The organism is uncultured Winogradskyella sp. (assembly GCF_947501905.1).
Classification (GTDB): domain Bacteria; phylum Bacteroidota; class Bacteroidia; order Flavobacteriales; family Flavobacteriaceae; genus Winogradskyella.
Genome location: NZ_CANMXL010000003.1, coordinates 57,672 through 115,342, shown reverse-complemented (window position 1 = coordinate 115,342; position 57,671 = coordinate 57,672). Strand labels below are relative to the sequence as shown.

46 protein-coding genes (1 of these 46 only partly in view) are annotated in these 57,671 nt (G+C 34.9%); 32 read left to right on the top strand and 14 right to left on the bottom strand.

Annotated elements, in window-relative coordinates; all coding sequences use genetic code 11:
- The 22 genes from Q0770_RS07355 to Q0770_RS07250 all read left to right on the top strand — a co-directional run.
- On the top strand, window positions 1-690 hold the end of the coding sequence (locus Q0770_RS07355; protein ID WP_299115545.1) for a hypothetical protein. The gene continues 693 nt to the left of window position 1, outside the view; 690 of the gene's 1,383 nt are visible here — the last part of the coding sequence; the start codon falls outside the window, past its left edge; it ends in the stop codon at window positions 688-690.
- 218 nt (window positions 691-908) lie between these two features.
- Window positions 909-2,387 carry a DUF5687 family protein gene (locus Q0770_RS07350; protein WP_299115543.1) on the top strand — a complete coding sequence of 493 codons (1,479 nt, stop codon included), beginning with the start codon at window positions 909-911 and terminating at the stop codon, window positions 2,385-2,387.
- Between the two features lie 12 nt (window positions 2,388-2,399).
- On the top strand, window positions 2,400-3,125 hold the full coding sequence (locus tag Q0770_RS07345; protein WP_299115541.1) for an ABC transporter ATP-binding protein: 726 nt from the start codon (window positions 2,400-2,402) through the stop codon (window positions 3,123-3,125).
- A 183-nt stretch (window positions 3,126-3,308) separates the two neighbouring features.
- Window positions 3,309-5,897, top strand: coding sequence for a tetratricopeptide repeat protein (locus Q0770_RS07340; RefSeq protein ID WP_306420463.1), 2,589 nt, complete (start codon window positions 3,309-3,311; stop codon window positions 5,895-5,897).
- Window positions 5,898-5,908: 11 nt separating this feature from the next.
- The gene (locus Q0770_RS07335; RefSeq protein ID WP_299115539.1) at window positions 5,909-6,334 is read left to right on the top strand and encodes a polymer-forming cytoskeletal protein; all 426 of its coding nucleotides are present in this window, start codon (window positions 5,909-5,911) and stop codon (window positions 6,332-6,334) included.
- Entirely contained in the window at window positions 6,282-6,533 is a 252-nt protein-coding gene (locus Q0770_RS07330; RefSeq protein WP_299115537.1) for an AtpZ/AtpI family protein, read from the top strand. The genes Q0770_RS07335 and Q0770_RS07330 overlap by 53 nt, the downstream gene beginning before the upstream one ends.
- A 9-nt stretch (window positions 6,534-6,542) precedes the next feature.
- Window positions 6,543-6,938: a hypothetical protein gene (locus Q0770_RS07325; protein ID WP_299115535.1), complete on the top strand. Its 396-nt coding sequence runs from the start codon at window positions 6,543-6,545 to the stop codon at window positions 6,936-6,938.
- Between the two features lie 123 nt (window positions 6,939-7,061).
- Window positions 7,062-8,147, top strand: a complete 1,086-nt coding sequence (atpB, locus tag Q0770_RS07320) for a F0F1 ATP synthase subunit A (RefSeq protein ID WP_299115533.1) — start codon at window positions 7,062-7,064, stop codon at window positions 8,145-8,147.
- Between the two features lie 19 nt (window positions 8,148-8,166).
- A complete protein-coding gene (gene atpE, locus Q0770_RS07315) occupies window positions 8,167-8,388 on the top strand; it encodes an ATP synthase F0 subunit C (protein ID WP_299115532.1) in 222 nt (73 codons plus the stop codon).
- An 80-nt stretch (window positions 8,389-8,468) separates the two neighbouring features.
- On the top strand, window positions 8,469-8,963 hold the full coding sequence (locus tag Q0770_RS07310; protein WP_299115530.1) for a F0F1 ATP synthase subunit B: 495 nt from the start codon (window positions 8,469-8,471) through the stop codon (window positions 8,961-8,963).
- A 7-nt stretch (window positions 8,964-8,970) separates the two neighbouring features.
- Window positions 8,971-9,507, top strand: coding sequence for an ATP synthase F1 subunit delta (gene atpH / locus Q0770_RS07305; protein ID WP_299115528.1), 537 nt, complete (start codon window positions 8,971-8,973; stop codon window positions 9,505-9,507).
- A 27-nt stretch (window positions 9,508-9,534) separates the two neighbouring features.
- The gene (atpA, locus tag Q0770_RS07300) at window positions 9,535-11,115 is read left to right on the top strand and encodes a F0F1 ATP synthase subunit alpha (protein ID WP_299115526.1); all 1,581 of its coding nucleotides are present in this window, start codon (window positions 9,535-9,537) and stop codon (window positions 11,113-11,115) included.
- 59 nt (window positions 11,116-11,174) lie between these two features.
- Window positions 11,175-12,035, top strand: a complete 861-nt coding sequence (gene atpG, locus Q0770_RS07295; RefSeq protein WP_299115524.1) for an ATP synthase F1 subunit gamma — start codon at window positions 11,175-11,177, stop codon at window positions 12,033-12,035.
- Between the two features lie 215 nt (window positions 12,036-12,250).
- The gene (locus Q0770_RS07290; RefSeq protein ID WP_299115522.1) at window positions 12,251-16,270 is read left to right on the top strand and encodes a thrombospondin type 3 repeat-containing protein; all 4,020 of its coding nucleotides are present in this window, start codon (window positions 12,251-12,253) and stop codon (window positions 16,268-16,270) included.
- 4 nt (window positions 16,271-16,274) lie between these two features.
- On the top strand, window positions 16,275-16,967 hold the full coding sequence (locus Q0770_RS07285; RefSeq protein ID WP_299115521.1) for a hypothetical protein: 693 nt from the start codon (window positions 16,275-16,277) through the stop codon (window positions 16,965-16,967).
- A gap of 130 nt (window positions 16,968-17,097) precedes the next feature.
- Window positions 17,098-17,511, top strand: a complete 414-nt coding sequence (locus tag Q0770_RS07280) for a hypothetical protein (RefSeq protein ID WP_299115520.1) — start codon at window positions 17,098-17,100, stop codon at window positions 17,509-17,511.
- An 85-nt stretch (window positions 17,512-17,596) separates the two neighbouring features.
- A complete protein-coding gene (locus Q0770_RS07275; protein WP_299115518.1) occupies window positions 17,597-19,054 on the top strand; it encodes a lipopolysaccharide biosynthesis protein in 1,458 nt (485 codons plus the stop codon).
- A complete protein-coding gene (dut, locus tag Q0770_RS07270) occupies window positions 19,051-19,485 on the top strand; it encodes a dUTP diphosphatase (protein WP_299115517.1) in 435 nt (144 codons plus the stop codon). The genes Q0770_RS07275 and dut overlap by 4 nt, the downstream gene beginning before the upstream one ends.
- 22 nt (window positions 19,486-19,507) lie before the next feature.
- Entirely contained in the window at window positions 19,508-20,527 is a 1,020-nt protein-coding gene (locus Q0770_RS07265; RefSeq protein WP_299115515.1) for a sugar phosphate nucleotidyltransferase, read from the top strand.
- 20 nt (window positions 20,528-20,547) lie between these two features.
- Entirely contained in the window at window positions 20,548-21,909 is a 1,362-nt protein-coding gene (locus Q0770_RS07260; RefSeq protein WP_299115513.1) for a lipopolysaccharide assembly protein LapB, read from the top strand.
- An 89-nt stretch (window positions 21,910-21,998) separates the two neighbouring features.
- On the top strand, window positions 21,999-22,784 hold the full coding sequence (locus Q0770_RS07255; RefSeq protein WP_299115511.1) for a DUF4292 domain-containing protein: 786 nt from the start codon (window positions 21,999-22,001) through the stop codon (window positions 22,782-22,784).
- Between the two features lies 1 nt (window position 22,785).
- Window positions 22,786-24,006: a murein hydrolase activator EnvC gene (locus tag Q0770_RS07250; protein ID WP_299115509.1), complete on the top strand. Its 1,221-nt coding sequence runs from the start codon at window positions 22,786-22,788 to the stop codon at window positions 24,004-24,006.
- On the opposite strand, the gene Q0770_RS07245 is transcribed toward Q0770_RS07250, so the two are convergent.
- From Q0770_RS07245 to Q0770_RS07235, 3 genes are read right to left on the bottom strand one after another with little or no spacing between them, the layout of a single operon-like run.
- Window positions 24,003-24,218, bottom strand: a complete 216-nt coding sequence (locus Q0770_RS07245) for a DUF6515 family protein (protein ID WP_299115507.1) — start codon at window positions 24,216-24,218, stop codon at window positions 24,003-24,005. The two genes, Q0770_RS07250 and Q0770_RS07245, sit on opposite strands and share 4 nt — an antisense overlap.
- A 57-nt stretch (window positions 24,219-24,275) precedes the next feature.
- Window positions 24,276-24,785 carry an acyl-CoA thioesterase gene (locus tag Q0770_RS07240; RefSeq protein WP_299115505.1) on the bottom strand — a complete coding sequence of 170 codons (510 nt, stop codon included), beginning with the start codon at window positions 24,783-24,785 and terminating at the stop codon, window positions 24,276-24,278.
- Between the two features lie 53 nt (window positions 24,786-24,838).
- Entirely contained in the window at window positions 24,839-25,777 is a 939-nt protein-coding gene (locus tag Q0770_RS07235; RefSeq protein ID WP_299115503.1) for an SPOR domain-containing protein, read from the bottom strand.
- Window positions 25,778-25,876: 99 nt separating this feature from the next.
- Here Q0770_RS07235 and dprA point away from each other — a divergent pair, with 99 nt between their 5' ends.
- Complete coding sequence (gene dprA, locus Q0770_RS07230; RefSeq protein ID WP_299115501.1) at window positions 25,877-26,980, top strand: DNA-processing protein DprA; 1,104 nt, start codon at window positions 25,877-25,879, stop codon at window positions 26,978-26,980.
- Here dprA and trpS read toward each other — a convergent pair.
- On the bottom strand, window positions 26,977-27,948 hold the full coding sequence (trpS, locus tag Q0770_RS07225; RefSeq protein ID WP_299115499.1) for a tryptophan--tRNA ligase: 972 nt from the start codon (window positions 27,946-27,948) through the stop codon (window positions 26,977-26,979). The two genes, dprA and trpS, sit on opposite strands and share 4 nt — an antisense overlap.
- A 103-nt stretch (window positions 27,949-28,051) precedes the next feature.
- Between trpS and Q0770_RS07220 the strand changes: the two genes are divergently transcribed.
- Window positions 28,052-28,798, top strand: coding sequence for a 1-acyl-sn-glycerol-3-phosphate acyltransferase (locus Q0770_RS07220; protein ID WP_299115497.1), 747 nt, complete (start codon window positions 28,052-28,054; stop codon window positions 28,796-28,798).
- Between the two features lie 93 nt (window positions 28,799-28,891).
- Here Q0770_RS07220 and Q0770_RS07215 read toward each other — a convergent pair whose 3' ends face one another.
- From Q0770_RS07215 to recA, 4 genes are all read right to left on the bottom strand, one after another.
- On the bottom strand, window positions 28,892-30,400 hold the full coding sequence (locus Q0770_RS07215; RefSeq protein WP_299115495.1) for an outer membrane beta-barrel protein: 1,509 nt from the start codon (window positions 30,398-30,400) through the stop codon (window positions 28,892-28,894).
- A gap of 1 nt (window position 30,401) precedes the next feature.
- Window positions 30,402-30,944 carry an RNA polymerase sigma factor gene (locus Q0770_RS07210; protein ID WP_299115493.1) on the bottom strand — a complete coding sequence of 181 codons (543 nt, stop codon included), beginning with the start codon at window positions 30,942-30,944 and terminating at the stop codon, window positions 30,402-30,404.
- A gap of 32 nt (window positions 30,945-30,976) precedes the next feature.
- The gene (locus Q0770_RS07205; RefSeq protein WP_299115491.1) at window positions 30,977-31,384 is read right to left on the bottom strand and encodes a hypothetical protein; all 408 of its coding nucleotides are present in this window, start codon (window positions 31,382-31,384) and stop codon (window positions 30,977-30,979) included.
- Between the two features lie 105 nt (window positions 31,385-31,489).
- Window positions 31,490-32,497, bottom strand: a complete 1,008-nt coding sequence (gene recA, locus Q0770_RS07200) for a recombinase RecA (RefSeq protein WP_299115490.1) — start codon at window positions 32,495-32,497, stop codon at window positions 31,490-31,492.
- Between the two features lie 407 nt (window positions 32,498-32,904).
- Here recA and Q0770_RS07195 point away from each other — a divergent pair, with 407 nt between their 5' ends.
- The 6 genes from Q0770_RS07195 to Q0770_RS07170 all read left to right on the top strand — a co-directional run bounded on the left by Q0770_RS07195 (window position 32,905) and on the right by Q0770_RS07170 (window position 39,589).
- The gene (locus Q0770_RS07195; protein ID WP_299115488.1) at window positions 32,905-33,969 is read left to right on the top strand and encodes a rhodanese-related sulfurtransferase; all 1,065 of its coding nucleotides are present in this window, start codon (window positions 32,905-32,907) and stop codon (window positions 33,967-33,969) included.
- 150 nt (window positions 33,970-34,119) lie between these two features.
- On the top strand, window positions 34,120-35,307 hold the full coding sequence (locus tag Q0770_RS07190; RefSeq protein WP_299115486.1) for a regulatory iron-sulfur-containing complex subunit RicT: 1,188 nt from the start codon (window positions 34,120-34,122) through the stop codon (window positions 35,305-35,307).
- Complete coding sequence (locus Q0770_RS07185) at window positions 35,291-35,788, top strand: gliding motility lipoprotein GldH (protein ID WP_299115484.1); 498 nt, start codon at window positions 35,291-35,293, stop codon at window positions 35,786-35,788. The genes Q0770_RS07190 and Q0770_RS07185 overlap by 17 nt, the downstream gene beginning before the upstream one ends.
- A 2-nt stretch (window positions 35,789-35,790) precedes the next feature.
- The gene (locus Q0770_RS07180) at window positions 35,791-38,139 is read left to right on the top strand and encodes a penicillin-binding protein 1A (RefSeq protein WP_299115482.1); all 2,349 of its coding nucleotides are present in this window, start codon (window positions 35,791-35,793) and stop codon (window positions 38,137-38,139) included.
- Window positions 38,140-38,232: 93 nt separating this feature from the next.
- Window positions 38,233-38,934, top strand: a complete 702-nt coding sequence (locus Q0770_RS07175; RefSeq protein WP_299115480.1) for a CoA transferase subunit A — start codon at window positions 38,233-38,235, stop codon at window positions 38,932-38,934.
- A gap of 1 nt (window position 38,935) precedes the next feature.
- Window positions 38,936-39,589, top strand: a complete 654-nt coding sequence (locus Q0770_RS07170; RefSeq protein ID WP_299115478.1) for a CoA transferase subunit B — start codon at window positions 38,936-38,938, stop codon at window positions 39,587-39,589.
- 340 nt (window positions 39,590-39,929) lie between these two features.
- Here the strand turns inward: Q0770_RS07170 and Q0770_RS07165 are convergent, their stop codons facing one another.
- Complete coding sequence (locus Q0770_RS07165; RefSeq protein ID WP_299115476.1) at window positions 39,930-41,621, bottom strand: ABC transporter ATP-binding protein; 1,692 nt, start codon at window positions 41,619-41,621, stop codon at window positions 39,930-39,932.
- Window positions 41,622-41,786: 165 nt separating this feature from the next.
- Between Q0770_RS07165 and Q0770_RS07160 the strand changes: the two genes are divergently transcribed.
- Together Q0770_RS07160 and Q0770_RS07155 are read left to right on the top strand one after the other, a co-directional pair.
- Entirely contained in the window at window positions 41,787-47,687 is a 5,901-nt protein-coding gene (locus tag Q0770_RS07160; protein WP_299115474.1) for an immunoglobulin-like domain-containing protein, read from the top strand.
- Between the two features lie 242 nt (window positions 47,688-47,929).
- Entirely contained in the window at window positions 47,930-52,621 is a 4,692-nt protein-coding gene (locus Q0770_RS07155) for an immunoglobulin-like domain-containing protein (RefSeq protein WP_299115472.1), read from the top strand.
- A 52-nt stretch (window positions 52,622-52,673) separates the two neighbouring features.
- Here the strand turns inward: Q0770_RS07155 and Q0770_RS07150 are convergent, their stop codons facing one another.
- Genes Q0770_RS07150 through Q0770_RS07130 form a run of 5 tightly spaced genes read right to left on the bottom strand, consistent with a single transcriptional unit; the run spans window position 52,674 to window position 57,640 of the window.
- A complete protein-coding gene (locus tag Q0770_RS07150) occupies window positions 52,674-53,387 on the bottom strand; it encodes a 3'-5' exonuclease (protein WP_299115470.1) in 714 nt (237 codons plus the stop codon).
- A gap of 12 nt (window positions 53,388-53,399) precedes the next feature.
- On the bottom strand, window positions 53,400-53,756 hold the full coding sequence (locus Q0770_RS07145) for a hypothetical protein (protein WP_299115468.1): 357 nt from the start codon (window positions 53,754-53,756) through the stop codon (window positions 53,400-53,402).
- Window position 53,757: 1 nt separating this feature from the next.
- On the bottom strand, window positions 53,758-56,178 hold the full coding sequence (locus tag Q0770_RS07140) for a penicillin acylase family protein (protein ID WP_299115466.1): 2,421 nt from the start codon (window positions 56,176-56,178) through the stop codon (window positions 53,758-53,760).
- Between the two features lie 20 nt (window positions 56,179-56,198).
- Window positions 56,199-56,465, bottom strand: coding sequence for a hypothetical protein (locus Q0770_RS07135; protein ID WP_299115464.1), 267 nt, complete (start codon window positions 56,463-56,465; stop codon window positions 56,199-56,201).
- Window positions 56,466-56,485: 20 nt separating this feature from the next.
- Window positions 56,486-57,640, bottom strand: coding sequence for a serine hydrolase (locus Q0770_RS07130; RefSeq protein ID WP_299115462.1), 1,155 nt, complete (start codon window positions 57,638-57,640; stop codon window positions 56,486-56,488).
- Window positions 57,641-57,671 lie beyond the last annotated feature (31 nt).

The window sequence follows — 57,671 nt, the reverse complement described above, 5'->3', positions numbered from 1 at the left end:
CCTGGAGCTAACATTATGTTAGACTATGATGTAAATGAGGCATCGGATGGATTGGGTATTTTCTCAACAAACACTTTTGGTTCTAGCGACCCAAGCATATTGTTAGATTACGTACAATGGGGAGCTCCTAATCAAGCTAGAGTAAATCAAGCAGTAACTGCAGGCCGATGGGATAACGCCAATAACTTTGTAGCAAATGGATCACCATATACTTTTTCTGGTGAAGGAGATGAATTTGGTTCTACATTTTGGGAAGGAACACCAGAACCAGAATCTAGAGTTGTAAGAATAGCACAAGTCAATGCCAATACAGATCAAGTTTGGCTAGCAAATTTTGGTAATGTTTCTGTAGATGTAGGAGATTACTTTTTATGCTTAGGCCCTGGAACATATGTTAGAGTTTCGGATGCAACAAATGCTTCAACTAACTTGGCGCCTGGAGAAAATGTAATGTTGTCTTATGATGTTAATGAAACTGTAGACGGCTTAAGTATTTTCTCAACAAACACCTTTGGTTCTAGTGACCCTAGTATATTGTTAGACTATGTACAATGGGGAGCAGGAAACCAAGCTCGCGTTAATCAAGCCGTAACAGCAGGCCGTTGGGATGATGCAAATAATTTTATAGACGGAGGTCCATCATACACATTTAATGGCAACGCAGATGAATTTGGGTCTACGTTTTGGTAAAAGCCAAATTCTACCACTTTGATTGTTTGGGAGGACAATAACATAAAACCTACTTTTTTATGTTTTGGTTGATTGAGAGGTCGTATAGATATAGTTCTGTACGACCTCTTTTATTTTTAAAACAGCAACGGGTTCTTTTTAAAGTTATAAATTCACTTAATTTGTGTAACAAATAGTTTATAACTGCTACTAACACCAACAGATAACCTAACCAAACTATGATAAAGCACTTTCTGAATTTAGAATGGAAACAATATTTCCGTTCTTCCTATTGGCAAAAAAACCTAGCGCTTAATATCCTTTTAGTGTTTTTTGCACTTTATATGATAGGAATATTTGTGTTTTTGGGAATATTCTTATTTAAGATATTATCAAAAATGTTCCCTGAACAAGATCCATTTGTTGTTGCAAATAGCTTTATATTTTTCTGGATTTTGGGAGAAATTGGGATGCGATTTTTTCTCCAGAAATTACCAGTTATGAGCGTTAAGCCATTATTAACTTTACCTATTAAGCGATCAACTATTGTCAATTTTGTCTTAGGCAAATCGGCATTATCGTTTTTTAACTTTTTCCCATTGTTTTTGACAATACCTTTTGGTATTTCATTATTAAATAACGGATATTCAGCAAGTGTGGTTTTAACGTGGCTAGCCACAATGTTCTTAATATCACTTATTGCCAATTTTTTAAACTTTATACTCGAAGCTTTTTCAGCAGAAAGAGAATTATCATTCTTGCCATTAATCATACTTGTTGGAGGGTTATATGCTTTAAATTATTTTGAAATCATTTCATTTCAAGAAATTGTAGGCAATGGAATTTTAGCAATTACAAAAAATCCAATTTATTTACTAATTCCATTCGTGGTATTGGTTGCATTATATACGTTTAACTATAGCATATTACGCAAAAAATTATTCTTAGACGCTTCATTAAAAACTAAAGTTAAAGATGTTAATACTTCTGACTTAGCATGGACAAAACGTTTTGGAGATATTGCACCATTTATGCAATTAGATTTAAAACTCATATGGCGTAATAAGCGTACAAAATCCATGGCCTTACTTATGGTCATTGGTCTATTGTATGGTTTGTTTTTCTATCCACAGCCTATGTATAGAGACATGGAGTTTATGTGGGCTTTTATCGGAATTTTTTCTACTGGATTTTTCTTAATCAATTTCGGGCAGTTTATTCCAGCTTGGGATAGTGGTTACTACAAGATGCTAATGAGTCAGAATATAAAGTATGAGCAATATTTGCGCTCTAAATTTATACTCATGGTTATGAGTGTAGTTATAATGTTTGTACTCGGTATACCGTACCTATACTTTGGCTATAAAATCTTAATTGCTCATGCAGCAGCTGCAGTTTATAATATTGGGGTTAATTCTCATGTCATTTTATGGGGAGGTTCTTATAATAGAAAGAAAATAGAACTTGACAAAAAAGCAGCTTTTAATTACCAAGGTACAGGAGCAGTACAATGGTTAATTGGTATTCCTTTAATGGCATTGCCAATGGCCTTATTTGGATTGCTTAACTGGCTTATTAATTTTGAAGTGGCTATTGCAATTCTAGTAATTATGGGTGTTATTGGGATATTACTTCATAAAAAATTAATGACATTTATTACTCAAAAATACCTAGATTCTAAATACAAAATGATTGCTGCCTTTGGCAAAGACTCTTAATACAACACAACCATGATATATACAAAAGACATTTCAAAATCATACAGCGGAACACAAGTTCTTAAAATAGACGAATTAGAAATCCCTAAAGGCCAAAGTTTTGGACTTGTTGGAAACAACGGTGCTGGTAAAACGACGTATTTTAGTTTGCTATTAGATTTAATTAACCCTTCTACAGGGACAATTACTAACAATAGTGTTGTGGTATCCCAAAGCGAAGATTGGAAACCATTTACATCGGCATTTATAGATGAAACCTTCTTAATAGGTTATTTAACTCCTGAAGAATATTTCTATTTCATAGGCGATTTAAGAGGTCAAAATAAAGCAGATGTTGATAAGTTAACGGCTAAGTTTGAAGATTTCTTTAATGGCGAAATCATTGGAAAGAAAAAATACCTTCGTGACTTAAGTAAGGGTAATCAAAAGAAAGCAGGCATTGTTGCGGCACTTATTGGTAATCCAGAAGTGATTATTTTAGATGAGCCATTTGCTAACTTAGATCCAACAACACAAATCCGTTTAAAGCAAATCTTAAAAGATTTAGCAGAAAAACAAGGTGTTACTGTTTTGGTATCTAGCCACGATTTACTTCATGTTACAGATGTTTGCGAGCGTATAGTGGTGTTAGAAAAGGGTGAAGTTGTAAAAGATTTAGAAACTAATCCAACGACATTAAGAGAGCTAGAAGCCCACTTTACTAAAAGTGCAGTTTCAGTTTCTGAAGAGGAAGAATAGTATATTATACTTAAAATAAAAAGAGCCTAAGAAAATCTTAGGCTCTTTTTGTTTTTTTAAACATTTGTAAATCCTCTAAAACCATTGAATTTTGGTCAAAAATTCAAAAAGATGTTTATTTTTACGACTTAGGATAACAAAACCCTAATGTTTTCGTTATTCATAAACCAAAAAAACCATCTTTTGAAAACATTTACAAAAGTCTCAATATTAGTCTTTTTAATGGCAATTATAGCTCAGAGTTGCTCTCGTAAAAAAGACAACTTTATCAATAGGGTTTGGCATTCTGTAGGTACAGAATACAACATACTATACAATGGTGAAATTGCATTGCAACAAGGTCTTGAAACTGTCAATAATGCGTTTACAGAAAACTTTTGGGAGCAACTACCAATAGAACGTTTTGAAGCTAAGGACGAAGTCCGTCTTGGCAATGAGGCCGAAAATTCAGACTTTGAACGCGCTGAAGAAAAAGCAACCAAAGCTATTCAAAAGCACAGCATGACTATTAACGGGAAAGAGAAAAATCCGCAAATAGATGAATCATACCTGCTGTTAGGTAAGGCAAGATATTACGATCAACGTTTTATACCTGCATTAGCAGCATTCAATAATATCTTAAATAAATATCCAACAAGCGATAAGATTAACCAAGTAAAAGTTTGGCGAGAGAAAACAAATCTTCGTTTAGGGAGTCCAGAGTTAACGATTAAAAACCTTAAGCGCCACTTAGAACAAGAAGATGTCGAAGGGCAAGACTTAGCTGATATTACAGCAGTATTAGCAGATGCGTATCTAGCCATTAAAGAAAAAGATACTGCATTAAAATATTTGGATACTGCAGCGGTTGCTACAAAAATTAATGCGCAAAAGGCACGCTATCATTTTATTAGAGGTCAACTGTACAATCAATTTGGTAAAAAAGATAGTGCCAATATGGCTTTTGATGAGATTATAGATATGCACCGTAAAATCCCAAGGGCATTTTACATCAATGCACATTTAGCAAAGTCCGATAATTTTGATGCCGAAAAAGGTGATAAGTTAGTATTCATGGAATACCTCACGGAGCTAGAAGAGAATAGAGAAAATCGTCCTTTTTTAGACAAGATATATCATAGGATTGCTAGATTCCATCAAGAAGAAAGTAGAGACAGTCTATCTGAAGCGTATTATAATAAATCGATAAAAGCAACACAAGGAGATAAAGAATTAAACTCTAGGAACTACCTCATACTCGGTGATATGTATTTTGATAGAACAGAATATAAAACCGCTGGAGCTTACTATGATAGCACGCTTACAAATATGGTTGAAAAGACAAAACCATATCGTGTAGTTAAGAAAAAAAGAATAAACCTTGATGATGTTATTTATTACGAAGGTGTTGCAAGAGCAGGTGACAGTATACTTAATGCTGTAAGTTTACCTAAAGACCAGCAAATAGCACTATATACGGATTATATAAAAGAATTAAAAGCTCAAGACTCTATTGCTGCTGAAGTTGAAAAGAAAAGAGCACAGAAATTAGCGAGCAAAGCTTCAGGAAAAGGGAGTGGTATAGCAGGATTTAATAAACCTCAGCGCGCTAATTTACCTGGCGTTCCAGGAAATAATAATGGCGGTAATTCAGATTTTTATTTCTATAATCAGACGACAGTATCTTATGGTAAAAATGAATTTTTAAAACTATGGGGACAACGTAAACTTCAGGACAATTGGAGACTTTCTAATAGCCGCGATAATTCTGGTTCTGGTTCTGGAAAAGAAGAAGGTATAGAAGAAAACATTACTCAACTTGAGCGTTATGACCCTGAATTTTATATAAAAAGACTACCGACAGATAAAGTCGTTTTAGATAGTATTGGTAAAGAAAGAAACTTTGCTTATTACCAATTGGGATTAATCTACAAGGAAAAGTTTAAGGAGTATGTCTTAGCCAAAGATAAACTTGAAGGTCTGCTAAAAAACAACCCCGAAGAGCGCTTAATTTTACCTTCAAAATACCAGCTATATAAAATATATTTACTTCTAGGACAGAATGACGAGGCCGAAATTGCAAAGAACAGAATTATTGCCGAACATCCAGATTCTAGATACGCCGAAATATTACGCAATCCAGATTCTCAATTAGCCAAAGATCAAAATAATCCAGAAACCGTATATGAGAATTTATTTAGGAAGTTTGAAGCTCAAGAATATGTAGAAGTTGTTGCGTCAGCAGAAGAAAATATTAAGCGCTTTGAGGGTGATGGGTTTGTACCTAAGTTTGAAATATTAAAAGCCTCAGCACTCGGTCGTTTAAAAGGATACGAAGCCTACAAGGATGCTGTAAATTATGTGGCATTAACTTATCCTAATTCTGAAGAAGGAAAGCAAGCACAACAGATTTTAACCAATGCACTTCCTACACTTAAAAACAAAGATTTCTTACCAGAAGACGAAGGCAATTCGTTCCATGTTATTTATCAATTCAATAGCTCAAATAAAGAAGAGATAAAACAATTTGAAGAAGAACTTTCGAAAATAATGGAAAGATTGCCGTATCCAGACATAAGTCTTTCAAAAGATGTATACGACGAAAACACTACATTTATAGTAGTTCACGGTCTAAAATATATTACATCAGCTTTAGGTTTTGGACCTACACTTCAAGATTATAAAGAAGATAATACCAAAGGTATTACTAAGGAATATTTTACAATATCTTCTGCCAATTATGCCATTGTTCAAAGACACAAAAATTTAGGAGACTACATTAATCCAGAATAAAATTATTAATCATGTTTTCAGACAAAAAACAAAAATCGATTATGGATACAAGCTCACAACAAAATATTATTGCACATGGGACAAGAATCGTTGGTGATATTGAAAGTAAAGGTCCTTTTAGAATTGACGGTTCGGTTGAAGGTAATGTTAGAACCGAAGGTAAGGTTGTCATTGGTAAAGCAGGGAACGTCATAGGAACCTTAGAAGGAGTTAATGTAGATGTAGAAGGTAAGTTTTCTGGAAAGCTTTTAATAAAAGGAACGTTATCGCTCAAATCTTCAGCTCATATTGAAGGCGAAGTACAAGTTAGTAAACTAGCAGTAGAGCCAGGAGCTACATTTAATGCAACCTGCAGCATGAAAGGTGCCGTTAAAGCACTTAACAATGGAGAAAAAACATCCGAAAAAAACGATAAAGGAACAGAAAGAACGGCTTAATACTTATGCTCGTTTTTCTGGTATTGCCATACAAATGGTAGCAATTATTGCTATAGGCACATTTGTTGGTGTTAAACTTGATAAGAAATACCCTAATAAAAACAACCTTTTTACACTTGGTTTTACTTTAGGGTCAGTAATTGCATCATTAGTTTATGTAATAAAACGTATTATTGCAGCCTCAAAAGATAATTCTTAGAAAACTATTATGGAAGCATTTAAAAAGAGACAGATTTCGTTTTTATTACAACTTTTTGCGGTAACAGCTATTTTATTTGGGCTTCACTTGTATTTATTAAGCTACTTTGCAGAAGAAGTAGATTTCTTTTTTCCTGTTTGGCATATTTATGTATTTCATTTTTTAGTAACTGCAGCATTCTATACCATTATCAATTATAGATTCTCATCTGGTAAAACAAATATCTTCAATTTGTTTATGGGACTTACATTTTTAAAAATGATTTTTGCAATTCTTTTTCTCTTACCATTATTGCTTTCTGATTTTGAAAACAAGCAGCCAGATGTTTTCAATTTTTTCATTCCTTATTTTATGTACTTATTTTTTGAAGTTTACGCACTGACTAAGTTCCTTCAAAAGGCATAAAAACCAATAAAATATAATGCAAAAAACACTTTAAAAATTATATCAAAATTAGTGTTTGTCAATTCATTTAATGTGCGTACATTTGCACCGAATTTAAAGCAAGGTATTTTTAACCCCGTAAGAATGAGAATAAACACCTTAAAAAACATCATATTGTCTGCATTGTTTATTGCAGTGTTTAATGTGAGTTTTGCCTCTGACTCAAAAGAAGGAGATGGCGATGAAAAATTCAATCCTAATGAAATGATTATGCATCACGTTAAGGATGCGCATGAATTTCATATTATAGATTGGAACAAAAAACCAATCTCACTTCCTCTACCAATCATTTTATGGACAGACAATGGTTTAACTACCTTTATGTCATCAGGGTTTCATCATGACGATTCTGGTAAAGAGATTGTTGAAAAGAACGGCGGTAAGTTTGTTAAGTTTCATGAAAAAATATACCAACTCAATGACGGTGAGACTGTAGCGGTTTTCAACGATAAGCATGAGTTGACCAATGCCGTAAAACCACTAGATTTTTCTATTACTAGAAACGTGTTTATGATGTGGGTTTCTGTAATAGTTTTACTATTTATATTTTTCTCTGCAGCCCGAAGCTATAAAAAGAGTAAGAACAATGTACCATCTGGTATTGGTAGTTTTGTTGAGCCTTTAGTGGTATTTGTAAGAGACGAAATTGCTAGACCAATGATTGGTGAGCATAAATATAAAAGATACATGCCGTATTTATTGACCGTATTTTTCTTTATATGGATTAACAATATTTTTGGATTGATTCCAATACTGAACGGTGCAAACTTAAGTGGTAACATTGCATTTACGATGGTACTTGCGTTGTTTACCTTTATAATTACAACATTAAGTGGAAACAAAAACTATTGGCAACATATTTTCTGGATGCCAGGTGTTCCTGTACCAATGAAAATATTTTTAATGCCAATTGAGATTATCGGAATGTTTACTAAGCCAATATCTCTAATGATTCGTTTGTTTGCCAACATTACTGCTGGTCACATTATTATCTTGGCATTAATGTCTTTAATATTCATTTTCAAATCTGTAGCAATTGCACCAGTTTCTGTAGCGTTTTCATTATTTATTACAGTTATTGAGATTGTTGTAACTGCTATACAAGCATATATATTTACAATATTGTCGGCCTTATATTTTGGCATGGCAACTGAAGAAGCACATCATTAATTAATTTAAATTTTATATTATGACTATTTATGGAATTGCAGCGATTGGAGCTGGATTAGCAGCGATTGGAGCTGGAATGGGTATCGGTAAAATTGGTGGGTCAGCTATGGAAGCTATGGCACGTCAACCAGAGATGCACGGAAAGATTCAATCATCTGCATTAATCTTAGCAGCCTTCGTAGAAGCGGTAGCACTATTTGGTGTTGTTGTTGCCTTATTACAAGCGGCACCAGCAGCATAATTAATGCATTAAATTACATACAGAAGTAACGGTTGGTTGCTTCTGTATGTAAAATTTAAATTATTTAAAACAAAACAAGAATGGAATTAGTAAACCCTGGGTTTGGATTAGTATTTTGGACAGCAATTACGTTCCTAATCTTACTTTTTATATTAAGAAAATTTGCTTGGAAACCAATACTTGGTGCAGTAAGTGATAGAGAAGAAGGTATCAAAGATGCTTTAGCCTCTGCTGAAAAGGCACGTCAAGAAATGGAAAACCTTACAGCAGATAACGAGCGTATCTTACAAGAAGCACGTGCTGAGCGTGAAGCTATGTTAAAAGATGCTCGTGACATGAAGAATAAGATGATATCTGACGCTAAGGAAGAAGCGCAAGCGCAAGCAAGCAAAATGATTGAGCAAGCTCAAGCAGCAATAGAAAGCGAAAAGAAAGCTGCTATGGCAGAATTAAAAAGTCATGTAGCAGGATTATCAATTGATATCGCAGAAAAAGTAGTACGTGATGAATTATCTAACAAAGACAAACAACTGAAGTTGGTTGAAGGTATGTTAGGTGAAGCAACTTTAAACTAATTAATAAATGTCAGGATCAAGAGCAGCAATACGTTATGCAAAAGCAGTTTTAAGCTTAGCAACAGATCAAAAATCTGCTGAAGCTGTAAACAGTGATATGAAATCTATCACTAGTGCAATTGCTCAGAGTGAAGATTTAAATCAGATGCTTCAAAGTCCTGTAGTAAGATCTTCAGATAAAAAGGCTGTACTAACATCAGTATTTGAAAATGCTAATGTAACTACAATAAATCTTATTGATACTTTAATCTCTAATAAGAGACTAGTGCTTTTAAATGATGTAGCAGCTAGTTATACACAGTTATACGATCAAATGAGAGGAACTCAAGTAGCAACTGTTACTACAGCAGTACCTTTAACAGCAGATTTAAAAACTAAAGTATTAGCAAAAGTAAAAGAACTTACTGGTAAGGAAGCAGAAGTTGAAAATATAATAGATGAAAGCATTTTAGGTGGTTTCATTTTACGAGTTGGTGATATTCAGTATAATGCTAGTATTGCAAACAAGCTCGATAAATTAAAAAGAGAATTTACATTAAATTAAGATAATATCTATCTAATATAAATAAAGATGGCAGAAGTAAAACCAGCTGAAATATCAGCAATCTTAAAACAACAACTTTCAGGTTTTGAAGCAGGTGCTTCATTAGACGAAGTAGGAACAGTATTAACTGTAGGTGATGGTATTGTACGTGCTTACGGATTAGCTAACGCGCAATATGGTGAGTTAGTAGAATTCGAAGGCGGTGCAGAAGGAATCGTTCTTAACCTTGAAGAAGATAACGTAGGTATCGTACTTCTAGGTACTTCAGTAGGAGTAAAAGAAGGTTCTACAGTAAAACGTACTGAACGTATCGCATCTGTAAAAGTAGGTGAAGGTATTGTTGGACGTGTTGTAGATACCTTAGGTAACCCAATTGATGGTAAAGGACCAATCGCAGGAGAAACTTATGAGATGCCAGTTGAGCGTAAAGCACCAGGTGTTATTTATAGAGAGCCAGTAACAGAACCATTACAAACAGGTATTAAAGCAATTGATGCAATGATTCCTGTAGGTAGAGGACAACGTGAGTTGGTAATTGGTGACCGTCAAACGGGTAAAACAACAGTTTGTATTGATACTATCTTAAATCAAAAAGAATTTTACGATGCAGGTGAGCCTGTATACTGTATATATGTAGCCGTTGGTCAAAAAGCATCAACAGTTGCAAACATTGCAAAAACATTAGAAGAAAGAGGAGCTTTAGCTTATACGACAATTGTAGCTGCTAACGCATCAGATCCTGCTGCTATGCAAGTGTATGCACCAATGACTGGAGCTTCTATAGGAGAATATTTTAGAGATACTGGTCGTCCAGCATTAATCATTTATGATGATTTATCTAAGCAAGCGGTAGCTTACCGTGAGGTATCTTTATTATTACGACGTCCTCCAGGACGTGAGGCGTATCCTGGTGATGTTTTCTACTTACACTCAAGATTATTAGAGCGTTCTGCAAAAGTAATTAATGACGATGCTATTGCTAAAGAGATGAATGATTTACCAGAGTCTCTTAAGCCAATGGTAAAAGGTGGTGGTTCTTTAACAGCTTTACCAATCATTGAAACACAAGCAGGAGATGTATCAGCATATATACCAACTAACGTAATTTCTATTACTGATGGTCAGATTTTCTTAGATGGTGATTTATTTAACTCTGGTGTTCGTCCAGCAATTAACGTAGGTATTTCGGTATCTCGTGTTGGTGGTAACGCTCAGATTAAATCCATGAAGAAAGTATCTGGTACATTAAAATTAGATCAAGCGCAGTTCCGTGAATTAGAGGCTTTTGCTAAGTTTGGTTCAGATTTAGATGCATCTACTTTAAATGTTATTGAAAAAGGTAAGCGTAATGTTGAGATATTAAAGCAAGCCCAAAATGACCCTTTTACTGTAGAAGATCAGGTAGCAATCATTTATGCGGGTTCTAAAAACTTATTAAAAGACGTACCTGTAGATAAAGTAAAAGAATTCGAAAGAGATTATGTTGAGTTCTTAAATGCTAAACACAGAGGTACTTTAGATACACTTAAAGCTGGTAAATTAACTGATGAGGTTATTGACACTTTAACAAGTGTAGCAAAAGACTTATCAAGTAAGTTTAGAGCTTAATTATTAAATTAATGTCACTCTTGGTCTAAGGTTGATTGAGAGTCTTTATAAATTAAAGAATGGCAAACTTAAAAGAAATACGTAACAGAATATCATCAGTCTCTTCAACGATGCAGATTACTAGTGCCATGAAAATGGTATCTGCTGCTAAGTTAAAAAAGGCTCAAGATGCTATTACTGCAATGCGTCCTTACTCTAATAAGCTAACAGAATTATTACAGAGCTTAAGCGCCACTTTAGATGCCGATTCTGGAAGTAAATATTCTGCTCAAAGAGAAGTTAAAAATGTTTTAGTTGTTGCTATCACTTCTAACAGAGGTTTGTGCGGCGCTTTTAATTCTAACATTATTAAACAGACCAATGCTTTAATTAATGATATCTATTCTGATAAGAATGTTTCAGTTTTAGCCATTGGCAAAAAAGCAAACGATGCTTTTTCAAAACAAGACAGAGTTATTGCAAATAAAAGTGAAGTTTTTGATGACTTAACTTTTGATAATGTTGCTGAAATTGCTGAAATGCTAATGGAAAAGTTTGTTGCTGGGGAGTTTGATAAAATAGAACTAGTTTATAACAGCTTTAAAAATGCTGCCACTCAGATAGTAATTTCTGAGCAATTTTTACCAATTGTGCCAATTGAAGGAGAAGCAAACACAAACTTAGACTATATTTTTGAGCCGTCTAAAAAAGAAATTGTTGAAACTTTAATCCCAAAGTCTTTAAAGACACAATTGTTTAAAGGCATTAGAGACTCTTTTGCATCTGAACATGGTGCGCGTATGACAGCAATGCATAAAGCAACAGATAATGCAACTGAGCTAAGAGATCAGTTGAAATTAACTTATAATAAAGCACGTCAAGCAGCAATTACTAATGAAATCCTTGAAATTGTTGGAGGAGCAGAAGCCTTAAACAATTAGGCAAGAATTAGTAAAGTTAAATATCAAAAAAACCTCACTTTTTAAGTGGGGTTTTTTTGTGGATTGCTGTTTTATAAATAGAAAGGCGTAGAAGCTATTAAATATTATTTTTTTCATGTAATGTATTACATTTAGTTGCGTCTATTTAAGAATATCGTAATCATATTTTCAATATCGAATTAAATTGAAGATATTTGATTTCCAAAAAAAGTAAAATGAAAAAGAAACTTTTAATTGGTTCAAGTTTTCTACTTGGACTGGCATTCGCTTTTACATTATTGTTCCCGAACCAGAATTCTAAATCTGAGAAACTTTCAAACGATGATATTGTAAAAATTCACAAAGAAAATTTAAATAATAGCCCTTTTAAGGAAACTCTAAAGTTGACGAAAAAAGAGCGAAAAGCATTAGGTATCCCTCCCGATAGATATTATGAGGATGAGTATGAATTAACGATGAATCCATTGCTAGGAAGGCCAACACCAGAAAACTTAGAAAGCATACGTGAAACTATTGAAGCACGTTTTAGACAACGTGTACCAGGTGATGGTATTGAAAATGATTGGGAATCTCGTGGACCAGATAATGTAGGTGGTAGAACAAGAGGATTAATGTTCGATCCTAACGACGCTACAAACAAAACAGTTTTTGCAGGAGGTGTAAGTGGAGGTTTATGGAAAAATAATGATATCACTGATGCTAATACAGTCTGGCAACGTGTGGATCTACCAGAAAATCTTAATGTATCTGTAATTGTTGCAGACCCAAACAATCCGCAAATATTTTATATAGGAACAGGAGAGTCTTACACCAATGGAGATGTAAGCGGAGATGGTGTATGGAAATCTTCGGATGGAGGAACTACATGGGCGAGAGTTTTAGGTGGCGTCTCTGGACCGACAGTTTTCGAATCTGCGTCCAATATTACAGTAAATACGCCAGCTAGTATTGCTGGAGATTATAATTCAAGAGAATCAACAAACTTTGGGGTACAGACCTCAACAGTAATTACGGCAGATTTTGTATTAGCTAATGATACAACATCTGCAATACCTTCAGAAGGCTGTAACTCGTTTGGTGCAGATGCAACAGGCAGAATAGCTTTAATAAGAAGAGGGGATTGTCCTTTTGTAGAGAAGGTAAAAAACGCTCAAGACGCAGGAGCTATTGCTGCCATAGTACTTAATAATGTTGGAGGCGCACCTATTAATATGGCGGGGACTGACCCAACTATTACCATTCCAGCAATTATGATTTCCAAGGATGATGGAGATGCTATTGTAGCTGCTTTACAATCAGGTACAGTAAATGGTTCTATAAATCCTGCAACAGGAACATTTACAGGAACTTTAGTGCCTGGAATACAACAAATAAACGATATAAAAATAAAGGACAACGCAGGCGTATCTGAAGTATACGTCGCAGCTGGTGATGCATTTTATGGCTCGGCTAATGTATCCACTTTCCTTGGAGGAACAGAGCTAGGTGTTTTTAAATCCGTAGATGAAGGAGTAACATGGACAGAAACAAATATTCCTCAAACAGCAAATGGGAATAATCATGAGCCTAATGATATAGAAATAGGTGCTGATGGAAAAATTTGGGTATCCACAATAAATAGCTCCATTTTTGGTGATGGCGGTGGGGAAATTTTCTCCTCATCAGATGGACAAAACTTTACTAGTGTTTATACAGTTGCAAACGCAGATCGTACACAGATAGCTGTGTCATCTCAGAATGCAGGAACTATATATGTGTTAGCCGAAGTCCCAGGCGGAGTAGCAATGGAAGGTACAACAGATGGTTTTGTGTCGGACATCTTTAATTTAGAATTACCAAATGATGCCGATGACGGTATTCCTGCAAACGACTTTACTCGTGGTCAAGCATTTTATGATTTATTATTAGAAGTTAGCCCAAGTAACGATCAAACACTTTATGCTGGTGGTATAGATTTGTTTCAATCTAGTAATGGTGGAGCATTAGGCAATCCCAATTCATGGGTACAAATTTCAAAATGGTCCAATAATAATAATTTGGCAGCTTTAAATGTGCCATTAGTTCATGCTGATCAGCACGCAATGGCTTTTGCTCCAAATAATCCAAACACTATATTATATGGAAATGATGGAGGTGTTTATTATACATCGCTCACTCTTTTCGATATAGTACCTAGAAATAATGGTTTTATAACCTCACAATTTTATACGGTCGGTGTGGCTCCTACAGACGCTTTTACAGGAGACACAGACCATTTTATAGGTGGATTACAAGACAATGGCACTCAGTTGTTTGATAATGTCGGACCAGGCATTAACAGTTCTTCAACTGCATTTGGAGGTGATGGTGCTGCGAGTTTCTTCGACCAAGATGGTACAGATCAATATTATATCACAAATTTTGTTTTTAATCGTATTGTTAGACTAGTTGATTTAGGGACTGGCCAAGTAGTGAATATTAATAATGAAGGAGGAAGTAATGGCTCATTTATAAATCAACAAGCTTTAGATTCTAATTTGGATATTTTATATTCAAACTACTCTTCAGGTACAAATATTTTGATTAGAAGATATTCAGGGATAAAAGACCAAAGCACTTTAGCAACAACAGATATAAGTAATATTATTGAATTTACGAGTAGACCAACAGCACTTGAGGTATCACCGTTTACCACAACCTCTTCTACACTTTTGGTAGGGACTGTTTTAGGAGATATTTTAAAAGTTGAAAATGCTGATTCAAGCCCAACATGGACAAATATAGAAACTGATAATGCTATTGTAGGTAGTATATCAGACGTACAATTTGGAGCCAATGAAAATGAAATTTTTGCTACTGTACACAATTATGGTGTAAATAATGTATGGTATACTTCTGACGGTGGTGCAACATGGTTACAAAAAGATGGGGATTTGCCAGATTTACCAGTTAAAGCTATTCTTCAGAATCCATTTAACCCAGAAGAAGTTATAATAGGGACAGAATTAGGTATTTGGTTTACATCAGATTTCTCTTCTGCAAGTCCAGACTGGGAACCAGCTCAAGGCGGTATGTCCAATGTAAGAGTTACAGATATAGATTTAAGAGACGATAATGCGATTTATATATCTACTTATGGTAGAGGCGTATTCTCAGGACAATTTATTGAAGATCCAAACGCTGATAATGATGGTGATGGCGTCCCTAATATTTCTGACAATTGCCCAAACACATCAAATGCAGATCAGGCAGATGCAGATGGCAATGGTATTGGAGATGTATGTCAAGATACGGATTTAGATGGTGTAATAGACATTAATGATAATTGCCCAGATAATGCAAACGCAGATCAATTAGATACGGATGGTGATGGTGTTGGAGATGTTTGCCAAGATGGTGATGGCGACGGAATAGCTGACGGTGTTGATAATTGCCCAGACACTTCGAACCCAAACCAACAAGATTTAAATAATAATGGAATTGGTGATGTCTGTGACACAAGCTTCGAAGACCCAAGTAACATTACCTTAGAAATCACTTCTGAGCGTTGTGAAGGTCAAAATAATGGCGAGGCTCAGATAACTGTTTTACAGACATTTGTCAATTACACTGTAACATTGAGTGGTTCAGGAACCAACCTTACTCAAACTATTACAGGAGCTAATAATACTACGACATTTACAGATTTAAGTGTTGACTCATATACCATTTGTGTTAATGTAGACGGAAGAGATTTTGAACAATGTTTCGAAATTAATATTGATGCAGCACCTGCTTTAGGAGGTGTATTCAGTTTCGCTAATAATGGAGGAGACATAAATAATCAAGAAACTTCCGTAAATATTAATACAGGAACTGCACCTTACACTGTAGTATTTAATGATGAGGTTGTTATGGTAACAAGTCAAACGTCTTTTAATGTAGATACTTCTGGAGGTGGTCTTTTAGAAGTGACTTCAGCTATAGCTTGTGAAGGTAAACTTAGTAGAGTTGTTGAAGACTTAACTCCGTTAAAGTTGAGTTATGGACCTAATCCAGTGACTAACAATCTAAGAATAAATATACCTAATGCTCCAGAAAATGGTGTTGAAGTACAAGTATATGATGTACATGGAAAGCTTATTATAAATCAGAATTTATCTATCCAAGGCGGAGGAACATATATTAATGTTCCATTTACAAATCTTACTCAGGGCATTTACTTTGTAAGACTTAATATAGAAAGAGCCGAAATGATTAAAATCATTAAAAAATAAAATCATGAAAAAAGAAATAAAATTAATAACAGCTATATTTTCGGTATTACTATTAGTTGCATGCGGAGGTAGTGATGATGGGCCACCACCAAATTCTGCACCAACGCAAGTGTCTCAAGTGGTATTTCCAACATCAAATTTATTGTGTACAGATAATACCATAACATTTCAATGGAACGCTTCTACAGATGCCGATGGTGACTCAATTAGATACAGAATTATAATTGCTACAGATAGAGATTTAAATAATGTAGTAGAAAATCGAGTTGTAACAACAAATAGTGTGACAATAACACTACAGCAAGGCGTTGCTTACTACTGGAGTATAACAGCAATTGATGATTCTGGCAATGAAGCTAATCCATCTACAACATTAGCATTTTTCACATCAGGACCTGGAATTTCTAATTATGCACCTTTTACAGCTGCATTAAATGCTCCGGCAGATGAAAGTAATGTTTCCGCAGGAACGGTAAACTTAAGCTGGACAGGTGGAGATACAGATACTGGAGACACATTAGTTTTTGATGTTTATTTCGGTTTGGCAATGGATCCACCTTTGTTAGAATCTGGACTGTCAATCGAAAATACTAACGTAACTACTACCTCAGGAAACACCTATTACTGGAGGGTAGATACAATCGATGACTCGGGTGTTAAAACTATCGGACAAATATGGGTGTTTGACACTAACTAAAACATTTGGCATAGCTATTGAAACATTATAGTTGTCACGGAAAATATTCATTATGAAATTGATACGTAAAACATTTAGATTTTTATCCCTAGCTATTATATCTATTAGCTTTGCTCAATGTGCAAGTACTATGAAATTAGAAAAAGAAGCACCTACTATTTTTGGAGAAGTATACTGCCAAAGCTGGGTTGCAGGTGTTAAAGGTGGTGGTTCAGGCACAAATATTTTTATTGAAACGCTTAAGGATGATATCGTTTTAGATAGTGTATATTTTAGAGGAAAAACTTCAAAGCTGACAACAAAACCAACAAACAAGCAATTATTCATAGGCAGGTTTCTTTCAACATCAAATACTGAAAAATTCAATTTTAAAGAAAACACAGATGATAAAGCTATAGATGGAAATTCACCTTTTGAATTAGAAAACAATGAATGTGTAGTAAGCTATATAAAAGATGGAAAGACAAGATATTACAAACTAAGTAACATTATAGAGCGACAAACTGATGCTTTACCGATGTCTACACCACCAATTAAAAATTAATTATAAAAGTATATAATCAAAACCTCACAATAACAGTGAGGTTTTTTTGTTTTAAAACAGTATTTTAGAGCATTAAATATAGGATTTGAGCGCATTTCAAAAACTTTTTAAGCAGACGTTTATTTATGGGCTAGCAACTGTGCTCCCTAGAATGTTGACGTTCTTGTTAACACCACTTTATACCGAAGTTATGGCTGTTGGTGTTTATGGTAAAGTGTCCATTATCTTTTCGTGGTTTGCTATTTTTAATGTGATTTTAGCTTACGGAATGGAGACTGCATTCTTTAGGTTTTTTAATAAAGAAGAAAATAAAGAGCGCGTTGTTGGCACATCAGCTTTATCAATAATTTTTACATCCTTAGCAATTTTTGCATTTGCATTTCTACTTAAAAATGAGATAGCTCAAATTACCGATATTAAAGTAGAGCACATCAATTTTGTGATATGGATTTTATTACTAGATGCTTTAGTTATTATTCCATTTGCATGGTTGCGTGCCAAAGAAAAACCAATAAAATATGCAGTAGTTAAGATAGCAAATGTGGCTATTAATATTGGGTTAAACTTATTCTTCTTTTTATTGCTTACAGATTTGGCAACTGGCAATTCTTTCTTCGAGCCAATATATAAGCCAAATTTTGAGATAAGCTATGTGCTTATTGCCAATGCTGTAGCAAGCGGTATAACACTATTACTAATGTTACCGTTTTATAGTAAAATTAAATACATATTTGACTCTAAGCTTTGGAAACAAATGTTGGGTTATGCTTTTCCTGTTTTAATTGCTGGCTTAGCATATACAATTATTGAAATGTTTAATAGGATTTTACTAGACAGCCCATTATCAAATGCGGCAGACCCCGAAGCAGAAGTTGGTATGTTTTCGGCTTGTTATAAAATAGCATTGTTCATGACTTTGTTTGCTACTGCATTTCGATTAGGGATCGAGCCTTACTTTTTTAGCCACGCTAAGAGCGATAACCCTCAAAAAAATTATGCTCGAATATTAGAATATTTTGTAGCCTTAGGTTCTATTATTCTGTTAGCCGTAGTAGTATTTTCAGATTTAATTAAAGAGTTAATTATTAGAGATGAGGCGTTTTGGGAAGCCATGTGGATTGTCCCTATTATACTTTTGGCTAGTTTTTGTTTAGGCATATACCATAACCTTTCAGTTTGGTATAAGATTACGGACAGAACAAAATTTGGCGCATATATTTCGGTATTTGGCGCAATTGTAACTTTAGGGCTAAACTTTTGGTTGATTCCTATAATTGGGTATAAAGGCTCGGCAATTGCAACTTTGGCTGCTTATGGCAGTATGGTATTGTTATCTTATTATTACGGAAGAAAGCATTATCCGATTCCATATAATTTGAAGAAAATAGGGACCTACTTAGTATTATCCATAGTATTTTCAGGAATTTATTTCTATCAATTTAGGCAAGACTATTTTATTGGAATTCCTTTACTACTAACCTTTATAGGAATCGTATTTTTGTTGGAAAGAAAAGAACTGAAACAACTATTAAATAATAAATGAAAATTAAGATAATTAATAAATCCAACCACGACTTACCACATTACGAAACTATAGCGTCAGCAGGAATGGATTTACGTGCAAATATTTCAGAACCAATAACTTTAAAACCTTTAGAACGCACCATTGTAAAAACAGGTTTATTTATTGAGTTACCAATTGGCACAGAAGCACAAGTACGCCCAAGAAGTGGTTTGGCAGCAAAAAAAGGAATAACAGTACTCAATGCTCCTGGAACAGTAGATGCAGATTATAGAGGTGAAATAGGGGTAATCCTTGTCAATCTTTCTAATGAAGATTTTATTGTAGAGAACGGAGAGCGTATCGCACAATTAGTCATCGCAAAACACGAACGCGCAGATTGGGAAGAAGTAGAAACCTTATCTGAAACATCTCGTGGGGAAGGTGGCTTTGGTAGCACTGGTGTAAAATAATTAAGAAAAAGAAATTACAAATATGAAAATAATAGTCCCAATGGCAGGTCGTGGCTCACGCTTAAGACCACATAGTTTAACCGTTCCAAAACCATTAATTCCAGTTGCAGGTCAACCAATCGTTCACCGTTTGGTAAAAGACATTGCAAAAGTTTTAAAGCAACCTATAGAGGAAATCGCTTTTGTGCTTGGAGACCCAGCTTTTTTTGGAGAAGATGTTGTAACCAGTTTAAAGCAATTAGCAGAAGGTTTAGGAGCAAAAGCATCGATTTATAGGCAAGACCAACCTTTAGGTACAGGACATGCTATTATGAGTGCTGAGCCGTCTTTATCAGGACCAGCAGTAATCGCTTATGCAGATACTTTAATTCGTGCTGAGTTTGATTTAGACCCAAGTGCAGATAGCGTTATTTGGACAAAACGTGTTGCCAATCCTGAGGCTTATGGTGTTGTAAAGCTAAATGATAAAGAAGAAATCGTAGAACTTGTAGAAAAGCCAGAAACTTTTGTAAGTGACCAAGCTGTAATAGGCATTTATTATTTTAAAGATGTTGCCGTTTTAAAATCCAAACTTCAAGAAGTGTTAGATGAAAATGTCATGAATGGTGGCGAATATCAAATCAATGATGGTATTAAGCGGATGATGGCAGATGGAAGAGTTTTTAAAACAGGAACAGTAGATGAGTGGATGGATTGTGGAAATAAAGCTGTAACTCTTGAAACTAATGCTAAAATGTTAGGTTTTCTTGAAGCTGATGGTGAAGAAAAATTGGTTGATGATTCTGTGATTTTAGAAAATTCAACAATTATAGAGCCTTGTTTTATTGGTAAAAATGTAGTGCTTAAAAATAGCACAATAGGACCTAATGTTTCTATTGGCAATGATACCACTATAGAAAATTCAGTCGTTAAAAATAGCTTAATTCAAACGCAAACCATTGTGAAAAATGCTACTTTAGACGAAGCTATGATTGGTAATCATGTTAAATATAATGGTGGGTTTACCAAAATTAGTATTGGCGATTACACACAAATGGAATAAAATTTAAATAGCTTCTTATCGTGAAATCTAACTTAAACATTACAAAGCTTTTTACTGTACTTCTACTAGTACCAATGTTTGCATTGGCTCAAGTAGATTTTAATAAAAAGCCTGACGATGATTTAGGAAATGTAAAAGACGAGTATCAAGAGCATTTTTTTGAAGCACTAAAACAAAAAGGCATTGAAAATTATGAACGTGCCGTTGAAGCACTTCAAAAGTGTTTAGCTATAGACAATTCAAAACCTGTTATTTATTTCGAACTAGGTAAAAACTATAACCAACTCAAAAACTTTGGGGCAGCTGAAGAAGCATTAAAGAAAGCGATTTCCATGCAGCCAGATAATGAGTGGTTTTTAGATGAACTTTATGATGTTTACTATAGACAAGATGATGTAGATAATGCTATCAAAACGGTTAAGCAACTGGTAAAGTATCATACAGATTATAAGATGGATTTAGCCACGCTTTACATCAAAAAAGAAAAATTTAATACCGCTTTACGAGTTTTAGATGAGTTAGATCAGGAGTTGGGAACAAACGATTTGCGCGACCAAATGCGTAATAGTATTTATAATAAAACTGGAGATGCAAAAGATAGAATAGATAATCTTAAAGCTCGGATTTCTGCTAACCCAAATAATGAAAACAATCATCTACAGCTCATCTACAGGTATAGTCAAACTGGAAAATCAAAAAAAGCATTTGAAGCAGCAAAAGAACTGTTGAGAATAAAGCCAGATTCTAAGCTAGTACATTTGGCATTATATAAATTCTATTTAGATGAAGACGAAATAGATAAAGCAGTTGCATCTATGAAACTAGTGTTAAACACGCCAGAAATAGATGGTCAAGTAAAATCTAAAGTCCTTCAGGATTTTGTAAAATTTGTTGAAAAAAACCCGCGATATCAAAAAGACCTTATTGAGGCAACAGATAATGTTGATACTGAAAAAAATTCAGAATCTCTTTCAAATTTAGGCGCCTACTATTCAAAGGCTGGAGACAAACAAAAAGCACTTAAAAATTATAAAGAAGCGCTAAATAAAAACCCTAGTGATTTTAAATTATTACGAGATGTAATTTTACTTCAAATTGAATTAAAGAGTTATAAAAAGGCGTTAACGGATACCAATAGTGCTTTAGAATTATACCCAGCACAACCTATTTTGTATTTATTAAATGGAGTTTCTAATATCAATTTAAGTCAACCTCAAAAAGCAATTGAAAACCTAGAAATGGGGCTTGATTTTCTTGTGGAAAATCCGCAAATGGAACGGGATTTTTACCTACAATTAAGTCAGGCATACAAATTAGTTAATAATAATGCCAAGTCTAGAGCGTTTGCTAAAAAGGCAGAAGCTATAAAAGTTCAGCAATAAATTATGAAACGAGCATATTCAAAATTATATCATCTATGAGAATGATTAATAGCGAATAGCATGTGAAAAAAAACAATAGATATAAACACATGAAAACTCTAAATGGCAATAACATAAAAATAGTACTCATTGTACTTATAATTGGTTTTTCAAGTTGTAAGTCGTCAAAGGCTATTATATCCTCAGGTGTTGCAAGCTCTAAGCTTTCGGCGAAGCAGGTTATTAAAGAGCACAGCAAAAACGATGTTAATTTCAAAACACTACAAGCCAAAGCAAAAATTGATATCACACAAGGCGAAAAAAAGCAAGGCGCAACCTTTAATCTTCGTATAAAAAAAGATGAAGTTATTTGGCTGAGTGCGCCTCTAGGTTTAGCACGTATGATGATAACTCCAAAAAAAGTTCAGTTTTATAACAAAACAGATAATACTTATTTTGATGGTGATTATGCATTATTAAGTGATTTTGTAGGCTTTGAATTAGATTTCTTAAAAGTGCAGAATATTCTAATGGGACAAGCCATTTATGATTTAAAAACCCAAACACATGAGGTAGATATTCAGGACAATTCGTATGTGTTACAGCCAACAAAACAAGATGTTTTGTTAGAGTTGTTTTATCTAATGAATGCTTCCCATTTTAAGCTTAATTCTTTGCAAATGGCGCAACAGGTAAAGCGAAGAATTCTCCAAGTAGATTATAAATCTTACCAAGACATTGATAAAAACGTCATCCCAAAAGAAATCAAGGTTATTGCTGTTGAAGATACTGATGAAGCCTTAATTGATATGGAAATAAAATCTGTAAGTTTAAATGGTGATGTGCGTTTTCCTTTCAGAATTCCTTCAGGATATAAAGAAATAGAATTAAAGTAATATGCGGGCGAAAAGCATTTTCATACTTGTAATTATAACTCTTTTTTCTGTTTCATTAGTTTCGGCGCAAAGTGATAAACAAAAAGCTTTAGAAGCAGAGCGTCAGCGCCTTTTAAAAGAAATTAATCAGCTCAATTCTCTTTACAGATTAGACAAGAAAAAAGAAACGTCTGTAGTTGAACAAGTCGAAGATGTTAATTTTAAGATTAGAGTTCAGCAAAACCTTATAAAGGTTATTAATGAGCAGGCTAATCAATTAACACGAGAGATTAATGCCAACCAAAAAGAGATTACACAGCTCAGAAACCAATTAAAAGAGCTTAAAGAAGATTATGCTAAGATGATTGTAAAGTCTTATAAGAGCAAGTCGGAGCAAAGCAAAGTAATGTTTTTACTTTCATCGGATAATTTTAAACAGGCATATAAGCGTTTACAATACATTAATCAATACAAAGCTTACCAGAAGAAGCAAGCCGAAGATATAAAGACTAAGACCTTAGATTTACAAAACCTTAATCTAGAATTATCTAAACAAAAAGAAGACAAAAAGAAGCTTATTGCCGAAAACAGGAAAGCTAAAAAAGCACTTGAATTGGAAATGAAAGCTCAAGAAGAGCTTATGGTCTTAATTCGTAAGGATTTAAAAAAGCATTCAGCAGAAATACGTGTAAAACGCCAAGAAGCAGACCGTATAGATAGAGAAATCAATAAATTAATTAAAGAAGCTATTGCTGCTTCTAATGTTAAAGCAGGCAATACTACCTCAACAGGCAAGTTTGTATTAACACCTGCGGCTAAAAAACTTGCGGCTAATTTTGAGGCTAATAGAGGAAAACTACGTTGGCCAGTAGACCGAGGCGTTATTAAAAGCAGATATGGATTACAGCGTTCTATTACAGATAAATCTGTAAAGAATAATTACAAGAGTATTTATATAGCTACAGAGAAAAATGCCAAAGTAAAAGCGGTTTTTAATGGCGAAGTTTTCAGAATACAACTTATAAAAAATAGTAACCCTGTAATATTAATAACCCACGGAGACTATACAACTGTTTACATGAATATGTCTAAAATTAGTGTAAAACCAGGTCAGAAAGTAAAAACGGGTCAAGTTATAGGCGAAGCATTTACCAATAAAAAAACAGGAAAAACCTTATTAGGGTTTAGAGTCTATAAAAACGACGCGACCCAAAACCCCGAATATTGGTTATCTAAAAACTAGATGTTTACAATTACATAGCCGTTTCTAGTTTTACGGTAACGCTTACCATTCCATGTGTAATAACGTTTACCGTTAACACGTACTACTTTATAGTTTCTAGGTAGTTTTTTAACCACCGTTACATTTGCAGGTTGCCTCACAACTACGCGTTGTGCACAAGAGTTAAGACTTAAAAAAAATATAAGACCGAGTAAAACAAATAAATTTCTCATTATTAAAAGATTTAGGTTTAATAATGAGTAAGACTTAAAAAAGTAGAATTAGTTTAATTACTCAAACAATGCTTTCAGCTCACTAGCATCATCAGGCTTCATTTTACCTGCCAGTACTAGGCTTAGTTGCTTACGTCTTAAAGCGGCTTTAAAACGTTCTTTTTCTAATTCTGTTTCTGGGATAAGTTCAGGTACTTTTGTAGGCCTTCCGGTTTCGTTAACGGCAACAAAAGTATAAATAGCTTCATTAGCTTTAATGCATTCGCCAGACTCACGGTCTTCAATCCAAACATCCATATAGACTTCCATAGAGGATGTAAATGCACGAGAGACCTTAGCCTCAATTGTTACAACACTTCCAAGAGGCACGGAACGATTAAATGCTACATGATTTACAGAGGCAGTAACTACAATTCGTCTTGAATGACGTCGAGCAGCAATACTAGCGGCACGATCCATACGGGCCAAAAGTTCACCACCAAAAAGATTATTTATAGGATTGGTTTCACTCGGTAAAACGAGGTCAGTTACTATAGTTTTAGACTGAAATGCTGTTTTTGCTTCCATAACATATTTAATTCTCTACAAAGGTAAATTAAAAAGAAGGAAGCAGGAAGTAATTATTTGCTCAAATCTTTAACGAGTAACCAAGCATCTTTGTTATGCGTTTTTCGGATAGTGTACATAGCACGTTGTGCTTCAACTCTATTATCATAACTTGAGTAAACAACTTCATGTAAGCCATATCTATTAACTCCAATTTTACGAGCTTTATAACCCAAATCTCGGAGCTGCTTTACTTTTTTATCAGAGTTTGCTTCTACTCTAAAAGCACCAGCAACAATATGATAATTACCCATTTGCTTTTCTACAGAGAATGTTGCTGCGGGTAATGGATTACTAATAAAAAAGGTCGCTTCTTGGATTTTGTTGTCAATGGCATTATTTGCCTCTTCTTGAGCTATTTGATTATGGGTTTCTACATTATTATTTAAATGATTGTAAACACCAAAACCGCTTAAACCTAACACAATAACTGCGGCAGCGGCATATTTTAGCCAATTGTTAGAACGCTTTTCAGGGGTAAACACAATAGGCGCTTTTTCTTCAATAGCTTCTACTTTTTGCTTGTAAACTTCGCGAGTAACATCTTGAGCATTAAAATGCGATAAGCCAAAAGCATCTGTTAAATAATTAATGTGATACGAAGGATTAAAAACAATGCTGCCTTCTGTATTTAATAATAAATCACCAATATTCTGAAATGAAATAGTTTCGCCTTCTACTAAAAAAGATTTAATAGATTTTACTTGTTTTGCAACTTTTTCTACAGCTACTTGATACGGAATCTTCTCTATTTCAGCAATATAATTTGCTAAAAGCCCATCGTTATTTTGAAGTTGCTCATTAAAAGACAACACTTTTTTTGGAGGATAAAATGTATGTGTAGATTCGTGTATTTTGGCAGACACACGATTGGTTAAAAATGCACCAAAATTAGGTACTGTAACACAATCGTATCTGTATAATAAATCGCTGATGTAAGTTTCTAACTGCATATACACAAATTTATAAAATTTTGTTTTCTGTCGACCTCGTAGAATACTAATTTATTAACATCTCAAAAAATAGTATTTTTAAAGCCTATCTAGATTTAAATGACTGAAGACCAACTTCTAAATATTCTGGCATTACAGCATGTTCCTAAAATAGGTGCAACTACAGCTAAAAAACTAATTGCGCATTGCGGTAGTGCAGAAGCTGTTTTTAAGGAGAAAAAAAGCAATATTCTAAAAATTGATGGTATAGGTTCTGTAACAATAGAAGGTTTATATGATAAGATTCATTTTGAAGAAGCACAAAATGAAGTTCGATTTATAAAAGACAACGAAATTGGATATTCTTATTTTACAGATGACAGATATCCAGAGCGTTTAAAACATTGTATCGATGGACCACTATTGTTGTTTCAATCTGGGAACATTAACCTAGAGAACAAGCATATAATTAGTATTGTTGGTGCCCGGAAAATTACAACAAGCGGCATTGCTTTCTGCGAAAAATTAGTTGAAGAATTGGCACCTTACAATCCAGTAATTATCTCTGGATTTGCTTACGGGACAGATATTACAGCTCATAAAGCAGCATTAAAATATAATATGCAAACTATTGGCTGCTTAGCTCATGGCTTAAATCAGATTTATCCGAAAGTGCACAAAAAATACATGAGAGATGTCGAAAAACATGGTGGATTTTTCACGGATTTTTGGAGTTCAGATACGTTTGATAGAAAAAATTTTTTAAAACGAAATCGCATTATTGCAGGTTTAAGTGAAGCGACTATAGTTATAGAATCGGCCGAAAAAGGTGGGAGTTTAGTTACTGCAGATATTGCAAATTCGTATAATCGAGATGTGTTTGCAGTTCCCGGGAGAACAACAGATAGTCAGAGTGTAGGCTGTAATAATTTGATTAAAGCTAACCAAGCTCATTTATTATCAAATCCTTTGGATGTGCCTTATTTATTAGGTTGGGAATTACAAGATAAAGCTAAACCTATTTTACAAAAGCAACTTTTTGTTGAGTTAGAATCCGATGAAAAAGTGGTTTATAATTTTTTGAAAGAAAATAATAAAGCCTTACTCGATGTTATTGCCTTAAACTGTAATATGCCAACCTACAAACTAGCAGGATTGTTATTAAATATGGAACTCAAGGGTGTTGTAAGACCTTTACCAGGAAAGCTGTTTGAGGTTATTTAATAGCCAATCTTTTCACGAACTCGCTTCAATACTTCATTAGCAACATTACTAGCTTTTTTTGCACCAACAGCTAAAGCAGCATCTACTTCGTTGAGGTTTTCCATATAGTAATTATAACGCTCACGAGGTTCTGTAAAATGCTCTAAAACCAATTCGTACAAAGCTTGTTTGGCATGTCCGTATCCGTAATTGCCGTTTTCATAGTTGGTTTTCATTTGATTAATGGCAATATCATCGGCTAACAAACTATAAATAGCAAAACAATTACATGTAGACCAGTCTTTAGGCTCTTCAAGTGGTGTACTATCAGTTTGGATAGACATAATTTGTTTGCGGAGTTTCTTTTCTGGCAAAAAGATGTCTATGATGTTGCCTTTACTCTTACTCATTTTTGCACCATCGGTACCAGGAATAAGCATCGTATCTTTTTGGACATCTGCTTTTGGTAATACAAAGGTTTCGCCACCAATTTTAGCATGAAAACGAGAAGCAACATCGCGAGTCATTTCAATATGTTGCTCTTGGTCTTTACCAACTGGAATAATATCTGCATCATACAATAAAATATCAGCAGCCATTAGCATTGGATAGGTAAATAGTCCAGCATTAACATCTTCTAATCTATCAGCTTTGTCTTTAAAACTGTGCGCTAAGGTTAATCTTTGATATGGGAAGAAACAGCTCAGGTACCAAGATAATTCAGTCACTTGTGGCACATCACTTTGTCTATAAAAGACTGTTTTGTTAATGTCTAATCCAAAAGCTAACCAAGTTGCGGCAGTAGAATAGGTGTTTTGTCTTAATGTTTCGGCATCTTTTATTTGCGTTAGTGAGTGCATATCTGCAATAAATAAATACGAGTCGTTAGCGTCGTTTTTTGCTTTTTCTATTGCTGGGATTATTGCACCTAAAATATTACCTAAGTGAGGTGTTCCTGTACTTTGTATTCCTGTTAGTATTCTTGCCATAATCATTTCCCGTATTAACAGGAATTTCTTTAAAATTCAAACTAAGAAACAAAGGTAATTTTTTCTGTTATACTATTTAATTTATTTGTCTAGTTTTGAAGTTGTGAAATTATTTAAGTACATCTTTTGGGTTTTCTATCGCATATGGTTTTATGTGCTTGTAGCGATTCCTATTATAATATTAATGCCATTGTTATTAATATCTATATCAAGAGAGCATTGGTATCCATACTTTTTTAAACTGGCGCGCTTTTGGGCTAAGTTTATTTTAGTAGGCATGGGCTTTAATTATAAAATAAAAAAAGAGCAAATACCTAATCCGAAAGCCAGTTACATGTTTGTAGCTAACCATACTTCGATGACAGATATTATGCTAATGTTAGTGTCTGTAAAGAATCCATTTGTTTTTGTTGGGAAAAAGGAATTAGCTAAAATCCCACTTTTTGGATTCTTTTATAAACGCACTTGTATTTTGGTAGACCGTAGCAGTCCTAAAAGTAGACAAGCTGTTTTTTTAAGAGCTCAAAGACGGTTGCAACAAGGATTGAGTATATGTATTTTTCCTGAAGGAGGTGTCCCAGATGAGTCTATTTTGTTAGATGAGTTTAAAGATGGTGCTTTTAGAATGGCAATTAACCAGCAAATACCAATTGTCCCGATGACGTTTTACGATAATAAAAAGCGCTTTCCTTTTTCTTTTTTTAGTGGTGGTCCAGGGAAAATGCGAGTTGAAATTCACAATTTCTTTTCAACAGAAGGCTTAACTACTGAAGATACAAAAGAGTTAAATAAATCTGTAAGAGTATTGATTTTAGAAAATCTTTCCTTAGATCAAAAACTTATAGACTAAAAAAGTCGCTCAAACCACTGAGCGACTTTTTTTATAGTTATTGTCATCATTGCTTTATTGAGTTTACAATAACTATCTAACTAACTAAAAAACCTAAAACTTAAAACTTAAGCCTGTATATACTCCAATAAAAAATGGCCTAAAATCACCAGATGTATTATTGAATGTATTTATTTGATACTTGAACTTTGGTTCAAGATTTATATTAATCTTATCTGTTAAACTATAATCAACGCCTACACCAAAATTAGCACTAAAGCTAGTGTCTCTAAGGTTATTGGCCTCTCCAATCTGTGTGCTTTGCCCATTAACATCTGCGAAAATTTCATTTTCGTTAAGTAATAATGTGCTAAAACCACCACTAAGATTTACGCCTAGTTTTTTATCTACAAGGCGATACTCTACTTCAAGAGGAATTTCAATAAAACCAAAGCGTTGTTCAAGATTACCAGTTTGTAAAGTGTTAATAGCTTCTGACACAGTATTATTGCTAATTGAAGAACGACTTAGGAGCATTAGTGATGCGTGATTAACACTGCTGTTTAGTTTTACATTCTCTAGATTACCGTTTGAAGAGTTTGAAGATCTAGATGCAAATGCATTATCTGATAAAGCAATAACATCATTTGTTGTATTATTAAAACTAACCCTGTTAATACCCGCAGTCACTTTAAGTCTATTGTTTACAGCATAGCTTCCTTTAACACCATAACTCATACTTATATCACTACTGGTGTTATTATCATTAAACTGAGCATCAATTGAGGAGCCTTGGCCTAAAGAATTGAAATACACCGGCGCTACATTAGGCGCAATGCTCCACCGGCGTAGTTCTTTTTCTTCTTCATTTATTTTCTTAGCTTCAGCAATAGCTTCTTCTATATCTTGTCCTTTTTCTTCTTTAATCTCTTTTTCTTTTAAGATTTCGGATGCTTTATCTTCTTCAGTCTTACCATCTTCTTTTTCTGTTGATGCAACTGTTGTAGCAGATTTAGTGGAAGAATTAATGATTTCATTAATCTCTGACTCTGATTTTATTTCTAAGTTATCAGTAGTATTAGACTTAATATTATTAGTAGATGCTACGGTAGTTTTTATAGCATTTTCATTATTGTTTTTAGAGGTAAGATTTGTTCTGTTTTCTTTAGATTTTTCTGATGTTAAGTTTTGATAAGCAACAATGTCTTCTTTATTATTAGATTTATAAAGTTGTTTTTGTGATGCTTTTTCTGTTTCATTTACTGTTGAAGATTTATTATTCTCATTTGAGTCAATTATATCTTCTGAAGCTATTTGAGTAGTATCCTTTTGAGATGCTTTATCAATATCATTGTTTTTCGTATCATCTGACTGTTGTTTATCTGTATTAACAATAATTGGCGTGTCAGGATTATTATTGATTAGCATATTACCAACAGCAAACATGAGCACAATGGCTGCAGCAACACCACCTAATTGCCACCAAATAGGAATAATACGTTGCTTTTTCTTCTTTTTCTCAAGTCTAGCTTCAATGCCTTCCCAAACGGCTTCGTTTGGCATAACGTCAAAGTCTTTAAATTTCTCTTGAAAGAGACGGTCGATATGTTTTTTATCGCTCATTTTATAATGATTGCGAATTCAAATTCGCTTTATAATTTTCAATTTTTTGCTTTAAAATCTGTCTTGCTCTTGCGAGATTAGATTTTGAGGTTCCGGTTGAGATGTCTAACATTTTGCTTATTTCGCTATGCGAAAACCCATCCATTACATATAGGTTAAACACTAATCGATATCTATCAGGTAAGTCTTGAATAATTTGAAGTAGAAAATCTAAATCTACTTCATCGTTATCAACCTCAACAGAAACATCTTCGATAGTATTTTCGTCAATGATGTTAAATACTCCTACTTGTCTGTAGCGTTGCAAAGCAGTATTAATAGCTATGCGTTTCATCCAACCTTCAAAAGAACCTTTTTGCTTATACTGTTCTATTTTATTAAATATAGTCACAAATGCATCTTGCAGATTATCTTCTGCTTCGACATAATTTTTGGAATACTTAAGGCAAAGAGAAAATAATTTACTCGCATATTGCTTGTATAATTGACTCTGTGCGTTAGCATCCTTTTCTTTACATTGATTAATGAGTTCTTTTAAACTCACATTGTGATTGGTTTAATTAAAAATTAATTTTTCTATTCAACAACAGGAACCTCAATAATCAAGTATAAATCTTCTCCAGTTTGAGTTGAACCTTGATAAAATTGAAAAATATAGGGCTCGTTACTTACTACTCTAAAATCAAAGCTTACTGAAGCATCGATGGCATTAGTAGAACAAGTAGGGTCGTCATATACTGTGTCTACAACAGCAACAGTTCTAGTGTTTCCATCTGGTTGAAAAATAAAGTTGTTAAACTCATGACATCCATTGGGGCGTAAATAATTTACTGTTATTTCATGTGTCTCACCAAAAGTAAACTGATCAGGTATGTCAACACTTGTAATTGACATTAATTCTAATTGAAAATTTAATCCATCATCTCCGCCAATATCACAAGACATAAAGCTTACTAGGACAAATAATAAAAGTAATTTTTTCATTTGGGTTTTATTAAAAGTTAACACTTGCTCTAAGCAAGATGCATAAATTATAAAATGGTTGCGTCTAAAATCAAAAAAATCCTGAAAATTTTCAGGATTTTTTTGTTAGGCTACATTTTCATTGACTTTTGCCCTTACTTTTTCTTCTAATTCGTCCATTAATTCTGGATTATCTTTAATCAATGCTTTTACCGCATCTCGACCTTGACCAAGTTTTGTGTCATCGTAACTAAACCAAGAACCGCTTTTCTTTATAATATCATGTTCTACTGCGATATCTAAAATTTCTCCTACTCTAGATACGCCTTCGCCATACATAATGTCAAATTCGGCCATTTTAAAAGGCGGTGCTACTTTATTTTTGACCACTTTAACCCTGGTTTTATTACCCATTACAGTACTGTTGCTATCTTTTATTTGTGTAGAACGTCTAATATCTAAACGTACAGAAGCGTAAAACTTAAGAGCATTACCTCCAGTAGTTGTTTCAGGATTACCAAACATAACACCAATCTTTTCACGCAATTGATTAATAAAAATCATTGTACAATTGGTTTTACTAATTGAACCTGTTAATTTTCTTAAAGCTTGAGACATTAAACGGGCATGAAGCCCCATTTTTGAGTCTCCCATTTCGCCTTCAATTTCGCTTTTTGGTGTTAGTGCCGCAACAGAGTCAATAACTATAATATCTATAGCACCAGAACGTACTAAATTGTCTGCAATTTCTAGAGCTTGCTCACCATTATCTGGTTGAGAAATGATTAAGTTTTCTAAATCTACACCTAACTTTTCTGCATAGAAACGATCAAATGCATGCTCAGCATCAATAAAAGCAGCAATACCACCAGCTTTTTGAGCTTCAGCAATGGCATGCAGAGTTAAAGTAGTTTTACCTGAAGATTCTGGTCCGTATATTTCAATAACTCTTCCTCGAGGATATCCACCTACACCCAAAGCAATATCTAAGCCAAGTGAACCAGAAGATATAGCCTCTACATCCTCAATGGCTTGATCACTCATTTTCATTACAGTTCCCTTTCCATAGGCCTTGTCTAACTTATCTAACGTTAGTTTAAGCGCCTTTAATTTTGCATCTTTTTCACTACTCATTTATTCAATTTTTACACTGTTAATCTTGAAGGTAAAAATAGTACTTCTTTTAAGAGATTACAATTTTAAGACGCAACCATTTTACACTTTTTGCATCTACTAATTGAAAAAGGAAAAAATTGCTATGTAAAAGCTTGGAATTTTAGGTTAACTATGTTTCGAAATGAAATTCTTAGGGAAAATTATTCTTAGTAAAACTTTAGGCAAAAAAGCAGCTGTTTTAGTTTTCGGTTGCTGTAAAGCCGATGGTGGTTAGCTCGTTATAGTATGATTTAATTTAAAAATTAATATTAATAACGAGTTAGTCCTCAAAAAAGCACTTTGGTAAAAATCAAAGTGCTTTTTTCATATAAAAACTTAACTTTGCAGCTGTAAATAAATTCTTTAACCTTAAAAATTAGTATAGCATGCAACTGTACAATAACTTAAGCGGTAAAGAAAGAGCAGAACTTATTGAAAAAGCAGGTAAAGACCGGCTAACCATCTCTTTCTACAAATACGCCAAAATCGGAAACCCCGAACTTTTTAGAAATCATATGTTTATCAACTGGAACGATATGGACGTTCTGGGAAGAATATATGTTGCCCACGAAGGTATTAATGCACAATTATCTGTTCTAGCTGATAATTTTGATGCGTTTAAAAATCATTTAGATTCAATCACTTTTTTAGAAAATGTAAGATTAAATATTGCTGTTGAACACGATAACTTTGCGTTTTTAAAGCTAAAAGTGAAAGTGCGAAATAAAATTGTAGCTGATGGCTTAAATGATGAGACTTTTGATGTTACAGATAAAGGAATTCATGTTGATGCTGAAAAGTTTAATGAACTTATAGAAGACCCAAATACTGTTTTGGTCGATATGCGTAATCACTATGAAAGTGAAATAGGTCATTTTAAAAATGCCATTACGCCAGATGTAGACACATTTAGAGAATCCTTAGATTTAATAGAAGAAGACTTGCGCGAGCATAAAGAAGATAAGAAATTAGTCATGTATTGCACAGGTGGCATTCGATGTGAAAAAGCGAGTGCTTATTATAAATACAAAGGATTCAAAAATGTATTTCAGCTAGAAGGCGGTATTATTAATTACGTGCGCCAAATTGAAGCTGAAGGTTTAGAAAATAAATTTGTAGGTAAGAATTTTGTGTTTGACCAACGGCGTTCCGAAAGAATTTCGGATGATGTCATTGCTAATTGCCATCAATGTGGAGAACCAGCCGACATGCATACTAATTGCATAAATGAAGCCTGTCATTTATTGTTTATACAATGCGATAGCTGTAAAGAAAAAATGAATAATTGCTGTTCTACCAATTGCATGGAAATTATTAAGTTGCCCTATGAAGAGCAAAAAGAATTACGTAAAGGTCAAGGTAATAGTAACGATATTTTTAAAAAGGGTCGAGCGGACCACCTGCCTTACAAAAAAGATTTGCGGAATATTTTCGATACACTAAACAAATAAACTTAAGCCTTAAAGATATCTTTAAGGCTTTTTCATTCTATTTATTTAATAGCTTAAAGTCCATAAATAATTTTATCTTTACTTCTTTAAGATTTATGAATCCTTCTTTCAGAATTTTATACAATTCTGAAGTATATATAATACATTATTATGGCTTGTAACAGTTGCTCAACTGGCAAAGATGGCCAACCAAAAGGATGTAAAAACAATGGCACTTGTGGCACGGATAGCTGCAATAAACTCACTGTTTTTGACTGGCTGGCCAACATGTCGCTTCCTAATGGACAAGACCCTTTTTTAGGGGTTGAAGTTCGATTTAAAAACGGCAGAAAACAATATTATAAAAACACAGAAAACTTAACATTAAGTATCGGAGATATAGTTGCTACACAAGCAAAATCTGGTCATGATGTTGGTATGGTAACACTTACTGGAGAATTAGTTCGTGTGCAAATGAAGCGCAAAAAAGTAGATATAGAAGACAAAGAAAATGTCTTAAAAATATACCGAAAAGCTTCGCAAAAAGATATAGACATTTGGTCTGCAGCCCGAGATAAAGAAGAGCCAATGAAGGTAAAAGCAAGGCAATTTGCCATAGACTTAAACCTTAAGATGAAAATATCTGACATAGAGTTTCAAGGAGACGGTAGTAAAGCTACGTATTATTATACTGCTGAAGAACGCGTCGATTTTAGAGAGCTTATCAAAGTATTTGCCAGAGAGTTTAGAACACGTATTGAGATGCGCCAAGTTGGTTTTAGGCAAGAAGCTGCTAGACTTGGTGGTATAGGCTCATGCGGGCGAGAATTGTGCTGTTCTACTTGGTTAACAGATTTTAGATCAGTGAGTACTTCTGCTGCAAGGTATCAACAATTATCGCTTAACCCATTAAAATTAGCAGGACAATGTGGTAAACTTAAATGTTGTCTTAATTATGAATTGGATTCTTATTTAGATGCATTAAAAGCATTTCCTAAAAAAGAGAAAAAATTACAAACCGAAAAAGGAACAGCAGTTTGTCAGAAGACAGATATTTTTAAGGGATTAATGTGGTATGCTTATGAAGGTGAGTGGATGAATTGGCATATTATTTCTACTGAACAAGCCAATGAAATTATAGAGCTAAACAAAAAAGGCGAAAAAATTGCTAGTCTAGAAGAGTATGCTGCAGAGCACATTGAAGACACTAAAGTAGAGTTCGAAAACGTTGTTGGTCAAGACAGTTTAACGCGCTTTGATAATCCAAAACGCAATAAGAGACGTAAAAACAATAAGAACCGTAACCGAAATAATAAACGTCGTAACAGAAATCCAAATAATAATGCCAAGAAAAGCTAATGTCTTCTTTTTAGGATTGTTTTTAATAGTTCTGCTAACGTCCTGTGATTCTAAAGCTGTTTTTGATGAGTATCAATCACTGCCAAACCAATGGGATAAAGACAATATTATTTCATTTAAAGTTGAAGCGCCAGATACAGTAAATGCATATAATTTATATGTTAACCTCAGAAATAATAGTGATTACAAATACAGCAACCTATTTTTAATTACAAGCTTAGAATATCCAAATGGCAAGACTCTTATTGATACTTTAGAGTACAAAATGGCTGCCCCAGATGGGACGCTTTTAGGATCTGGGTTTGCAGACGTTAAAGAAAATAAGTTATGGTATAAAGGGTATAAATCACCTTTTGTTTTTAAAGAAACAGGCACATACACATTTCAAGTTGAGCAAGCCATGCGAAAGTTCGGTGACGCAAATGGTGTACAAGAGTTAGATGGAATCACAGAAATAGGTTTTAGAGTAGAAAATAAATAGATATGGCTAAAAAACAAGCGACAAAAAAGGAGAGTAATACTCAAGATTTTTCAAAATATATTCGTTGGTTTTGGATGACATTTTCATTCGGGATATTGTCTGTAATATTAATATTTCTATTGGCATCTTGGGGTGCTTTGGGCGAAATGCCTGACCATACTGTATTAGAAAACCCTCGTACAAATCTAGCTTCAGAGGTAATCTCGTCTGATAATAAAACGCTTTCTAAATTCTATTTTGAAGATAATAGGACTCCAATAGGCTTTGATGAGTTGCCAAAAAATTTGGTAGACGCATTAGTTGCTACTGAAGATATTCGTTTTTATAATCATTCAGGAATAGATGGTAGGGGTACATTGAGAGCTGTTTTTAAGCTTGGTAAAGGCGGTGGAGCAAGTACCATTACCCAGCAATTAGCTAAACAACTATTTACAAAGAGAGTATCTTCCAATATCATTGGGCGTATTATTCAAAAAACTAAAGAATGGGTTATTGCTATCCGATTAGAGCGTCAGTATACTAAGGAAGAAATCATAGCTATGTATTTTAATATCTATGACTTTGGGAATAATGCTGACGGGATTCGCTCAGCTGCCAGAATTTATTTTGGAAAAGAGCCTAAAGATTTAGATTTAAAAGAGTCAGCTATGCTTGTAGGTATGTTTAAAAACTCATCTTATTTTAATCCGAGACCTCATAAAAGACCGGAACAAACAAAGAAAAGACGTAATGTGGTTTTGGCTCAGATGGCTAAATACGAATACATAACTGAGGCAGTAAAAGACTCTCTTCAAAAAACAGAATTAGACCTTAACTATTCTCCAGAATCTCACCGTGAAGGATTAGCAACATACTTTAGAGCCAACTTAGCGGAATTTATGAAAGATTGGATTAATGACAATCCTAAACCAGATGGAGAAAAGTATAATTTATATAACGATGGCTTAAAAATTTATACAACTATAGACTATCGCATGCAAAAGTATGCTGAAGATGCTGTAGCCCAACATATGCCTATGCTACAAGCTGAATTTGATGGTCAAAATACGCCAAAGCGCAATGCAACTGCACCTTTTTTAGAGCTTGACCAAAAAGAAATCAAAAGTCTAATGAATGTTGGTATGCGCCGAAGTGAGCGTTGGAGACACATGAAAAATGATTTAGGGAAATCAGAAAAAGAGATTATAGCATCTTTTGATAAACCCGTACAAATGGAAATTTTTGCATGGAAAGATGGAAAATACACCGAGATTGATACAGTAATGAAACCGATGGATTCTATGCGCTATTATAAATCATTTTTACGCCCAGCTATGATGTCTATGGATCCACAAACAGGTCATGTAAAAGCTTGGGTTGGTGGGATGAATTATAAGCATTTTAAGTATGATATGGTAAAACAAGGAAAGCGCCAAGTAGGTTCTACTTTTAAACCATTTGTTTATGCTACTGCCATAGATCAGTTACAATTGTCACCTTGTGACTCTTTACCAAGAACACCAATTACAATTGAGGCGAACAAGTTTAATAACCCAGAGTCTTGGACGACAAGAAATACAGGAGGCAATTACAAAGGCTATCAGACTTTAAAAGCAGCTTTAGCAAGTTCTACAAATACGATTACTGCGCGTTTGATGAATGAAATTGGGCCGCAACCCGTAGTAGAAATGGCCGAAAAATTAGGCGTAGAGCAAGAGATTTTACCTGTACCAGCAATTGCATTAGGAACACCAGATATAAGTGTTTATGAAATGGTAGCAGCATACTCTACTTTTGCCAACAAAGGTGTTTATAACAAACCTGTTTTAGTCACCCGTATTGAGGACAAAAATGGAACCGTATTATATCAATTTAAACCAGAAAGCAGAGATGTTTTAAGTGAAGAAGTAGCCTATGTTACAGTAAACTTAATGGAAGGTGTTGTACAATCTGGTTCAGGTGCTCGTTTACGAGATAACTGGCGCATAAATCAAAGTTTTACCAAAGAAATGTTGACTGGATATCCTTGGGAATTAACTAATCCTATTGCAGGGAAAACTGGAACGACACAAAATAATAGTGACGGATGGTTCATGGGTATGGTACCTAACCTTGTTACAGGTGTTTGGGTAGGTTGTGAAGATAGAGCTGCACATTTTAGAGACACAAAGTATGGTCAAGGTGCGTCTACAGCATTACCAATTTGGGCACTTTATATGAAAGCATGTTACGAAGATGAAAGCCTAAATGTTTCTAAAGCAGAATTTGAAAAGCCTTCTAATTTATCCATTAATATAGATTGTAGCAAAGCGTCAAATGACGATGTTTCAGGAGATGGTAATGTTGATGAAGACTTTGGTATTGACTTCTAAATATCAATTCTTCATTTAATAAGGTTTTAATATAATCACGATAGTATTTTCTACTATTCTTTTGTAATTTACGTCTGCAAATAATCAATAAGTATGATTAATAAAAAAGTAGCTAGCGTCGAGGAAGCTTTAAATGGTGTAGCCGATAATATGACCTTTATGTTAGGTGGATTTGGGCTTAGTGGTATTCCAGAAAATGCTATAGCAGAGCTTGTAAAAACAAAAGTAAAAGGCTTGACCTGTATTTCGAATAATGCAGGCGTTGATGACTTTGGCTTAGGGTTATTACTCCAAGGAAAACAAATCAAAAAAATGGTGTCTTCTTATGTTGGTGAAAATGACGAATTTGAACGGCAGATGTTAAGTGGCGAATTAGAAGTTGAACTTATTCCTCAAGGAACATTAGCAGAACGATGCCGTGCTGCTCAAGCAGGCTTTCCGGCTTTTTATACACCTGCAGGTTACGGTACTGAAGTTGCAGAGGGTAAAGAGACCAGAGAGTTTGATGGCAAAATGCATGTTTTAGAATATGCTCCAAAGGCTGACTTTGCTTTTGTAAAGGCATGGAAAGGTGACGAAGCAGGTAATTTAATATTTAAAGGAACTGCAAGAAATTTTAATGCTAATATGTGTGGTGCTGCAAAGATTACTGTTGCTGAGGTTGAGGAATTAGTGCCAGCTGGAGAGCTAGACCCTAATCAAATTCATATCCCAGGGATATTTGTACAACGGATATTTCAAGGAGAAGCATATGAAAAGCGTATAGAACAAAGAACCGTTAGACAAAGAAGTTAATATGTTAGATAAAAACGGAATCGCAAAGCGAATTGCAAAAGAAGTTAAAGACGGTTATTATGTTAACTTAGGAATAGGGATACCAACATTAGTCGCAAACTTTGTAAGAGAAGACATAGAAGTTGAGTTTCAGAGTGAAAACGGAGTCTTAGGAATGGGGCCTTTCCCTTATGAAGGAGATGAGGATGCAGATATTATTAATGCAGGTAAGCAAACGATAACAACATTACCAGGCGCTTCTTTTTTTGATTCGGCAACAAGTTTTTCAATGATTCGTGGTAAGCATGTAGATTTAACTATTCTTGGCGCTATGGAAGTTGCAGAAAACGGAGATATTGCCAACTGGAAAATCCCTGGAAAAATGGTAAAAGGTATGGGTGGCGCTATGGATTTAGTAGCTAGTGCGGAGAATATTATCGTTGCTATGATGCACACCAACAGGGCAGGTGCTTCAAAATTGCTTAAAAAGTGTTCACTGCCATTAACAGGTGTTGGCTGTGTAAAAAAGGTAGTCACCAATTTAGCAGTTATGGAAGTTACTCCGGATGGATTTAAATTACTAGAACGCGCTCCAGGAGTTTCTGTTGAGGACATAAAAAATGCCACAGAAGGCCACTTAATTATAGAAGGTGATATCCCTGAAATGGCTATTTAAGTTCAGTATAGTATTGCTTGCCGCTACCATATAAGCGGCTTTTTTATATCTAAAAACGCAATAAATGTTAAAATTTGATGTATTTCATCGATTAATTATGTATTTAATCGTTGTAAATGAAAAATTGTTTCATATTAGCATTCCCAAATCAAAATAACCAAGTTAACCAGATTTACCATAAACTTAATTTATGATTTGTCCCCAAATCTATCATAAATTTATACTTATGAAAAATAAACCAAATCTACCAGAACCTACTTTTGAAGAAAAAACTTCTAAATTTAAAAATACGCTAAGACTAGTTTCTGGCGTATTTTATTTAACTAAAAAGGTATTTTTTCTATAGACCTTTTGGAATAGCATCTATAAGTCTTTTTGTGTATTCTTTTTGCGGATTACTATAAATACTATCTGCTTCATTCAATTCTTCAATTTTACCCTTATTCATAACCATAAGTTGGTCTGCCATATACTTTACCACAGCTAAGTCGTGCGAAATAAATATATAGGTAAACCCAAATTCTTCTTTTAGAGTATTCAAAAGATTCAATACTTGCGCTTGTACAGAAATATCTAATGCAGAAACCGACTCGTCACAGACAATGAGTTTGGGATTTAAAGCAATAGTTCTTGCAATGCCAATACGTTGGCGTTGACCACCAGAAAACTCGTGAGGATACTTATTAAAATCATCTGCGCTAAGACCGACATGACTTAATATTTCTAAAACCTTTTCTTTTCTCTCATCAGAATTGTTTTCTATGTTATGGACTTTCATAGGCTCCATAATTGCATTACCAACAGTAAGTCTAGGATTTAAAGATGCAAAAGGATCTTGAAATATAATTTGAATGTCTTTACGAAGTGCTCTTAATTCTGTTTTACTAAGATTTGTAATGTCTTTACCATTATATTTTAAGATTCCAGAAGTAGCTTTATCCAATTGCAGTATAGCGCTTCCTAAAGTAGATTTTCCGCAACCAGATTCTCCTACTAAACCTAGAGTTTCACCAGGATATACTTTAAAGCTTACTTTATCTACGGCTTTAAATTGTGATTTTGGGCCAAACCAACCTTTTTTGGAAAGATATATCTTTTCCAAATCAACAACTTCTAACATTGGAGGTTGTTTATATAAATCTTCATGTTTTTGTTTGCGCTCAGATTCTGAAATGATATCTGTTTTAATCGCATCATTCAAAAAATCGCTTACTGTAGGAAGTAGCTTTAATCTTACCTTTGGAGATGGTCTTGAGTTAAACAAGGCCTTAGTGTAAATGTGTTCTGGAGCTGTAAAAATTTGATGAACACCACCTTGTTCAACAATTTCACCTTTATACATAACTAATACTCTATCGGCTAGCTCAGACACTAGTGCTAAATCGTGCGAAATAAATATAACACTCATTTTAGTTTCTTCTTGCAATACTTTAAGTAAGTCTAAAATTTCTTTCTGTACTGTGACGTCTAACGCTGTAGTAGGCTCATCAGCAATTAATATTTTTGGCTTGCAAGAGATAGCCATGGCTATCATAACTCGTTGCTTTTGCCCGCCAGAGATCTCATGTGGATAAGCATCATAAGCACGCGCTGGTTCAGGAAGTCTAACTTTTTCAAAGAGAGAAAGCACTTCTTTTTTTATCTCATTTTTTGATAAAGAAGTATGTTGCTTAATAATTTCGGCAACTTGTTTTCCACATTTCATTGAAGGATTTAAAGAACTCATAGGCTCTTGAAATATCATTGAAATGTCATGACCTCTAATAGATTGAAATTCTTTTTCTGAAAGTGTTCGTAAGTTTTTTTCTTCAAATTGAATTGACCCAGAAGTGATTTTAGAAATCCCTTTTGGTAAAAGCCCCATAATTGACAGGGATGTAATCGATTTTCCAGAACCAGATTCGCCAACAATGGCTAAAATTTCATTAGAATTTAAATTGAAAGAAACATCATGAATCACTTCAATTTCATCTTTTTTTGAACAAAAACTGACGCTAAGATTCTGTATTTTAAGGATTTCAGGGTTTTGCATGTGTAAATTTAATGTAATAATTCTATACAAAAAAGCATATGTTATTGAAGAATCGATAGCATTTTATCGAAAATATTGAGAATTTTATTGATAGTTAACATTATTTTAATAATTTCAGCCGTCGAAAAATTTTCTTCGATAACTAACTCTAACCATTTCAAAAAAATGACAAAAAAATTACGCGTTCTACTAGGTAGTATTTCACTACTTATAGTAGCAGTTAGTGCGTTTACTTTTCTTACCGAAAACCAAAGTAATCAAGCACAAAAAACTCTTCAAGAGCAACGAGAAGCACATGCAAAGGTGATGGAAAATTCACCATTTAAAGAAACGTTGACTTGGGATAAGAAAAAGAGAAAAAAGGAAGGTCTACCCCCAAATAGGTACTTCGAGCAAATGTTTGAACTTACAGTAAACCCTTCTACTGGAAGGCTGGATGATGGTAACATTGCTATTTTAAGAGAAGAACTTAAACAACAAAGAGAAAGTGAAAGAAATCCTGGGGAAGTAGGAAATGCTTGGGATGAAAGAGGCCCAAATGATATTGGTGGTCGTACAAGAGCAATTTTATTTGACCCTAATGATTCTTCTAATAATACAGTTTATGCTGGTGGTGTTAGTGGTGGTTTATGGAAAAACACAAATATTACGAACTCAAGTTCTCAGTGGCAACGCGTAGAAAATGTACCGGGTAATTTATCTGTAACATCTATAACTGTTGACCCTAATAATTCTAATCGTTGGTATGTTGGTACTGGAGAGCAGTATACTGCTGGAGATGTAGTTGGTAATGGTGTTTATGTTACTAATGACGGTGGAAACACATGGACTTCAGTTAATATTCCTCCAGCTGGTCCGGGAACATTCGAATTTAACGCTTCAAACTTATTTTTATCAGGAATCTTTTATGTAAATGATATAATAGCTTGGAATAATAATGGTAATACCGAATTATTTGTTGGTGTTGGAGCCCATGTATATGGAGCTTCGAGTAGTCCTACAAACTGGCTAGGTTTGCAAACAGCAGGGTTATACCGCTCAACTAATGGAGGTACAACATGGAGTAGAATTGAGTCTGCAAATCTTCAATTTGATTTTCAAGGCACTGCTTATCCTGTAATTCCTAATGATTTTGAAATCGGTGCCGATAACAAATTATGGATGGGAACGATTACTACTCCTGGTATTGGAGGAACTGGCGGCGGTCGTGTATTTAGTACAACTAACGGAGGTACTTGGACAGAAGCTGGAGCCTCTCCTTTGACAGATTCTAATCGTGTAGAGATTGCCGTGTCTTCTACTAATGCTAATAAAATGTATGCCTTAACTCAAGGAGTTAATAGTCCAGTTCATGTTTATACAACAACAAATGGATTTGGAAGTATTTCAAATGGTGCTTTACCAAATGACGCCGATAATGGTATAGCTGCAAACGATTTTTGTAGAGGTCAAGCTTTCTATGATTTAATGATTGAGGTAGATCCAACCAATGATAACATTCTATATGTAGGCGGTATTGATTTATTTAGATCTACAAATAATGCAGGTTCTTGGACACAAATATCTAAGTGGTCTAATAACCCAGGATTAAATACGTTGAGCGCACCTTTAGTTCACGCCGATCAACATGCGATGACGTTTAGACCAGGCAGTTCAAACCAAGCAGTTTTTGGTAACGATGGCGGTATCTATTACGCATCGAGTTTATCTGCTGCTTCCGGTAATGGATCAGCAATTAGCGTAAGAAATAACAATTATAATGTAACACAATATGTAAAAGCAGGAATTGGCCCTAACGGAAGTGGGTCTACAAATGTGATTTTTACTGCTGGAGCTCAGGATAATGGTTCTCAAGCATTCAGAAATGGAAATGCAGCTCCGGGTATTAATGGTTCAGAAGAATTATCGGATGGCGATGGCTTCTACACATTTGTTGATAAGGATGGTCAGTATATGATTGCAACGTTTGTAAACAATGTTATCTATAGATTCAGTTTACCATGGAATGGATTAGGAAGACGTCAAGGTGGAGCTACGACTTTAGCAAGTAGCCAAACTACAGGAGATTTCGTAAATCAAATGGACTATGACAGTGATGCCAATAGATTGCTTAGTAATAATTCTAGTGGTTCTAGTTTTAGCATTCGTTCTATTAATGTAGCTTCTAATTCTAGTGGAACATTTACTAATGCTGCTTTAACTGCAAAACCAACAGCATTTAGAGCATCTCCTTTTGCAAATAATGTTTGGTATGTAGGTTTAGCTAATGGTGGACTTGTAAGATTATCAAGTGTTTCAAACAATTCAGCAACATTTACAACAATTAACACACCTTTTGTTGGTTCTGTATCTTCTGTAAGATATGGCGAAACAGCAAATGATATTTTTGTTACAATTCATAATTATGGAGTGACAAGTGTATGGGCAACTTCAAATGGAGGTTCTTCTTGGACAAGTAAAGAAGGAGATTTACCAAATATACCAGTTAGGGATATTTTACAAAATCCACTAAATAGAGATGAAGCAATTGTGGCAACTCAATTAGGAGTATGGTCAACTTCAAACTTTAATTCTACTAATCCTACTTGGACTCAAGCCTATAATGGTATGAGTGATGTTAGTGTAACATCATTAGATTATTGGGCAGTGAACGGTGATGATAACAATAATCAAATTATAGCATCTACTTATGGTAGAGGTGTATTTACAGGTTCTTTTACAGCAACTACAGTACCAGATACTGATGCACCAACAGCACCAACTAACCTTGTGGCGTCAAATACAACGCAAAGTACAACTGACTTAAGCTGGACAGCTTCTACAGATAATGTAGCTGTATCAGGATATGATGTTTTGCAAGATGGTGTTGTAGTAGCTTCGGTTTCAGGGACTGCAACAAACTATCAAGTTACAGGCTTAGCGCCAAATACAGCATATGCGTTTAGCGTTCGTGCAAATGATGCGGCTGGAAATCAGTCAGCAGTAAGCAATGTGGTAAACGTAACAACTGATGCTCCAGATACAACAGCGCCAAGTGTTCCAACAAATTTAACTGCTTCAGGAGTTACAGCAATTTCTGCAAACTTGTCTTGGACAGCTTCTACAGATAATGTAGGAGTAGCATCTTACGATGTTCTTAGAGATGGAGTTGTAGTAGGAAATTCGACAACGACATCTTTTGCTGCAACAGGCTTAACAGCTGAAACACAATATAACTTTTCTGTAATAGCAAAAGATGCTGCAGGAAATGCTTCTGCTGCAAGTAATGTAGTTTCAGTAACTACAGATGCAGTTCCAGTAACATACTGTTCTTCTCAGAGTAGTAATGTAAACGATGAGTTTATCAGTAGAGTACAATTAAACACGATAGATAATTCATCTGGCGCACAGTTTTATTCAGATTTCACAAGTATATCTACAACGCTAACAAAGGACACTCAATATACGGTATCAATTACACCAACATGGACAGGGACACTGTATAACGAAGGCTATTCGGTATGGATAGACTATAATCGCGATGGAGATTTTACAGATGCTGGTGAACAAGTGTTCACATTAGCACCATCACAAACAACTCCAGTAAGCGGAAGTTTTACTGTACCGTCTTCGGCAAGTGAAGTAGCAACCCGTATGCGTGTTACAATGAGTTATAATGCAAACGTAGACTCTTGTGCGTCGTTTACTTATGGAGAGGTTGAAGATTATACAGTTGTTATAGAAGGTTCTGGTCCAGATACAGAGGCACCAGTCATTACGTTAAACGGTTCAGCTACAATTAACTTAAATCAAGGAGAAGCCTATACAGAATTAGGAGCTACAGCGACAGATAATGTCGATGGGGACCTAACGTCAAGTATCGTAACTACAGGAACAGTAAACACTAATGTAGCAGGCACATATACGGTGACGTATAGTGTAAGTGATGCAGCAGGTAATAATGCGAGTACAACAAGAACAGTTAATGTTATTGCAGACACGACTGCACCTGTGATTACGTTAAATGGTTCATCAACGGTTAGTTTAGATTTAGGACAAATTTATACAGAATTAGGCGCCACAGCGACGGACAATGTCGATGGTGATTTAACGTCAAGTATCGTAACTACAGGTACAGTAAACACAAGTATAGCAGGCATGTATACCGTGACATACAGTGTAAGTGATGCAGCAGGTAATAATGCGAGTGCAACACGAACAGTCACTGTAAATCCAGATACAACAGCGCCAGTAATAACATTAAATGGAGCATCTACAATTAACTTAAATGTAGGCGACGCTTATAACGAGCAAGGTGCCACAGCCACAGATAACATTGATGGGAATTTAACCTCAAGTATCGTAACTACTGGTACTGTAAATACAAATGTAGCAGGCACTTATACCGTAACCTATAGTGTAAGTGATGCCGCAGGAAATAATGCGAGTGCAACACGAACAGTAGTTGTAAGTGCAGATACCGTAGCGCCAGTAATTACATTGTTAGGTTCAGCAGCGGTTAATTTAACTGTAGGAGATGCTTATACAGATGCAGGTGCAACTGCAACGGATAACATTGATGGTAACTTAACTTCAAGTATTGTCGTAACAGGTGCAGTAAACACGAACGTAGTAGGCACTTATACATTAACGTATAACGTAAGTGATGCAGCAGGAAATGCGGCAACACCAGTAGCGAGAATTGTAAATGTAAATGAAGTTGCTAACGGATGTACAGGCGGTGTGTCACTTCCATATAGTGAAGGCTTTGAGAGTGGAATAGGTGCATGGACACAGAGTAGTGTAGATGACCTTAACTGGACAGTGGACGCTAACGGGACACCATCAAACAACACAGGGCCATCAAGTGCAGTACAAGGTAGCAACTATATTTATGTAGAAGCGTCAGGTAATGGTACAGGCTTCCCTAATAAGCGAGCAATTATCACCTCTCCATGTATTGATTTATCAACAGCAACAGAGGCAACATTTTCATTCAAGTACCATATGTTTGGTAGCACAAATGCAGGTTCAGTAGACTTAGAGGTGACTAATGATGAGGGCGCTACATGGACAAGTGTATGGAGTCAGACAGGCAATCAGGGCAACCAATGGTTAACTGTCAATGTAGATTTAGCAGCTTACTTAGGAAGTGGTATCCAAGTACGTTTTAATAGAATCACTGGAGGTACATGGCAAGCCGATGTAGCTATAGATGATATTTCTGTAACGGAAGGTACGGTGACAACACCATCATGTTCAGGAGGTATTACTTCTTATCCATATGCTCAAGGCTTTGAGTCAGGAATTGGTGATTGGTCACAGAGTAGTGCAGATGATTTAAACTGGACAGTAGATGCTAATGGGACGCCGTCTAATAATACGGGGCCATCAAGTGCGGTTCAAGGTAGCAACTATATTTTTGTAGAGGCTTCAGGGAACAACACGGGTTATCCAAACAAGCGAGCAATTATTACGTCACCATGTTATGATTTATCATCACAGTCAAGTGCAACGTTCTCATTTAACTACCATATGTTTGGAAGTAATGATATGGGAAGTATAGCTTTAGAAGCGAGTAATGATAATGGTGCTAGTTGGGCAACATTATGGAGTGAGACAGGTAATCAAGGCAATCAATGGTTATCACAGAACATAGATTTATCTGCATATGTAGGCAATAGTGTACAGTTAAGGTTCAATAGGTTAACAGGTGGCACATGGCAGGCTGATATTGCTATTGATAATATTGGTTTAACAGCAGGAGTAACTACTAAAGCTGAAGAAATTGATGTTAATCTTTCTGACGATATTCAGACTATTGAAAACTCTGTAAGATTCTATCCAAACCCTGCATCTTCTTCCGTAAATGTAGGATTAGGAATGGATATGCGAAACGGAGCTGTTGATATGACATTATCTATATATGACCTAACCGGTAAAATGGTTAAACGTGTGCAATGGTCTGTAGATTCTATTACTTCTGAAAAGCGTATAAACATTTCAGGATTAAATAGTGGAATTTATATGCTAAATATTCAAGGGTCTAATGGCATGAATAAGATGCAAAAGCTTATGAAAAAATAGTAATAACCTAATCTATTTTAACTTCAAACCCAGATAAAAAATCATCTGGGTTTTTGTTTCCTCTAATAATCAAGGTAGAGAGATTTTAAAGTCAAAAAGTAAGTTGTAGTCTTTTTCCTCAATAACATTACGGAAAAACCGCAAAACTTCATTTTTTGAATCTTAAAGTCTAGAAAATCGGATATTTTAATTATGACTTTTCTTACCTTAAGAGGGCATTCAATAATTTAAATTTTTAAAACATGAAATTGAAACTACTATTACTTTTTATTACGTTTAGCACTTCTATGGTTTGGTCTCAAAATAATAATTTGTGGACTAAATCAAACACTACAATTGGTATACCGAAAAAGGATAACCATAAAAACTTAGATAACTTTAAGGTTTTTAATTTAGATACTGAGAATTTAAAAAAAGCACTTTTAAACACCCCAGCTAGAAACACCTATAGTTCAACATCTAATGTTATTATTAGCTTTCCTAATTATACTGGAAAAATTGAAGGCTACAGAATAAGTGAAGCCTCTAACATGGATCCAGATCTTCAGGCTAAATACCCAGAGATAAGGTCTTATATTGGTCAAGGAATTAATAATCCGGATTCTCAAATAAGATTTAGTTTTTCACCTTTTGGTTTTAGCGCTATGATTTTGTCACCAAGTGATGGAAATACATTTATAGAGTCAAGTGATAAAAACTCTGATAGTTATATAGTTTATAACAGAGCGAATAGAATTGATACTGGCAACAAATTTGAATGCTTAGTTACTAGTCAAATCAATGAATCTTTAGGAGCGGGAAGTTCATTAAGAAATGCAGATGACTCAATTTTAAGAACATATAGATTGGCTGTTTCTACAACAGGAGAATACACTCAATATCATGGAGGAACAAAAGCTCAAGCATTAGCAGCTATAAATACGACTATGACCCGTGTAAATGGGATATATGAAACCGATTTTAATGTAAACATGGTATTAATTGCCAATACAGATGATGTAATTTATACTAATTCTAGCACAGACCCATATTCTAATGGAGGTTTTAATAGTCAAGTGCAAAGTACTTTAACAAGTTTAATAGGAGAAGCTAACTACGATGTTGGTCATTTATTTGCTAGAGCTTCAGATAATGGGAATGCTGGATGCATAGGTTGTGTATGTGTTAATGGTCAAAAAGGGAGTGCTTTCACGTCTCGTTCAACACCAGAAGGTGATCCATTTGATGTAGATTATGTAGCTCATGAGTTAGGACACCAATTTGGAGCTAACCATACATGGACACATGGCGGAAATGAAGGTAGAAATGTACAAATGGAACCAGGTAGTGGTACTACAATAATGGGATATGCAGGTATTACAGGACCAAATACTGATGTACAACCTAATAGTGATCCTTATTTTCATGCAATTTCTATTCAGCAAGTCACTAATTATGTAAAAAGCACGAGTTGCCAAACCAACACAAATACAGGTAATACTGTGCCTACTGCTAATGCAGGAATTAATTATACTATTCCAAAAGGAACGGCTTTTGTTTTAACAGGTACTGGGTCAGATGCAAATTCGCAAGACGTATTGACGTATTGTTGGGAGCAGATAGATGAAAATGATTCAGCAACATCTAAGCCTAGTGTCACTGCTACTACAGGACCAGCTTTTAGATCATACAATCCTACCACAGACAATAAGAGATATTTCCCAAGATTATCTACAATTAAAACTGGAGCTACATCATGGGAATGGGAAGCAGTACCAAACGTAGCAAGAACCTTAAATTTCAGATTAACAGTAAGAGATAACAGAGCTGGAGGAGGTACTAATAATAGCGACGATACACGTATTACTGTAAATGGTACAGCGGGTCCTTTTGTGCTTAACTCACCAAACACGAATGTCACTTGGGATGCTGGCACTACGCAAACAGTAACTTGGAATGTGGCTGGAACAACAGGCAATGGTGTAAATGCAGCGAATGTAGATATCTTCTTATCAACAGATGGCGGAGATACTTACCCTATCACTTTAGCTTCAGGAGTAACTAATGATGGTTCTCATGACATTATAGTGCCTAATAACCAGGGGTCTCAAAACAGAATTATGGTGAGAGGTTCTAACCACATCTTTTTCGATATTTCTAACACTAATTTTACTATTGGAGCACCAGTAGTTTGTAATGCAACGACACCTTCAGGGTTAGCTGCTTCTAATGTTGGGTCTTCTACAGCAACTTTAAGTTGGAATGCAGTTCCAGGAGCATCTTATGATTTAAGATATAGGGTAGTAGGTTCTTCAACGTGGACAACAAATGCAGTAACAGGAATATCTTCTAACTTAACAGGACTAACTGCCCAAACACAGTATGAGGCTCAAGTAAGAAGTAAATGTACTGGAGGAAGTAATTCATCTTATAGCACTTCAGTAAATTTTACAACTACCGAAGTACAATTAACATATTGTGCGTCTAATGGTCAGATTATTACAGATGAGTACATTTCACGAGTTCAGTTAGGTAGTATAGATAATATTTCTGGTGCATCTACTGGAGGTTATGCAGACTTTACGTCGCAATCTACAGTATTAACTAAAGGAGTGTCTAATACCATTACTATTACGCCAACATGGACAGGTACATTATATAATGAAGCTTATGCTGTTTGGATAGATTACAACAGAGATGGTGATTTTACAGACGCAGGAGAGCAAGTATTAACACAAGCGCCAACGCAAGCTACACCAATAAGTGGAAACTTTACAGCTCCAGATAGCGCTGTTGATGGTGCAACCCGTATGCGTGTATCTATGAAGTACAACGCAGCTCAGACATCATGTGAGTCATTCCAATATGGAGAGGTTGAAGATTATACAGTTGTTATTGAAGGCTCTGGGCCTGACACGACTGCACCTGTGATTACGTTAAATGGTTCATCAACGGTTAGTTTAGATTTAGGACAAATTTATACAGAATTAGGCGCCACAGCGACGGACAATGTCGATGGTGATTTAACGTCAAGTATCGTAACTACAGGTACAGTAAACACAAGTATAGCAGGCATGTATACCGTGACATACAGTGTAAGTGATGCAGCAGGTAATAATGCGAGTGCAACACGAACAGTCACTGTAAATCCAGATACAACAGCGCCAGTAATAACATTAAATGGAGCATCTACAATTAACTTAAATGTAGGCGACGCTTATAACGAGCAAGGTGCCACAGCCACAGATAACATTGATGGGAATTTAACCTCAAGTATCGTAACTACTGGTACTGTAAATACAAATGTAGCAGGCACTTATACCGTAACCTATAGTGTAAGTGATGCCGCAGGAAATAATGCGAGTGCAACACGAACAGTAGTTGTAAGTGCAGATACCGTAGCGCCAGTAATTACATTGTTAGGTTCAGCAGCGGTTAATTTAACTGTAGGAGATGCTTATACAGATGCAGGTGCAACTGCAACGGATAACATTGATGGTAACTTAACTTCAAGTATTGTCGTAACAGGTGCAGTAAACACGAACGTAGTAGGCACTTATACATTAACGTATAACGTAAGTGATGCAGCAGGAAATGCGGCAACACCAGTAGCGAGAATTGTAAATGTAAATGAAGTTGCTAACGGATGTACAGGCGGTGTGTCACTTCCATATAGTGAAGGCTTTGAGAGTGGAATAGGTGCATGGACACAGAGTAGTGTAGATGACCTTAACTGGACAGTGGACGCTAACGGGACACCATCAAACAACACAGGGCCATCAAGTGCAGTACAAGGTAGCAACTATATTTATGTAGAAGCGTCAGGTAATGGTACAGGCTTCCCTAATAAGCGAGCAATTATCACCTCTCCATGTATTGATTTATCAACAGCAACAGAGGCAACATTTTCATTCAAGTACCATATGTTTGGTAGCACAAATGCAGGTTCAGTAGACTTAGAGGTGACTAATGATGAGGGCGCTACATGGACAAGTGTATGGAGTCAGACAGGCAATCAGGGCAACCAATGGTTAACTGTCAATGTAGATTTAGCAGCTTACTTAGGAAGTGGTATCCAAGTACGTTTTAATAGAATCACTGGAGGTACATGGCAAGCCGATGTAGCTATAGATGATATTTCTGTAACGGAAGGTACGGTGACAACACCATCATGTTCAGGAGGTATTACTTCTTATCCATATGCTCAAGGCTTTGAGTCAGGAATTGGTGATTGGTCACAGAGTAGTGCAGATGATTTAAACTGGACAGTAGATGCTAATGGGACGCCGTCTAATAATACGGGGCCATCAAGTGCGGTTCAAGGTAGCAACTATATTTTTGTAGAGGCTTCAGGGAACAACACGGGTTATCCAAACAAGCGAGCAATTATTACGTCACCATGTTATGATTTATCATCACAGTCAAGTGCAACGTTCTCATTTAACTACCATATGTTTGGAAGTAATGATATGGGAAGTATAGCTTTAGAAGCGAGTAATGATAATGGTGCTAGTTGGGCAACATTATGGAGTGAGACAGGTAATCAAGGCAATCAATGGTTATCACAGAACATAGATTTATCTGCATATGTAGGCAATAGTGTACAGTTAAGGTTCAATAGGTTAACAGGTGGCACATGGCAGGCTGATATTGCTATTGATAATATTAATTTGACTAGCGGGTCTACTGCTAGAGATGAACAGGTTACAATAGATATCAACCCTAATAACACTTTTGAGCTAAGTGTATATCCTAACCCAGTAAAAGGAAATGTTTTAAATATTAAAACAAATCTAGAACAACTTACTTACCGTGTGGTAAATATGCTCGGACAAGAGGTAGGTAGAGGTAATTCTACATCTACTATAGATGTTAGTAACCTTGATAAAGGTATATACATTGTTCAATTTACAATTGATGATAAAACAGAAGTAAGGCGATTTATTAAAAATTAATAGGTCATAATTCTAAAAGAAAGAAAAAGCCCAGCATTTAAGCTGGGCTTTTTTATATATGCTTTATTTCATTATCATGAAGTAGTTCATCACCTCTTAGCCGCAAAAATATTTGTGCTACAGCAATAGTATCTTTTTCACAGTAGGTGATAATGCGGTCTATATCATTGTCATTGTAGTAAACACCACAAACTTCGCTACCGTCAATATCATCCTTAGGTGAAGGAATGCCTAAAACATTGGTCAATAACTTTAAAGACGTATAGGTTTTATAATCTCCAAATTTCCACAATTCTAAAGTATCGAGATGTGGAACTTCCCAAGGTTTTTTCCCAAACAAATTGAGTTTATAAGGCAATTCAATATTATTAATAATCATACGTCTAGCGATATATGGAAAGTCGAATTCCTTTCCATTATGGGCACAAAGTAAATGCTTGGTCTGACTAAAATGTGAAATTAATAAATTTTTAAAATCTTTTAGAATTTGAATTTCATCACCATAGAAGGAGGTAACTCTGAAGTTTCTAACATCACCTTCCATCTTAAAATAACCTACTGAAATACAGATAATTTTTCCAAATTCTGCCCATATACCTGCACGGTCATAGAATTCTTCTGCTGTAAAATCGTCTTTTCGTTGGTACTTAGATTTTAGTTCCCAAAGCTGTTGTTTGGTTTCGTTTAAGTCCGAAAAATGTTGTGTTTCAGGAACGGTTTCAATATCTAAGAATAAAATATTTTCAAGATGAAGCTTAGAAATCATAATGCAAGAAAATTATTTAGAGTTCAATACTAAAGATAATTGTTTTCCAAATAAAGCTGAAACTCCAGCTGCAATACCACCTATTATTCCTGTAACTAGCATGAGTAAATATGCGTTTCCGTTTAGAGGCAATAAAACAGCTATTTTTTTAGCTAGTATAAAATCATTGGCGCTGCCTAAATAAAAGGCATAAGCTATCCAAAACATAGCAATTGCTAGGAAAGGTATAAAGAAGACAGCACTCTTTTTTAAACTAATTAGGAATGCTGAAATAAAACTTGCCAGCATTACTGACCACCATGGTAGAAACTGCGATAAAATGATAGCTAAAAATACAGTAATGATAAAATTGATGCTATTTCGTTTCATATTATTTAGACGGCTTTAAAATTTGTGTGGACTTTGTTGAAGTGGAATCACTTTCGGATTGCATAAAGTTAATTTCAAAATAGTTGCCTTTTGCCCAATCGTCTATAAAATTATCGTAATATTTACTGCCTGGATTTCCCGATTGTCCACCAGGATAGATGCCATAAGCTTTTGGTGTCTCACCCATTTCTACAATCATTCGCCATGAAGGGCCATGATTTCTTGTCATGGCATTTACAGTGTTACCATCGCCACCAATTGGGATATTTTGTACTGAAAATGCAGGCAATGCTTGAAGCAAATGTCCAACATAAGAACGCTTATAGTTTTTCCAATCGTAATCGCCATTCTTTTCTTTCCATTTGTTTAATTTCTCAACTGTTTCTTTAAAAGATTGCTGAATTAAATCTTGTGCTGTCTCAATTTCAGGCGTTTCAATAACATCCATGAATTTATCATTAGGATGATTTTTTAGCATATACATGTACTGATATGTAAAAGGCCATTTCAGAGTTTCATCTTCAACATCAAATTCATCCCAAATCATAGTGTAAAGATTGTTATTCCAACTTGCAAATAAACCTGGTGCTTTACTATCGATGTGATTATCGAAATCCCAATTTTTCAGAATATCTAAAGCTTCTTTTTCATCTGAATTAAAACTAGAAACGTCTAAGTTTTCAATAAGATAGGGCACAATTTCACTTGCTTTTAAATTGAAATTGTTATTCTGTAAATCTTTGAAATCTTCAACATTAAACTTCTCCTTAGACCTAAAGAAGTTATTGATAATACGTGAACGGTAGGTGTCGTAGCCATCGTTAAATACATAAAACGGATACATAGAATCCGTTGGATGCTGATTAGCGGAACTTACAAAACCACGTTCAGGGTTTTTAGTATGTGCGTTATAATCTGATGGGATAATATTTTTCCAGTCATGGTCTGGGTTACTGCCATCCATTAAAAATTTACCTTGACCCTTCCATTTGTTTGGAAATCGCCCTTGTACCCACATAGCAATATCTCCAGTTTTTGAGGCAAAGACAAAGTTTTGTGCAGGTGCTACGTGGTTTTTAATCGCATTTCTGTAATCGTTATAATTTTTAGCTCGATTGAGCTTATAAAACAAATCGGTAAAATTATGGCCAATATGACCAGCCCATTTCATGGCATAACCTTTAAGCTCATTATCGCTTTTAAATTTATGGTCATAACTCACAGGACCATGATGTGTATAGATTACAGAATCTATAAAAGTTTCTTTTCCTTTTATTTTAATTTCTTCAAGTCTTACTGAGGTTTCTTTCCATTGACCATCGTACTTGTAGGCTTTTCGACTTTGGTCTTGGAAGTCTATCTTGTACCAATCTTTTACATCGCGAGTGGCATTGGTCACACCCCAAGAAATATCATTATTAAATCCAATAATAACGCCTAATGCACCTGGTAAAGTAGCACCATAGACATTATGTTCTGGTGTAGATAGTTGCATTACAAACCAAATTGAGGGTAGGTTTAAACCTAAATGTGGATCGTTGGCTAAAATTGCGTTTCCTGAAACAGATTTTGATGGCCCAACCGCCCAATTGTTACTTCCATTATTAGGGTGTGGTTTTGCCATCATTTCTGAAATAGAAATGGAATCTTTTACCATTTCACCTCCAGGAATTTCTGCCATTGGAGTATCAATAAAACTCCAATCAGTTTCTTTAGGAATTACAGGATCGATGATGTCATAAAAATCAGGGAATAACATATCAAAACGTTTCTTACCGAATTTTTTAATGGTATTAGTAAACTCTAAATCGTAATCTCCACCACAAAGCATGTCTGTCATATACATGAGAAGATGCATCGTTTTATCTACAGTCCAAATTTCAGGTGCGTAGCCTAAAAGTTTGTATTCTACAGGATAATTTTCTGGTTCTAGACTATTGATATATGCGTTGACACCTGCACTGTAAGCTTCTAGTAATGCTAAAGCTTCTGGGTCTTGTTTTACGACATCTAAACTGTTTTCTGCACCGAAAAGCATACCGTTACGGCGTTGTGAACGGTCATAATCAAGTGCGCCTTCTCCAATGATTTCAGATAAGCGACCAGCCGCAGCATAGGTTTGAAACTCCATTTGCCACAAACGGTGTTTTGCCGTAATGTAGCCTTGCGCTTTATATAAATCTCTATCGTTTTTTGCAAAAATATGCGGAATCAATTGTTCATCGTAATGTACGGTTACGACATCATCAAGACTAGGAATATTAACTTCTCCAGAGACCACATCATCCGTTTCATTTTGCCAAACACCTTGATTTGGTGCCAAGAATTTTCCTAATGCTGGGATGTCTCCAAACTTAGTATTTAAACCGTAAAAAACTACTGCTGAGAGTAGGCCAGTTATGATGAGTTTTAGGTATTTCATATTTAATAGTGAATATTATTCTAATATTGATTCCAATAGTTTATAAACTCTTGTTCTGTTATTTTAAATTTATTAAAATCATCTAAATCTAATTCTTGATCTCCAAGCCCACCATATTTATCTTGTGTTAAATCTTCATTGTATTTCAAAACTTTTCCGTTTTCATAAATTTCAATTTGTCTAACGGGCTTACCATGATTATCAGTTTCAAATAACCATATTGACTTACCCCAATCGTCAAAATCATCACCTCGAGTATCTTCCCAATTACGTTTATAATATTTCAAAATTATTATTTATTTGAATATTATTTTTTTAACATTTTATAACCTTCCTCAATATATAAGCTTATATCATCCGTAAAAGTTTTAGTCCCAATGTCTGGAGATTTTTGATGGCCTAAACGCACAATAATCACGTTGTCTTCTGGCTGTACAAAAACATATTGTCCTAAGTGTCCGCGCATCATAAAAAAGTCTTTGCCTAAGTGTTTTTTAAGCCACCAACCATAACCATATTGCGGGCTTTCTGGAAAGCGCGGCACGACAGATTTAGCGACAAAAGCAGAATCTAAAATCTGCTTTCCATTCCATTTCCCATGGTCTTTGTAGAGTTTTCCAAAGCGAGCAAAATCTTTTGCATTACTGGCAATACAGCAATAAGCTTTTACCAAATCGTGGTCGTCACTATCGACTTGCCAAAGCGTAGCATTTTCACTACCTAATGGTTCCCAAAAGCTTTCTTCAAAATAATCGTATAAGGGTTTACCTGTTGCTTTCTCTATAACCATAGCCAGCATTTGAGTATCACCACTGGCGTATTTAAAAGCTTGCCCTGGGTCAGTCTCCATTTTGAGGCCATTCATCACTTTAGCTAAATCGTCATCAAAATAAGCGCGAGTGGTAATTGATAATGGCGAATAATAGGCTTCGTCCCAATTGGTGCCAGATGCCATACTACTTAAATCACCAACCGTCATTTTTGCAGCCTTACCCTCGCAAAATGCAGGAAGGAAATCACAAACGGGTTGATTTAAACTCTTAATATGGCCTTGCATAATCGCTTTTCCCATTAAACCAGATACATAACTTTTTGCCATTGAAAAAGAGTTGGATTTAGAATCTTCGTTAAACCCATCATAATAATTTTCAAACCAAATACTATCGTTTTTAATAATTACATACGCGATGCTTCCCCAATCTGCATTGGCTTTTGATAAACGCTCCGTTTCGATTACTGAGTTATAGTCTACATGATTAGGCCAAGGTTGAGGGTTGCTGCTTTCTGTTATAGGCTGATTATCAAAATACTTGTAATCTTCAAGATAAGCTGTTGTATGGCCTCTAAAATATATAGTTCTTACCGCCTTTAATAAATAATCAGTATCTGTGATATAAAGTAATGCAATGACTAAGCCGAAGAATACAACTAGGAATTTGAATAGTTTTTTTAGGAATTTCATATTAAATATTTGCTGTCTTAAATATAATAAA

What these genes read in the sequence shown, in the direction of transcription:
- atpG (WP_299115524.1), top strand. Translation starts at nt 11,175, where the DNA reads ATGGCAAACTTAAAAGAAATACGTAACAGAATATCATCAGTCTCTTCA.
- dut (WP_299115517.1), top strand. Translation starts at nt 19,051, where the DNA reads ATGAAAATTAAGATAATTAATAAATCCAACCACGACTTACCACATTAC.
- Q0770_RS07180 (WP_299115482.1), top strand. Translation starts at nt 35,791, where the DNA reads ATGGCTAAAAAACAAGCGACAAAAAAGGAGAGTAATACTCAAGATTTT.
- recA (WP_299115490.1), bottom strand. Translation starts at nt 32,497, where the DNA reads ATGAGTAGTGAAAAAGATGCAAAATTAAAGGCGCTTAAACTAACGTTA.
- Q0770_RS07350 (WP_299115543.1), top strand. Translation starts at nt 909, where the DNA reads ATGATAAAGCACTTTCTGAATTTAGAATGGAAACAATATTTCCGTTCT.
- Q0770_RS07345 (WP_299115541.1), top strand. Translation starts at nt 2,400, where the DNA reads ATGATATATACAAAAGACATTTCAAAATCATACAGCGGAACACAAGTT.
- Q0770_RS07280 (WP_299115520.1), top strand. Translation starts at nt 17,098, where the DNA reads ATGAAATTAGAAAAAGAAGCACCTACTATTTTTGGAGAAGTATACTGC.
- Q0770_RS07330 (WP_299115537.1), top strand. Translation starts at nt 6,282, where the DNA reads ATGGAGAAAAAACATCCGAAAAAAACGATAAAGGAACAGAAAGAACGG.
- Q0770_RS07205 (WP_299115491.1), bottom strand. Translation starts at nt 31,384, where the DNA reads ATGAAAAAATTACTTTTATTATTTGTCCTAGTAAGCTTTATGTCTTGT.
- atpH (WP_299115528.1), top strand. Translation starts at nt 8,971, where the DNA reads ATGTCAGGATCAAGAGCAGCAATACGTTATGCAAAAGCAGTTTTAAGC.
- Q0770_RS07175 (WP_299115480.1), top strand. Translation starts at nt 38,233, where the DNA reads ATGATTAATAAAAAAGTAGCTAGCGTCGAGGAAGCTTTAAATGGTGTA.
- Q0770_RS07215 (WP_299115495.1), bottom strand. Translation starts at nt 30,400, where the DNA reads ATGAGCGATAAAAAACATATCGACCGTCTCTTTCAAGAGAAATTTAAA.
- Q0770_RS07250 (WP_299115509.1), top strand. Translation starts at nt 22,786, where the DNA reads ATGCGGGCGAAAAGCATTTTCATACTTGTAATTATAACTCTTTTTTCT.
- Q0770_RS07150 (WP_299115470.1), bottom strand. Translation starts at nt 53,387, where the DNA reads ATGATTTCTAAGCTTCATCTTGAAAATATTTTATTCTTAGATATTGAA.
- atpB (WP_299115533.1), top strand. Translation starts at nt 7,062, where the DNA reads ATGAGAATAAACACCTTAAAAAACATCATATTGTCTGCATTGTTTATT.
- dprA (WP_299115501.1), top strand. Translation starts at nt 25,877, where the DNA reads ATGACTGAAGACCAACTTCTAAATATTCTGGCATTACAGCATGTTCCT.
- Q0770_RS07325 (WP_299115535.1), top strand. Translation starts at nt 6,543, where the DNA reads ATGGAAGCATTTAAAAAGAGACAGATTTCGTTTTTATTACAACTTTTT.
- atpE (WP_299115532.1), top strand. Translation starts at nt 8,167, where the DNA reads ATGACTATTTATGGAATTGCAGCGATTGGAGCTGGATTAGCAGCGATT.
- Q0770_RS07235 (WP_299115503.1), bottom strand. Translation starts at nt 25,777, where the DNA reads ATGCAGTTAGAAACTTACATCAGCGATTTATTATACAGATACGATTGT.
- Q0770_RS07145 (WP_299115468.1), bottom strand. Translation starts at nt 53,756, where the DNA reads ATGAAACGAAATAGCATCAATTTTATCATTACTGTATTTTTAGCTATC.
- Q0770_RS07140 (WP_299115466.1), bottom strand. Translation starts at nt 56,178, where the DNA reads ATGAAATACCTAAAACTCATCATAACTGGCCTACTCTCAGCAGTAGTT.
- Q0770_RS07160 (WP_299115474.1), top strand. Translation starts at nt 41,787, where the DNA reads ATGACAAAAAAATTACGCGTTCTACTAGGTAGTATTTCACTACTTATA.
- Q0770_RS07290 (WP_299115522.1), top strand. Translation starts at nt 12,251, where the DNA reads ATGAAAAAGAAACTTTTAATTGGTTCAAGTTTTCTACTTGGACTGGCA.
- Q0770_RS07165 (WP_299115476.1), bottom strand. Translation starts at nt 41,621, where the DNA reads ATGCAAAACCCTGAAATCCTTAAAATACAGAATCTTAGCGTCAGTTTT.
- Q0770_RS07245 (WP_299115507.1), bottom strand. Translation starts at nt 24,218, where the DNA reads ATGAGAAATTTATTTGTTTTACTCGGTCTTATATTTTTTTTAAGTCTT.
- Q0770_RS07195 (WP_299115488.1), top strand. Translation starts at nt 32,905, where the DNA reads ATGCAACTGTACAATAACTTAAGCGGTAAAGAAAGAGCAGAACTTATT.
- Q0770_RS07255 (WP_299115511.1), top strand. Translation starts at nt 21,999, where the DNA reads ATGAAAACTCTAAATGGCAATAACATAAAAATAGTACTCATTGTACTT.
- Q0770_RS07185 (WP_299115484.1), top strand. Translation starts at nt 35,291, where the DNA reads ATGCCAAGAAAAGCTAATGTCTTCTTTTTAGGATTGTTTTTAATAGTT.
- Q0770_RS07240 (WP_299115505.1), bottom strand. Translation starts at nt 24,785, where the DNA reads ATGGAAGCAAAAACAGCATTTCAGTCTAAAACTATAGTAACTGACCTC.
- Q0770_RS07170 (WP_299115478.1), top strand. Translation starts at nt 38,936, where the DNA reads ATGTTAGATAAAAACGGAATCGCAAAGCGAATTGCAAAAGAAGTTAAA.
- Q0770_RS07130 (WP_299115462.1), bottom strand. Translation starts at nt 57,640, where the DNA reads ATGAAATTCCTAAAAAAACTATTCAAATTCCTAGTTGTATTCTTCGGC.
- Q0770_RS07265 (WP_299115515.1), top strand. Translation starts at nt 19,508, where the DNA reads ATGAAAATAATAGTCCCAATGGCAGGTCGTGGCTCACGCTTAAGACCA.
- Q0770_RS07335 (WP_299115539.1), top strand. Translation starts at nt 5,909, where the DNA reads ATGTTTTCAGACAAAAAACAAAAATCGATTATGGATACAAGCTCACAA.
- Q0770_RS07310 (WP_299115530.1), top strand. Translation starts at nt 8,469, where the DNA reads ATGGAATTAGTAAACCCTGGGTTTGGATTAGTATTTTGGACAGCAATT.
- Q0770_RS07155 (WP_299115472.1), top strand. Translation starts at nt 47,930, where the DNA reads ATGAAATTGAAACTACTATTACTTTTTATTACGTTTAGCACTTCTATG.
- Q0770_RS07285 (WP_299115521.1), top strand. Translation starts at nt 16,275, where the DNA reads ATGAAAAAAGAAATAAAATTAATAACAGCTATATTTTCGGTATTACTA.
- Q0770_RS07190 (WP_299115486.1), top strand. Translation starts at nt 34,120, where the DNA reads ATGGCTTGTAACAGTTGCTCAACTGGCAAAGATGGCCAACCAAAAGGA.
- atpA (WP_299115526.1), top strand. Translation starts at nt 9,535, where the DNA reads ATGGCAGAAGTAAAACCAGCTGAAATATCAGCAATCTTAAAACAACAA.
- trpS (WP_299115499.1), bottom strand. Translation starts at nt 27,948, where the DNA reads ATGGCAAGAATACTAACAGGAATACAAAGTACAGGAACACCTCACTTA.